Consider the following 56,706-nt stretch of genomic DNA (forward strand, 5'->3'; position numbering starts at 1 on the left):
GGGGCGCGATGAACGACGGGACGGTCCTGCTGCCCTGGTTCGTCATACGCCAGGACGACAACGGCAACCGCTATCGCGTGGGCAGGTTCGCGACGAAGGCCGAGGCCCAGAGGATCGCCGACAGCCTCGACGACCTCGGCCCCGATCGGCGCTACTCGGTCGAGAAGCTGAACCAGAACGGTGGCGGGCGCCAGTAGGCCGGGCACCTGAGCCCCGCCATGAGCAGGGCCCCTAAGCTCCGGCACATGAACGAACGCATTGTGGTGGGCGCCGCCCTGTACGACGACGGACGCCTGCTCGCCGCGCGGCGCAGCGCGCCCCCCGAGCTCGCGGGCGGCTGGGAGCTGCCGGGCGGCAAGGTCGAACCGGGAGAGCGGTGCGAGGACGCGCTGGCGCGCGAGCTGCGCGAGGAACTGGGCGTCGAGGCGGAGATCCTGGAGCGCGTGCCGGGCCAGTGGCCGCTCGCCAAGGGGTACGCCCTGCGGGTGTACCGGGCCCGGCTGGTCTCGGGAGTGGCCGAGCCCCTTGAGGATCATGATGAACTGCGCTGGCTCGCCCCTGACCAGGTCTGGTCGGTCCCGTGGCTGGCGGCGGACGTCCCCGCCGTCACGGCGGCGCTCGGGCAGCCGCACTCCGCGCACTGACCCCGCCTACGCCGTTCGTGCCACAGTGCGCCCTGTTACGGGGTAAAGCCACCTGGATATCGGGTATGTGCCCATTAACCACCCGAAACCGGACAGGTTCTGCCTCTGGTCTGGAAGTGATCGGCGTGATCGACACCGAAGGCGACTGCGCCGCGTGGGACTTCCCCGCCGACCCCGGCGCCGTCCGCACCGCCCGCTCGGTCGTCCGCGAGCAGCTCGGCGACTGGGGCCTCGCACCCCTCGGTGACGTCACCGTGCTCCTGGTGAGCGAGCTGGTCACGAATTCCCTGCGGCACGCCTCCGGGCCCATCGGCGTACGCCTCGTGCGCCCCGCCGGACCGCTGGGCACCCTGCTGGTGGAGGTGTCCGACCCCCTCCCCGACCCGCCCCTGGCCCGCGTCGCGGCCCCGGACGACGAGGGCGGGCGCGGCCTTCAGCTGGTGGCCCGCTCCTCGCGCAGCTGGGGCACGCGTCCGGGCAGGACGGGCAGCACGGGGAAGACGGTGTGGTTCGAGCTGGCGCTGCCGGGTTAGAAGACTTGCAGTGTGCGAAGGTCGTCGGCACAAGAGCCGCACGGGCCAAAAAGCGATGAGTCCGTGCTGTGATCGTGAACGCCGCGTGGCGCTGCACCGTAGTGCTGGATACTGCGGTCAGCCGTACGCGGCGACCGGTGCCGGACGCGGTGAGCTGGAGGGGACGGTTCGCGTGAGCGAGATACCAGCGAAGGCGACGGAGCCCGAGGGGCCGTCGGGCGACGCGCAGGCCGAGCGGCCGTCGGGTGATCCGGTGGCCGGCGAGACGACCGGCGACGCGGGGGGCGAGGGGCCCGGCGACATGCCGGGAGGCCATCCGCCCGACGAGACCTGGCAGAGCAGCCCGCCCGGTTCGATCTACGACTACATCAAGGTGGCCTCCTTCTCGATCGGCCCCGACGGCCTCGTCGACCAGTGGAGCAAGCGCGCCGAGCGGCTGTTCGGCGTGGCCGCGCGCGACGCCGTCGGCAAGGACCCCATCGAGGCCTTCGTGCCGCCCGAGCTGCGCGCCGACGGCCACCGCAAGATGGCGGAGATCCTCGACGGACGGGAGTGGACGGGCGTCGTCCCCTTCCGCGTGCCCGACGAGGAGGGCGGCGGCGGACCCGGCATGGAGGGCATCGCCGAGGTCTACGTCATGCCGACCGGCACGGAGGAGGGCGAGCGGGCCGCGGTCTGCATCGTCGTCGATGTCCGCGCGCTCCGGCAGATCGAGACGGACCTCGCCTCCTCACAAGCCATTTTCGGCCAATCTCCCTTCGGCTTCCTGCTGTTCGGTACGGATCTGAAGGTGCTGCGGGCCAACCGCCGCTTCGCCGACGTCTTCGGCGGCGGCGTCGAGGACCAGCGCGGCCGCACCGTCCACGACTATCTGCCGCGCCACGAGGCCGACCGCATGGCCGCCGCGATGAAGCGGGTCCTGGAGACCGGCGACGCCGTGACGGACATGCAGATCGTCGGCCCCACGCCCGGCAGCGCCGACCGCAGGCACTGGTCGATCAACCTCTACCGCGTACACAGCGGCTCGGGCCGCCCCATCGGCGTCGCGGGTCTCGGCACCGACGTCACCCGGCGGCACGCGGCCGCCCGCGAGGCCGCCCAGGCCCGCCGCAACCTCGCCCTCCTGAACGAGGCGGGCGCCCGCATCGGCAACTCCCTCGACCTGGAGACCACCGCGAGGGAACTCCTCGACGTCGCCGTTCCCGGCTTCTGCGACCTCGCGTCCGTCGACCTCTACCAAGGGCTGCTCGACGGCGACGAGGCGCCGCCCGGCCTCGCCGACGGCAGCGCGGAACTGCGCCGGGTGGCCTTCGCGAGCGCCGTCGCCGACGCCCCGTTTCCGGACGGCAGCGCGCCCGTCGACGTCGGCTCCGTGCACCGCTTCGCGTTCACCTCGCCCTGCGCCGACGCCCTGCGCGCGGCCCGCCCCAGGCTGACCACCGCGCAGGACGACGAGTCCGCGAGCCGTCTCACCGGCGGCCTCATCCAGTCGACGCTCGCCGTGCCGATGGTCGCCCACGACACGGTGGTCGGCCTCGCCCAGTTCTCCCGTACGAAGGGCAGCGAACCCTTCGGCGAGCGCGACCGGGCGCTCGCCGTCGAACTGGCCGCGCGCGCCGCCGTCTGCATCGACAACGCCCGCCTCTACCGCCGCGAGCACGAGCGCGCCCTGATACTGCAACGATCCCTGCTGCCGCCCGGCGATCCCGAGGCGTCCGGCCTGGACATCGCCTGCCGCTATCTGCCGGGCAACGCCGCGACGGAGGTCGGCGGCGACTGGTTCGACGTCATCGAACTGCCCGGCCACCGCACCGCCCTGGTCGTCGGCGACGTCATGGGCCGCGGGCTGCGCGCCGCCGTCGCCATGGGGGAGCTGCGCACCGCCGTACGCACCCTGGCCCTGCTGGACCTGGAGCCCGCCGAGGTGCTCTCCGCCCTCGACGAGATCGCACGCGGCCTCGGCAGCCCCGCCGGGCCCCAGCAGGGCACCCGCGCCGCCCGCAAGGCGGCGGACGCCGACCTCGGCGAGGTGTACCTCGCCACCTGCGTCTACGCGGTCTACGACGCCGTCACCCGCCGCTGTACGTTCGCCAACGCGGGTCATCTGCCGCCCGTCCTCGTCGAGCCCGGCGAATCGGCGCTCATGCTCGACGTGCCGCCGGGCATGCCGCTCGGCGTCGGCGGCGAACCCTTCGAGGACGTCGAGGTCGAACTCCCCGAGGGAGCCCTCCTCGCCCTCTACACCGACGGGCTCGTCGAGTCCCGCGACCACCCCCTCGACGAGGGCCTGAACGCGCTCGTCCGCGCCCTCGACGACGCCCCGCCCGCCCTTGAGGACGTCTGCGACCACGTCCTGAACAGCCTCGACACGCACCACGGCGAGGACGACATCGCCCTCCTGACGGCGCGCGTCCAGGGCCTGCCCGCCGAGCACGTCGGCGACTGGACGCTGCCACGCGACCCCAAGTCGGTGGGCCGCGCCCGCGAACTGGCCTGCGACCAACTGCGCGCCTGGGACCTGGAGCGGCTCTGCGACACGGCGGAACTTCTGGTCAGCGAGCTGGTCACCAACGCCCTGCGGTACGGAGAGGGGGAGATCAGACTGCGCCTCCTGCTCGACCGCACGCTGGTGTGCGAGGTGTGGGACGGCGGCTTCGTCCAGCCGCGCCGCCGCCGGGCCCGCGACACCGACGAGGGCGGCCGCGGCCTCCAGCTGGTCGGCCTGCTCAGCGCCGGGTGGGGCTCACGCAGGACCCCGCGGGGCAAGACGGTGTGGTTCGAACTGGCGCTGCCGGACGGGGAGACCGAGCCGATGGACGCGGCGGAGGCCCTGCTCAGCCTCTTCTGACGCCGATGTCCGGCGGCCTCACGTGGTCGCCTTGAGGGCGGCGAGGCGGGCCTCGACCTCCGCCGCGTCGCCCAGCCCGTCCAGCTCCTCGAACTGGGCGTCGAGCGAGGACGCGGCAAGCTCCTGCTTGCCGAGCACCCGCGCCTCCTCGCGGCGCACCTTCTCCTCGAAGCGGTTCAACTCGCCGGCCGGGTCCAGGACGTCGATGCTCCGGGCGGCGTCCATCATCCGGTTCTCCGCCTGCGCGGTCGTCGCCCGCGCCACCAGCTGATCCCGCCTCGCCCGCAGATCGGCCAGCTTCATCTCCATCCGGTCGAGCCCCGTCCTGAGCCGGTCCACGATCTCGGTCTGCGAGGCGATCACCGGCTCGGCCGCCTTCGCCTCCTTCTCGCACCGCACCTGCCGCCCGAGCGCCACCTTGGCGAGCCGGTCGAACTTGTCGGCCTCCGTGGCGCTCCCGTCCGCGCGCAGCTCGTCCGCCTTCCTGCTCGCGGCGAGCGCCTTGCCGCCCCACTCGACGGCCGCGTCCCGGTCCTCCTGGTGGTCCTGCTCCAGCATCCGCAGATTGCCGATGGTGGTCGCGACCGCCTCTTGGGCCTCCCTGATGTTGTCCGTGTAGTCGCGGATCAGCTGGTCGAGCATCTTCTGCGGGTCCTCGGCCTGATCGAGGAGGGCGTTGATGTTCGCCTTGGCGAGCTGGGTGACCCGGCCGAGGATGGTCTGCTTCGTCATGGGCTGGTCCTCCTTGTAAGGGTCGTGCTTGTCCGACGGTCGTGAGGGTCCTGCTTGTACGGGGGCCGTGAGTGACGTACGAGAGTGGCCGCCGGGTCGCCGACGGGGGCTCAGAACCTGCCGCCCCCGCCCCGGCGCCCCCGCGTCCCGCCCCCGCCGAAGCTCCCCGGCCCGCCTCCGCCGAAGCCGCCACCTCCTGGGCGCCCGCCGCCCGCGCGGCCCATGCCGCCGAGGAGGTCGCCGAGGATGATCCCGCCGAGCACCGCGCCGCCCATGCCGCCGCCACGGCCGCCTCCCGGGCCGAGCCCCCCGTACGGATTGCCGTACCCCCGCACGTCCCGCTCCGCGAGCTGCTGCGCCTGCCGGGCCAGGGAGTCCGCCCGCTGGGCATCGGCGAGCGCGGCCGTGGCGTCGCCGTCCCTGGCGGCCTCCGCCCGGGCGAGACGGCGTCCGGCCTCGGCCAGCCGCGTCCTGGCCTCGCTGCCGACGGCGGCGCGGTGCGTGGTGACGTAGTCCGTGGCCGCCCCGACGGCGCTGCGCGCGGTGAGCAGGGCCTGGGCGAGCAGAGCACGGGAGCGGCCTTCGGTGACCTCGCGCTCCCGGGCGCCCGCGAGCGCCGCGTCGAGGGCCGCGTCGGCCTCCTCCACGCGGCGCAGGGAGGCGATCGGATCGCAGGGCCCGGCGGCCAGGTGGCCCCGCACCTCGGCGACCACCGACTCCGCGCGGGCGACACGGCCCCGCAGGTCGGCGGTGGAGACCCCGGCCGCGGTGCCTTCGAGCAGGCCCCGCGCGTCCGCGAGGTCGGCCTCGGTCTCGGTGAGCGCCCCCGGCAGCCGCTCGGCGGCCTGCGCCAACTCGTCGGCCAGCCGGTCGACGGCGTCCACGAAGGTGCCCGCCTGGTCGACGGCGCCCTCGGCGGCCCGCAGATGGACGGCGGCCCGGCCGCTGTCGCCCGCGTCGACGGACTGCCGGGCCACGTCGAGGTGGGTGGTGGCGAAGACGAGGCGGTCCTTGGCCTGCTCGACGTGGCCGAGAACCGCCGCGGAGGCGGTCGGCGCGTACGTCCCGCGGAGCCCGGCCAGGGTCTCGTCGGCCGCGCCGGTACGCGCAGCGACCTGCCGGAACGCCGTCTCGGCGTGCTCCAGGGCCTGTGGGGCGTTCTTCTCCAGGGCGCGCAGTTCGTCGAAGTCCGCGCTCTGCGCGTCCAGGCGGCGGTCCGCCTCCGTGCAGCGCGCGATGATCTCGTCCAGCATGCGGCGTCTGGTCGGCTCGTCCTCGGCGATGGCGTCGTCCAGCTTCTGCCGCAGCCGGAACGCCGCCGTCAGCTCCGAACGCGCGTACGCCAGCGCCTCGCCGAAGGGCTTGACCGCGTCCGCGCCGAACTGGGCGGTCGCGAAGCCCAGCTCCTCGGTGCTCGTCCGGACCGCGTCGTCGGTCCCGACGAGGAGCAGCCGGGCCTTGCTGTCCAGCTCGGGCAGCGGTGTGAGGTCCTTGCCCGCGCCCCGCCCCCACCCGCCCCCAGGCGTCGTACGCGTCGTGAGCCGCTTCTTGCGCCGCCGGTACGCGACCATCGCGGCGACCCCCGCCGCGCCCGCCGCCGCCACGGGCAGGACGAGGTCGCCGGCCACGGAGTCGCCGCCTGCGCCGGGGTCGGCCGTGCCGGGGGTGAGGGAGGGGGTGGGCACGGGATCGCCCGCGAGGACCGCCCGATAGCCGTTCGCCGCGCCGATGGCGGCCCCGGCCCAGTCGTTCTCGCGCAGAGCGGGCCGGATCGCGGTGGTGGCCACCTCGCGGAGCTGCGCGTCACCGAGCCGCGAGTCGGCGTCCACGGAGTACGCGAACTGCCGGTCGTGGGTGGCCACCGCGAGCAGCACGTCGTCCAGGCCGAGCCCGTTGCGCTCGGCGGTGGCGTCCGCCCAGCGCTGTGCGGAACGCCCGGAGAAATCACGTACGTACACCACGAAGAGCTGCACACCGCGGTCGTCGTAGAGCCGGTCGAGGGCCCGCTCGGCGGCGTCCGCGCGGTCCCCGAGGGCGCCCGCCCTGTCGGTGATCTGGCCGGTGCGGGAGAGCGTGACGGGGTCCTCGGCGGCGGCGGGCGCGGGGCAATGCAGCGGCCACCAGGAGAGCAGCACGGCCACGGCGACCGCGGCTGCCCGCGAGGCTCTGGACGGGGGCGGCGTCACATTTGGGAGCGTATGACCCTGTCCGGGGCGCCGCGACCCGGAGGGGGCCCGCCCCGGCGTCAGGGCGCGTTGGTGAAGGAACGGCGGTAGGAGCGGGGCGGCACCCCGCGGCGGCGCACGAACTGTTCGCGCAGCACGGCCGCGCTGCCGTAGCCCACGCGGCGGGCGATCTCCTCGACCGGCAGGTCCGTGGTCTCCAGGAGTTCCTCGGCGCAGCTCAGCCGCAGGCCGCGCAGCCAGGCGTGCGGGGTGGTGCCGGTCGCGGCCGTGAAGCGGCGGGCGAAGGAGCGTTTGCTCATCATGGCGCGCCGGGCCAGCTCCGCGACGGGAAGCGGCTCGTGGAGGTTCTCGCGGGCCCACGCGAGCACCTCGGCGAGCCGCTCGTCACGGCTGTCCTCGGGGACGGGCGCGGCCACGTACTGCGCCTGCCCGCCGTCGCGGTGCGAGGGCAGCACCACGTCCCTCGCGACCGCGTTGGCCATCGCGGCCCCGTGCTCGCGGCGCAGCAGGTGCAGGCAGAGGTCGAAGCCCGCGGCGGCTCCCGCGCCCGTGACGAGGCGTCCTTCGTCGATGTAGAGGGCGGCCGGTTCGACGGTGACGTCCGGGTGGCGGTCGGCGAGCAGGCCGGCGAACCGCCAGTGGGTGGTGGCCCGCCGCCCGTCGAGCAGTCCGGCGGCGGCGAGCGCGAAGGCGCCGACGCAGTGGGCCGCGACCAGCGCGCCGCGCTCGTGGGCGGCGCTCAGCGCGTCGAGCACGGCGGGAGCGGGCGGTGTGCGGAAATCGGCCCAGGGCAGGGCGATGACCAGATCGGCGGAGGCGAGCCGGTCCAGACCGTGCGTGACGGTGAGCGGCACGCCGACGTCCGTGGGGACCGCCCCGGGCCGGTCGGCGCACAGGGCGAGGTCGAAGCCGGGGGCCGCCGGGCCGTGCGGTGCGAAGACCTCGGTGACGATGCCGACGGCGAGCATGCCGACTCCGGGCGGGGTGTACGCGGCGACGGTCACGAAGGGAGGCACCCGTGCAGTCTGGCACTAATCCTGCGATCAGCGGCAGTTGTGCCACTCGTGGTCGGGCGGCTGGGCCGGAAGGATCAGAGCCATGACAGACGCACCGCTCGGCCGCAGCGCCGCATACACGATCCTGACCACCGGTTACGTCGGTTCCACCGGCCCCGGAGTCGCCGCCACCGTCTCCTACATAGCCGACGCCGGACGGCACGTGATCTTCGATCCGGGCATGGTGGCGAGCCGCGACGACATCCTCGCCCCGCTCGCCGAACTGGGGCTCGGCGCCGACGACATCACCGACGTGGTGCTCAGCCACCACCACCCGGACAACACCATGAACGTAGGACTGTTCGGCCGCGCCCGCGTCCACGACCACAAGGTGGAGTACACCGGCGACCAGTGGCGCAACCGCGACGCGGAGGGCTACGAACTCACCCCCTCGCTCCGGCTGATCCGCACCCCGGGGCACAGCACCGAGGACATCACGCTCCTTGCGGGCACGGACTCGGGCGTGGTCGCCTTCGCCGGTGACCTGTGGTGGCACGCGGACGGCCCGGTGGACGACCCGGTCGCCCCCGACCGCGAGGTCCTGCGCGCCTCCCGGATCCGGGTGCTCGACGCGGCGGACCTGATCGTGCCGGGCCACGGAGGCCCGTTCAGGCCGGACGGCGGTACGCCGCGCTAGGTGTGCTGCCCTGTGGGGCCGCAGAGGTGCGTCGCGGCGGACGTGGGAGCGGCGTCAGGCCGAGCGCACGGCGGTCAGCGAGTTCAGCAGCGCGGCGCCGCGTTCCGCGTCGTCCACACTGACGGCGAAGTCCTTGCCCCTGGCTCGTACGACAAGGCACTCGCCACCGCGCAGCATCACCGTGGTTCCCAGACCGCTCAGCCGGTAGCCCCAGCCACCGACCTGCGCGGGGGTGCGGCGCTCGGCGCGGGCGGACTCGATGTCCCTTGTCGCCCAGCGCCGGGTCGGCCAGCCGAATGGCCCGAAGGACACTTCGAGCCCCTTCTCGCTGATACGAGCCTGCACCGAGGCGCAGCCCAGGGCCACAAGGGAGACGAGGGCGAACGGAGCGATCAGCGACCAGTGCAGCCCCGTCAGGCCCGCGACGGCAGCCACGACCGGTACCACGGCCACGAGGCCGGAGAAGGCCGACAGAACCTGGATCCACCGGTTGGACGCCCGGGAAAGCCACACAAGCCGCTGCCCACCGGGGATCTCCATTCCTGGCCCGGAGGGCGCCGAGCCGCGCGTGGCGGTGCCACGGCGGGTCGCGATCCAGAGGGCCGACCCCGCCGAGACGGCCATGACCAGGGCCACCACGAGCCGGCCGGACACCGGGCCGGCCTCCCGCCAGTGCCCACGGTCCACATTGGCCCACACGACGGCCGCTTGCCCGCCGACGAGAAAGACTCCCCCGGCGAGCAAGGTGGCTTTCGCCCACCCCTGGGCCCCGCCACCCGTCCGGCCGCTCGCACGCCAGTACCCGGCCGCCACGGCTGCCACCAGCACCAGCCAGATCAGAGCCGGGAAGAGGGCGGCCGCCCACAGCGGCATGGAACCGTCGGGTGCGCCGTCGCCGCTCCAGTGCGTGGCCAGCCGCCCCGGCAGCCGCCCGCTCGCGACCAGGGGAAGGCCCGCCAGGAGCAGCAGGACACCGGCCGACCAGCCCGCCACGCGCCACGCCGCCGCGTTTCCCCGCATGGTGTGTTCGCTCACGAGGCCCCCCTGATCATCTCTATGAGTTCGGTCTTGCTGAAACCCATATGCGCGGCGTCGGCGACCAGGTCATGCACGCGTTTCAACAGCATGGAGCGCTGGTCCGCCCCACCGGCCACCGTCACGCCGCGGCCCCGCCGGAACTCCAGAACCCCCTCGTCGCGCAGGGTCCGAAGGCCGCGCAGCACCGTGTTCGCGTTCACCCCGAGCACCTGGGAAAGGTCCCGCGCCGGAGGCAGCCTGTCGCCCAGGGCGAGTTCTCCCTCGGCGATGGCACGCCGGATCGAACCCGCCACCTGCTCGTGCAGAGGACGTGGGTCCGCGACGTTCAGTCTCAGCAACATGGTGCTAATGACAGTAGCACCATGTCCGGCTCCGCTACTCGGCCCGCCGCCGAATCCTGCTCCCCAGCCACACCAGCGGATCGTACTTCCGGTCAACGGCCCTCTCCTTCAAGGGAATCAGCGCGTTGTCCGTGATCTTGATGCCCTCGGGGCACACCTCTGTACAGCACTTGGTGATGTTGCAGTAGCCGAGCCCGTGCTCGTCCTGCGCGGCCCGCTTGCGGTCGAGGCCCGACTCCGCCGCCGCGTCCAGCGGGTGCATGTCCAGTTCGGCGACCCGCATCAGGAAGCGCGGGCCGGCGAACGCCCCCTTGTTCTCCTCGTGGTCGCGCACCACATGGCAGGTGTCCTGGCACAGGAAGCACTCGATGCACTTGCGGAACTCCTGCGAGCGGTCCACATCCGCCTGCTGCATGCGGTACTCACCGGGCCCGACGTCCGTGGGCGGCACGAACGCCGGCACCTCACGGGCCTTCGTGTAGTTGAAGCCCACGTCCGTGACCAGGTCCCGCACCACGGGGAAGGCCCGCAGCGGCGTCACCGTGACGATCTCGTCGCGCTCGAAGACCGACATACGCGTCATGCACAGCAGCCGCGGCCGGCCGTTGATCTCCGCGGAGCACGAACCGCACTTGCCCGCCTTGCAGTTCCACCGCACCGCGAGGTCGGGCGCCTGGGTGGCCTGGAGGCGGTGGACGATGTCGAGCACGACCTCGCCCTCGTTGACCTCGACCTTGAAGTCCTCAAGGCCGCCACCGCCGGGACCCCCGCGCCAGACCTTGAATCGCGCGTCGTACGAACTCATTCGTACAGCTCCTCTTCAGCCAGGTACTTGACCAGCTCCTCCTTCTCGAAGAGGGCGAGCAGGTCCGGGCGAATGGGTTCGGTCGTCACGCGGACGAGGTCGATCTGACCGCGTACGGGGTCGGTAGCCGCCAACCCCTCGCTGGGATCGGCCAGTTGGCAGAGCAGGTTGGCGCGCCGCCACTCGCGGTTCATCGCCGGGTGGTCCTCACGGGTGTGGCCGCCGCGGCTCTCCGTGCGCTCCAGGGCGGCCCGTGCCACGCACTCGCTGACCAGGAGCATGTTGCGCAGGTCGAGCGCGAGGTGCCAGCCCGGGTTGAACTGGCGGTGGCCCTCCACCCCGGCCCGCCGCGCCCGCACCCGCAGTTCGGCGAGCTTCGCCAGGGCCTGCTCCATCTCGGCCTCGCGACGGATGATGCCGACCAGGTCGTTCATGGTCTGCTGGAGTTCCTGGTGCAGGGTGTACGGATTCTCCGGCGTCGCCCCGTCCTCGGGGCCCTCCGCGCTGAACGGCCGCAGCGCCTCGGCCGCCGCGGTGTCCACCTGCACCTCGTCCACCACGGGGCGCGCGGTGAGCCCCGCCGCGTACCGCGCCGCGTGCAGTCCCGCGCGGCGCCCGAAGACGAGCAGGTCGGAGAGGGAGTTGCCGCCGAGCCGGTTGGAGCCGTGCATGCCGCCCGCGACCTCGCCCGCGGCGTACAGCCCCGTCACGCGGCGCGCGGCGGCGGTGTCGGAGTCGACCGCGATGCCACCCATCACGTAGTGGCAGGTCGGCCCGACCTCCATGGCCTCCGCGGTGATGTCGACGTCCGCCAGCTCCTTGAACTGGTGGTACATGGAGGGCAGTCGGCGCTTGATGACATCGGCGGGCATACGCGTCGACACGTCCAGGAAGACCCCGCCGTGCGGTGAGCCGCGGCCCGCCTTGACCTCCGCGTTGATGGCGCGCGCCACCTCGTCACGGGGCAGCAGTTCGGGCGGTCGGCGATTGTGGTCCGGGTCGTCGTACCAGCGGTCGCCCTCCTCCTCGGACTGCGCGTACTTCTCCTTGAAGACGTCGGGGACGTAGTCGAACATGAACCGCTTGCCCTCGGAGTTCCTGAGCACCCCGCCGTCGCCGCGCACGGACTCGGTGACGAGGATGCCCTTGACCGACGGCGGCCAGACCATGCCCGTCGGGTGGAACTGCACGAACTCCATGTTCAGCAGCGGCGCCCCGGCGAGCAGCGCCAGCGCGTGCCCGTCGCCCGTGTACTCCCACGAGTTCGACGTCACCTTGAAGGACTTGCCGATGCCGCCGGTCGCGAGGATCACGCCGGGCGCCTCCAGTACGAAGAAGCGGCCCGACTCGCGGTCGTAGCAGAAGGTCCCGCTGACCCGGTCCCCGTCCTTCAGCACGCGGGTGACCGTGCACTCCTGGAAGACCTTCAGGCGCGCCTCGTAGTCGCCGTACTCCCGGAAGTCCTCCTGTTGCAGCGAGACGATCTTCTGCTGGAGCGTGCGGATCAGTTCGAGGCCGGTGCGGTCGCCGACGTGCGCGAGGCGCGGATACTCGTGCCCGCCGAAGTTGCGCTGGGAGATCCGCCCGTCCGGCGTACGGTCGAACAGGGCGCCCCAGGTCTCCAGCTCCCATACGCGATCGGGCGCTTCGCGCGCGTGCAGCTCGGCCATCCGCCACTGGTTGAGGAACTTGCCGCCCCGCAAGGTGTCACGGAAGTGGACCTGCCAGTTGTCGCCGGAGTTCACATTGCCCATGGAGGCCGCGATGCCGCCCTCGGCCATCACCGTATGGGCCTTGCCGAACAGTGACTTGCAGATCACGGCCGTACGGGCGCCCTGCTCACGCGCCTCGATCGCCGCCCGCAGCCCCGCGCCACCCGCGCCCACCACGACAACGTCCCACTGCTGCCGCTCCACTTGAGACATCAGAACAACCTCGGATCGTCGAAGGCGCCGGACGCGATCAGATACACGTAGAAGTCGGCGAGTGCCACGCTCACCAACGACGCCCACGCGAGCAGCATGTGGCGTGCGTTCAGTTTTCCAACCCACTGCCACATGCGGTAGCGGACCGGGTGCTTGGAGAAGTGCTTGAGCTTGCCTCCGACGATGTGCCGGCACGAGTGGCAGGAGAGCGTGTACGCCCAGATCAGCACGATGTTGAGGAGGAAGACGAGCGTGCCGAGGCCCATGTGGCCCCACTCGTAGTGCTCGTCGCGGAACGCGAGCACGGTGTCGTATGTGAGGATGCCCGCGACCGGCACGGCGGCGTAGAAGAAGTACCGGTGGATGTTCTGGAGCACCAGCGGGAAGCGGGTCTCACCGGTGTACTTCTTGTGCGGCTCGGCGACCGCGCAGGCGGGTGGTGACGCCCAGAAACCGCGGTAGTAGGCCTTGCGGTAGTAGTAGCAGGTCAGACGGAAGCCGAGCGGGAAGATCAGGATGAGCAGCGCGGGGGACAGGCCCCACCAACTGCCGAATATCTCCCAGTTGGGGCCGGACCGCATCGGTTCACAGTTGTCGGCCAGGCACGGCGAGTAGAACGGCGAGACGTAGGGCGCCTGGTAGTAGTCCGCGTTCGCGAACGCCCGCCAGGTCGAGTACACGACGAAGGCGAGCAGCCCGGCGGCGGTCGCCGCGGGCGCCAGCCACCAGCGGTCGGTCCGCAGATGGGCAGCGGCGATCGCGGCGCGCGTGCCGTCGCGTACCCCGCCGCCGGGGGCCGTACCGCTCTTCGGTTGGGGTTCCGTGCCGGTGGCCAACGAGGCTCCACTCCTTCGTCCTCGGGTACCGCGGTTGGGGGGAGGGGGAGGGCTTCAGGGGGCGGTGGGTCAGGGCGCGTGGCGGCCGCTCGCGCCGAGGCCCTCGTCGTCGAGGTCCCCGGCGCTCGACCACAGCGAGCTGTCGTACGGGGCGTCGGGGATGGTCACGAGGTCGGGTGCGCGCGGCTCCTCGCGGGGCTGGGGCAGGGCCGAGGCGCGCAGCAGGGCGACACTCTCGCTCAGCCGGTCGGTGTCCGTGCGTACCCGGCGTACGTCGACGCCCGCCACCTGGTCACCGGCCTGTTGCTCCAGCCTGCCGACGGTGCGGACCAACTCGTCGACGCAGCGCTGAACAGCCGTCAATTCATTGTGCAGAGCCATGACTTGCCCTCACTTCGGATGTGCGGTGGCAACGCTCATGCGGCTGCGAGTGTCGCGCGTCACATCCCGGCTTGTGAAGGGATCTGCGCCGATTGCCGGATCGGGGGCGGTGAATGCGCCGGAACACGCACCAATCGCGCCGATCTCGACCATGGCCGACCGGTCCCGCCCATGCGTCCGTACGAGGTCCGGGGGGTGCACGAGATCCATCGAGGGGGCGCACCGGATCCAGCGCGGGGGGCGCAGCAGGTCCACCGAGGGGGCGCACGGGATCCAGGGGGATCGCGCGTGAGGCCCCCGGGCCCGCGGGCGCTCCATTGGGCCGCACGAGTGGGATCTGGGTGCCCCCGCGCCGTGCCTCCGCCGCGCGGTCCATCCGGTCACCTTCAGTGGGGCCATAGATGTGATCAGCTCCATATACCGCCAAACGTGATCAAACCCGGCCCGGTCCTGGTAGCGGGCGGCCGGGCGAGCCCCGGACCCCGGAGGTACCACCCATGTCCCACGACCGCGTCAGGGCCAGATCTGTCGTGTTCCTCGCGACGGGGGTGCTGGCCCTGCCCACCCTCGCCGGATGCAGCTCGAACGACGAGGCCGGCCGCCCGACCGCGGGCCAGGACGTCGCCCCGGCGGCCCGGGACATGGTCGCCGACGGGGGGACCATGAGCTGGGCGCTCGACGCGTTGCCCGAGACCCTCAACACCTTCCAGGCGGATGCCGACGCGGGCACCTCCCGCGTCGCGGGCGCGGTCCTGCCGTCCCTGTTCCGCCTCGACGCGCAGGGCAGGACGCAGCGCAACGCCGACTTCCTGGAGTCGGCGAAGGTCGTCGAGCGCGAGCCCCAGCAGGTCGTCCTCTACAAGCTCAACCAGCAGGCGGTCTGGAGTGACGGCCGGGAGATCGGCGCCGACGACTTCGCCGCGCAGTGGCGGGCGCTGTCAGGCAAGGACACCGCGTACTGGACCGCTCGCAACGCCGGATACGACCGCATCGAGAAGATCGAACGCGGCGCGAACAACCTGGAGGTGCGGGTCACCTTCGCCAGGCCCTACGCCGACTGGCGCGCACTGTTCTCCCCGTTGTATCCGAAGCAGGTCATGGGCAGCCCCGACACCTTCAACGACGGCGCGCGCCGCAAGCTGAAGGTGACCGCGGGGCCCTTCGCGCTCGCGGACATCGACCGCAGGGCCGGTGAGGTGACGCTGGGACGCAACCCGCGCTGGTGGGGGCGCCCGGCCAAGCTCGACAAGCTCGTGCTGCGCGAGGTGCCGCGCACCGGGCGGGCCGAAGCGCTCGCCAAGGGCAAGGTCGACCTCGCCGAGATCGACTCCACGGAGGCCGGGCGGATCACGCTGGCGGGACGGGACAAGGGCGGCGGCCAGGGCCCGCTGGCCCACGGTCCCGGCGCACAGCTCACGCCCGCGAAGGCGCTGCGCTCCTGGGCGATCGTCAACGGCTCCGACGAGGAGGCCGCGGCGGCCGAGGCCGAGGCGCGCGAGGCGACGCGCACCGCCGTGAAGAAGTACGCGAACGAGCAGGCGGGCCTCAGCGGCTACGTGGTCCGCAAGTCCCTGGAGCCGGCCTACACCCAGCTCGCCCTCAACGGTTCCGAGGGCCCGCTCGCGGACGACCGGGTGCGCCGCGCGGTGGCCCGCGCCCTGGACCGCGAGGCGCTCGCGGAGGCGGTGCTCAAGCCGCTCGGCCTGCCCGCGGAGCCGGTCGGGAGCCATCTCGCCCTCGCCGGGCAGCAGGCGTACGCGGACAACAGCGGGGCCCTCGGCGAGCAGGACACCGCCGAGGCCCGGGCACTGCTCGCGGACGCGGGCTGGACGCCGGGCGGGGCCCTGAAGGACAAGCTGAAGGAGAAGAAGCCGAAGACGGCCGGCGGAGAGGCCGGAACGGAATCCGGCGAGGGCTCCGGTCAGGAGGGTCAGGACGGTCAAGATACTGACGACGGCACCTACATCGTCGGCGAGGACGACGGCAAACCCGCCGACAACAGCACCTACGTGCTCGCTCCCGGACCCGCGGCCGCCTACCAGCGGGCCGCGCTGACCCGCCAGGCCGACGTCCTCGGCCTCCCGGGCGAGGCCGACACCACGACCGACGCGAAGAAGAAGACCGACGCCAAGCAGAAGGCCGCGGTCAAGAAGGCAGCGGCCAAGAAGGCGGCCGCCGAGAAGGCCGCCGCCAAGAAGAAGAGCACAAAGAAGAACAGCACCAAGAAGAACAGCCCAAAGAATAAGAACGTCAAGAAAAACAGCGCCGAGAAAGTGAGCGCCAAGAAGAAGGACGCGGCCGACCACACGGGCCCCCACGACGAGCGGAAGTCCGCGGTCAAGTCCAGCGCCCGGGACCAGGCCAAGGGCGGCGCCCCGGGCGCGTACGCCCCCAAGGGGACCGCCGCGCCCGCCGCGGCCGTAGGCGGGCCGCTCGCCAAGGACGGCAAGCCCCTCACCCTCCGCTTCGTGCTGCCCTCCGGAGAGGGCTCGGAGTCGCTGCGCACCGTGGCCGACCGGATCTCACGGATGCTGGAGAGGATCGGCGTGCGCACGGAGACGGCGAAGGTCTCCGACACCAGCTACTTCAAGGACCACATCGCGTCCGGCCAGTACGACCTCGCCCTCTACTCGTGGCCCGCCTCCGCCTTCCCGGCCACCGACGCCCGCCCGATCTTCGCCAAGCCGGTCCCGGCCGCGGACGGCTCGCTGAACGTCGAGCAGAACTACACGCGCGTCGGCACCGACCACATCGACCAGCTCTTCGACCAGGCGATGGGCGAACTCGATGAAGAAACGTCACGCTCCTTGGTACGGAAGGCGGACGCCCGCATCTGGGCCGAGGCCGGCTCCATCCCGCTCTACCAGCGCCCCCAGCTGATGGCGGCCCGCCCGAACCTGGCCAACGCCGGGGCCTTCGGCTTCCAGGCCCCGCACTACGAGGACATCGGCTTCCTGAAGCCGGGCGCGAAGCCGTCCGGCTCGCCCTCCGCGAAGTGACACACATCTCGTCCGTGGAGTGACGTACGCCTCGTCCAGGAGTCGTACACGAGGTCTTCACGGGACCGACGCTCAGATTACGCTCAACTCCCTTGCCCGTCGGCCACCCCGGCGGGCAAGGTCGTATCCACCCATTGACCTGCGGTTTCACCCTTGACACCCCCCAGCGTGCGCGTGCGCTCCAGGCTGCCCGGAAACCCCCCGCGGAGGCTGCCTCCGCGGGAGCCACGTAGACTGGGGTAAGGCCGTGGCGTGTTGTCTGCCCGGCAGGGCACGCGTACCGGACCGTACGCGCCGCCGTCCACTCTTCCCGGGAGAAGCGCAGCTGTATGCCCACGCGCCACGACATTCGTAACGTCGCCATCGTCGCCCACGTCGACCACGGCAAGACGACCATCGTCGATGCCATGCTCAAGCAGGCCGGCGCCTTCGCCGCCCACGCCGCGGAGTCGCTCGACGACCGCATGATGGACTCGAACGACCTGGAGCGTGAGAAGGGCATCACGATCCTGGCCAAGAACACGGCCGTCAAGTACCACCCCAAGGATGGTGGCGAGCCGATCACCATCAACATCATCGACACCCCCGGCCACGCCGACTTCGGTGGCGAGGTCGAGCGCGGCCTGTCGATGGTGGACGCGGTCGTCCTGCTCGTCGACGCCTCCGAGGGTCCGCTGCCGCAGACCCGCTTCGTGCTCCGCAAGGCCCTCCAGGCCCGGATGCCGGTCATCCTGTGCATCAACAAGACCGACCGCCCGGACTCCAGGATCGACGAGGTCGTCAACGAGACGTACGACCTCTTCCTCGACCTGGACGCCGACGAGGACCAGATCGAGTTCCCGATCGTCTACGCCTGCGGCCGTGACGGCATCGCCTCGCTGACCAAGCCGGAGGACGGCACCGTCCCGGCCGACAGCGACAGCCTGGAGCCGTTCTTCACCACGATCCTGGAGCACGTCCCCGCTCCGGAGTACGACGAAGAGGCGCCGCTCCAGGCCCACGTCACCAACCTGGACGCCGACAACTTCCTCGGCCGTATCGCGCTCTGCCGCGTCGAGCAGGGCGAGCTGCGCAAGGGCCAGACCGTCACGTGGATCAAGCGCGACGGCACCCAGCAGAACGTCCGCATCACCGAGCTGATGATGACCGAGGCGCTCACCCGCAAGCCCGCCGAGAAGGCCGGCCCCGGTGACATCTGCGCCATCGCCGGCATCTCGGACATCATGATCGGCGAGACCCTGGCCGACCCCGAGAACCCGATCGCGCTGCCGCTGATCACGGTCGACGAGCCGGCGATCTCCATGACCATCGGTACGAACACCTCGCCGCTGGTCGGCAAGGGCGGCAAGGGCCACAAGGTCACCGCCCGCCAGGTGAAGGACCGCCTGGACAAGGAGCTGATCGGTAACGTCTCGCTCCGCGTCCTGGACACCGAGCGCCCCGACGCCTGGGAGGTGCAGGGCCGCGGCGAGCTGGCGCTGGCCATCCTCGTCGAGACCATGCGCCGGGAAGGCTTCGAGCTGACCGTCGGCAAGCCCGAGGTGGTCACCAAGGAGATCAGCGGCAAGGTCCACGAGCCGATCGAGCGCATGACGATCGACTCGCCCGAGGAGCACCTCGGCGCCATCACGCAGCTGATGGCGACCCGCAAGGGCCGCATGGAGACCATGACGAACCACGGTTCGGGCTGGATCCGCATGGAGTGGATCGTCCCGTCCCGCGGCCTCATCGGCTTCCGTACGGAGTTCCTGACCCAGACCCGCGGCACCGGCATCGCGCACTCCATCTTCGAGGGCCACGAGCCGTGGTTCGGCGAGCTGAAGACGCGTAACAACGGCTCCCTGGTCGCCGACCGCGCGGGCACGGTCACGCCGTTCGCGATGATCAACCTCCAGGAGCGCGGTGTCATCTTCACCGAGGCCGGCACCGAGGTGTACGAGGGCATGATCATCGGTGAGAACTCGCGCTCCGACGACATGGACGTGAACATCACCAAGGAGAAGAAGCTCACCAACATGCGCGCCGCCTCCGCGGACTCCACGGAGAACGTCGTGCCGCCGCGCAAGCTCTCCCTGGAGCAGTCCCTGGAGTTCTGCCGCGACGACGAGTGCATCGAGGTGACCCCGGAGACCGTGCGTATCCGCAAGGTCGTCCTGGACCAGAAGGAGCGCGGCCGCACCGCGTCGCGCGCCAAGCGCAACTGACCCGCCCGCACTGCCGGTTGGTAAACATCCGGTGGTGCCCGCGGTGCGCATGAGGCCGGTTTCCGCCCTCCCGCAAGGGAGTTGGGCGGAAGCCGGCCTTTCGCGTTTCCGCTGGCGGTACGGTGTGGCACTGCCGCGTGAAGGCGTCCGCCGCAACCCCTTTTTCACTAGGAAATGTCCGCTATGCGGACATCATTGACCGTTAGATGTGTAACACGTCCGTTTCGCAACCATCTATCTAGGATCGGTTTGTCCGGATTTTGGAAGTTGTACGGACCAGGTGTGATTGAACCGAGACCAAAAGGGTGTGGTCGACCGGTACCTCATGGCTAATAGTTGACCGCGTATAGCTCGGGTCAATGGGTCACGCGCTGTGGGGAGCGCCGACTCACGAGCACACTGGGGTACTCGATCTTCGCCGTCAGGGGTGTCGGCGCGATCACCCGTACCCCCTCTTGTAGTGAACAAGTGGACTCATGAGGAGGAACCCCATGCGTGGTGCCAAGAGCGCCAAGTGGGTCGCCATAGCCGGTGTTGTGGCACTGACAGCCACCGCTTGTGGCGGCGGCGACAGTGACAACAAGGGCAGCGGCAAGGTCGACCCGAAGGGGATCGTCAGCTACGCCAACGGTGAGCCGCAGAACCCGCTGCAGCCGTCCAACACCATGGAGGCGTACGGCAGCGTCGTCATCGACTCGCTCTTCACGGGCCTGGTGTACTACGACAAGCAGGGCGACATCACCTATGAGAACGCCGAGTCGGTCACTCCCGACAAGGCAAACAAGGTGTGGACCGTCAAGCTGAAGCCGGGCTGGAAGTTCCACAACGGCGAGGCCGTCACCGCCAAGTCGTACGTGGACGCCTGGAACTGGGCCGCCGACCCCGCCAACGGCCAGCAGAACAGCTCCTGGTACCGCGACATCGTCGGCTACGAAGACGTCCACCCGGCGAAGGGCAAGGCCAAGAAGAAGGCCATGTCCGGCCTGAAGGTCGTCGACGAGAACACCTTCACCATCACGCTGGACCACGGCATCCCGTACTACGAGTACAAGCTCGTCTACAAGCCCTTCTTCCCGATGCCCTCGGCCGCGCTGAAGGACCCGAAGAAGTACGGCGAGTCGCCGGTCGGCAACGGCCCGTACAAGTTCAAGAGCTGGGAGCACAAGAAGTCGATCCAGGTCACCGCCTGGGCCGACTACAAGGGCGCGGACAAGCCCAAGAACGGCGGCATCAACTTCAAGGCGTACACGACGCCGCAGGGTGCCTACAACGACCTGCGCTCGAACAACGTCGACACGATGCCGCAGATCCCGGACAGCGAGCTGGCCAACTACAAGCAGGACTTCGGCGACCGCGCCATCACGTCGGACTACTCGGCGATCAACACGGTCAACCCGGCCTTCTACAGCAAGACGTTCAAGGACGTCGACGTGAAGGTCATCCAGGGCCTGTCGATGGCGATCGACCGCGAGACCATCGTCAAGACGACGTTCTCCGGTACCCGTGAGCCGGCCAGCGGCTGGGTCGCCACGGGCGTGAAGGGCTACAAGGCGGGCGCCTGTGGCGAGTTCTGCAAGTTCAACCCGAAGAAGGCCAAGCAGTTCGTCAAGGACGGCGGCGGCGTTCCCGGGAACAAGATCTCGATCCAGTACAACGCCGACCAGCCGCACAAGGGCTGGGTCACCGCGGTCTGCAACGACATCCAGAAGAACACCGGCGTGAAGTGCGTCGGCGACCCGAAGACCGACTTCCAGGCCGACACCGAGGTGCGCGACAAGCGCCAGGTCAAGGCCATGTACCGGTCCGGCTGGGTGCTCGACTACCCGTTCAACGGCAACTTCCTCTCCGACCTCTACGGCACGGGCGTCGACGGCAACAAGGGCGAGTTCTCGGACAAGAAGTTCGACGCCCTGACCAAGCGGGCCGACGCCGCCAAGACCATCGACGAGTCCGCGAAGCTGTACCAGGAGGCCGAGAGGGAGCTGCGCAACAGCTTCCCGGGCATCCCGCTCTGGTACAACAAGATCACCTCCGGCCACTCGACGAACGTGAAGAACATGGAGTTCGACCAGGCCGGCGACCCCGTCCTGACGGACGTCGAGGTCTTCGAGAAGTAGGCGCCCGGAGTTCCGTCCCCGATACGGCGCCCGGAAACCCCGGGTGCCGTATCGGGCGGCTCCGCAATGGACGGAGGCACAATGGGGCGCTTTGTCGCGCGGCGACTGCTCCAGATGATCCCGGTCTTCATCGGGACGACACTGCTGATCTTCATCATGGTCAACGTCCTCCCCGGTGACCCCGTGCGGTCGCTGTGGGGCGACAAGCCGCCGGACCCCGTGCAGGTCGCGCAGATCCGGCACGACCGTGGTCTCGATCTGCCGCTCTGGCAGCAGTATCTGCACTACATGGGTGGGTTGTTGCAGGGAGACTTCGGCAACACCATCGCCGGTAACCGGCCGGTGCTCGACGAGATCACCCAGGCTTTCCCGGTTTCGATGCGACTGGCCTCCATGGCCTGGACGTTCGAACTCATCGTCGGCATCTCCCTCGGTGTCCTCGCGGGCATCCGGCGCGGACGGTTCGTCGACAACACGGTCACCCTCTTCACGCTCCTGGTGATCTCCGTCCCGATCTTCGTGGTCGGCCTGCTCTGCCAGCTGTTCTTCGGCAACGAACTGGGGTGGATCACACCCACGGTCCAGGACTCCGAGAGCATGAGCCAGCTGCTCGTTCCCGCCCTCGTGCTCGGCATGGTCGGTCTCGCCTATGTGGCGCGCCTGACCCGGACCTCGATCGCGGAGAACCGCCAGGCCGACTACATGCGCACCGCGGTCGCCAAGGGCCTGCCGCGCCAGCGGATCGTCACCCGGCACCTGCTGCGCAACTCGCTGATCCCCGTGGTCACTTACCTCGGTACGGACATCGGCACCCTGATGGGTGGCGCGGTCATCACCGAGGGCATCTTCAACGTGACGGGCGTCGGCAACCTGCTCTTCCAGGCGCTGGCCCGCCGTGAGGGCGCGGTCATCGTCGGTGTCGTCACCGTCCTGGTGCTCGTGTACCTCGCAGCCAGCCTGCTCGTCGACCTGCTTTACGCGGTCCTGGACCCGAGGATCCGTTATGCCTGACCTCACCAAGACCTCCACCACGGACGAGTCGGCCGCGGCGCAGGACGAAGTCGTCGCCGGTTCCGCCGTCTCGGCCCACGCCTCGACGGGCAAGCCGCGCAGCCTCTGGGGCGACGCCTGGCGCGAACTGCGGCGCAACCCGCTCTTCGTGATCTCCTCGGTCCTGATCCTGGTGCTGCTCCTCGTGGCGGCCTTCCCCGGTCTGTTCACCAGCGCGGACCCGGGGGTCGGCGACCAGGCCAAGCACTTCCTCGACAAGCCGGAGCTGAGCCACTTCTTCCAGGCCGACTGGTTCGGGTACGACAGGACGGGTCGCAGCATCTACTCCCGCGTCGTCTACGGCGCGCGCAACTCCATCCTCGTCGGCCTCGGCGTGACCCTCCTGGTCACCTTCTTCGGCGGCCTGTGCGGCATGCTCGCCGGCTACTTCGGCGGCTTCTGGGACAGCCTGATCTCGCGTCTGATCGACGTGTTCTTCGGCATCCCGTTCCTGCTCGGCGCGATGGTCGTCCTGAACGCCTTCACCAACCGCACCGTCTGGGTCGTGATGGGCGCGCTGGCCTTCCTCGGCTGGACGCAGATCGCCCGCGTGATGCGCGGCGCGGTGATCACGACCAAGCACGCCGACTACGTGGTGGCGGCGCGCGCGCTCGGCGCGGGGACCAAGCGGATCCTGTTCCGCCACATCCTGCCGAACGCGCTGGCCCCGGTGATCGTCGTCGCGACCATCTCACTGGGCACGTACATCGTCGCCGAGTCGACGCTGTCCTACCTGGGTCTCGGCCTCGCCGACGACGCCATCTCCTGGGGCGGCGACATCTCCACGGCCACGGACGACATCCGCAACAACCCGCACACGCTGTTCTTCCCGGCAGGAATGCTGAGCATCACGGTGTTGGCGTTCATCATGATGGGTGACGCCGTACGCGAAGCCCTCGACCCGAAGCTGCGCTGAGGGAGGCGTACGTGACCAGCATCGACATGAAGGAAGACTCGATCCCCGCCCCCCGCTCGGGCGAGGAGAAGAGCGGCAGGCTCCTGGACGTGAAGGACCTGCACGTCGAGTTCCACACCCGCGACGGTGTGGTCAAGGCAGTCAACGGCGTCAACTACAGCGTGGACGCGGGCGAGACGCTCGCGGTCCTCGGTGAGTCCGGCTCCGGAAAGTCCGTGACCGCTCAGGCGATCATGGGCATCCTCGACATGCCGCCCGGGAAGATCCCGCAGGGCGAGATCCTCTTCCGCGGCCAGGACATGCTCAAGATGTCCAACGAGGAGCGCAGGAAGGTCCGCGGCCGCAAGATCGCGATGATCTTCCAGGACGCGCTGTCGTCCCTCAACCCCGTTCTCTCGGTGGGCTACCAGCTCGGCGAGATGTTCCGGGTGCACGAGGGGATGGGCCGCAAGGAGGCCAAGGCCAAGGCCATCGAGCTGATGGACAGGGTCAGGATCCCGGCCGCCAGGGAGCGGGTGAACGACTACCCGCACCAGTTCTCCGGCGGTATGCGCCAGCGCATCATGATCGCGATGGCGCTCGCCCTGGAGCCGGACCTGATCATCGCGGACGAGCCCACCACGGCGCTCGACGTGACGGTCCAGGCACAGGTCATGGATCTGCTCGCGGAGCTTCAGCGCGAGTACAACATGGGCCTGATCCTGATCACCCACGACCTCGGCGTGGTCGCCGACGTCGCGGACAAGATCGCGGTGATGTACGCGGGCCGCATCGTCGAGACGGCACCGGTCCACGAGCTGTACAAGCGCCCCGCGCACCCGTACACGCGCGGCCTGCTCGACTCGATCCCGCGCCTCGACCAGAAGGGCCACGAGCTCTACGCGATCAAGGGCCTGCCGCCCAACCTGCTCAAGATTCCCGGGGGTTGCGCGTTCAACCCGCGCTGTCCCAAGGCGCAGGACGTCTGCCGCACGGAGGTTCCGGCCCTGGTGCCGGTCACCGAGCAGGACGGCGCTCAGCTGCCGGGCCGCGGCAGCGCGTGCCACTTCTGGAAGGAGACGATCCATGGCTGAGCCGACGAAGGCCTCGAAGGCCACCGAGCCGCTGGAAGTGACGCCGAACGTCTCCGAGGTGGAGACGGTCGAGGCCGCGACCGCCGAGGAGGCCGTGGCGGCGATCGAGGCCCCGGTCGAACGGGGCGAGCCGATCCTCCAGGTGCGCGGCCTGGTCAAGCACTTCCCGCTGACCCAGGGCGTCCTGTTCAAGAAGCAGGTGGGTGCGGTCAAGGCGGTCGACGGCATCTCCTTCGACCTGTACCAGGGCGAGACGCTGGGCATCGTGGGCGAGTCGGGCTGTGGCAAGTCCACGGTCGCCAAGCTCCTGATGACCCTGGAGCGGGCCACGGCCGGCGAGGTCTTCTACAAGGGCCAGGACATCACCAAGCTGTCGGGGCGTGCGCTGAAGGCGGTCCGCCGCAACATCCAGATGGTGTTCCAGGACCCGTACACCTCGCTGAACCCCCGTATGACGGTGGGCGACATCATCGGGGAGCCCTACGAGATCCACCCCGAGGTGGCCCCGAAGGGCTCGCGCCGCCAGAAGGTCCAGGACCTCCTGGACGTGGTCGGCCTCAACCCCGAGTACATCAACCGCTACCCGCACCAGTTCTCGGGCGGCCAGCGCCAGCGCATCGGCATCGCGCGCGGCCTGGCCCTCAACCCCGAGATCATCATCTGCGACGAGCCGGTCTCGGCCCTGGACGTCTCCGTCCAGGCCCAGGTCATCAACCTGATGGAGAAGCTCCAGGACGAGTTCAACCTCTCCTACCTCTTCATCGCGCACGACCTGTCGATCGTCCGGCACATCTCGGACCGCGTGGGCGTGATGTACCTCGGCAAGATGGCGGAGATCGGCTCCGACGAGCAGATCTACGACCACCCGACGCACCCCTACACCCAGGCACTGCTCTCCGCGGTCCCCGTCCCGGACCCGGTGGCCCGCGAGGGCCGCGAGCGCATCATCCTCACCGGAGACGTCCCGTCCCCGGCGAACCCGCCCTCCGGCTGCCGCTTCCGCACGCGCTGCTGGAAGGCGGAGGACAAGTGCGCGAAGGAGACACCGCTGCTCGCGATCCCGGAGCGCTTCGTCGGCCAGGACACCCCGGCGGCCCACGAGTCGGCGTGCCACTTCGCGGAGGAGAAGGACGTCGTGCACGCGGCGTGACGTCACCGGCCTGTGGCCTGTACGAGTGCCGGCCTCCAGCCTGTACTAGTGCCGACCTCCGGCCTGTACGACACCGAAGGCGCCCCCAGCCGACAAGGCTGGGGGCGCCTTCGTGTGTAACAAGCCGCGGTCACCGAGCGTGTAACTGTCAGAGGCAAGCGAAAGCGCGCGGTACAGACGGGGGAACACGATGGCGACGCGGTCGGAAGGCTCTGCGGATTCCGCCGAGTTCGACGCGTTCTACGCCGCCACCGCCAAGCGCCTGGTCGCCACGGTCTATGCCATGACCGGGGACCTGGCGGAGGCGGAGGACGCGGTGCAGGAGGCGTATGTACGGGCCTGGCAGCGGTGGGAGCGGCTGACCGGGGAGGGTGATCCGCTGCCGTGGGTGCGGACAGTGGCGTCGCGGCTGGCCATCAGCACCTGGCGGCGGACACGGAACAGACTGCGGGCGCAGCTACGACACGGCGCCGCCGCGGACGCCCCGGAGCTGTCGCCGGACCGGGTGGCTCTGGTGGCCGCCCTGCGCCAACTGCCGCTCCAGCAAAGGAAGGCGGTGGTCCTGCACCACCTCCTGGATCTCCCGGTGGAGCAGGTCGCCCGGGAGACGGGCTCCACCAACGGCGCGGTCCGCACCCGGCTGAGCCGGGCCAGGAAGGTCCTGGGGGAGCGCCTGTCCGACACATCCGCACACACTGCCGAGGGGACGGCCAGCCATGGCTGAGGTCGAGGAACTGCTGGACGAGGTCACCGTACGGATGCCGAGCGGCGCGGAGCTGCGGGCGAGGGGCCGCAGGCGGACGGTGCGGCGGCGGGCGGCGCTGGTGGCCGCGGCGGTGGCGGTCACCGGAGGGGCGCTGGCGACCGCGGCGCTGGCCCGGGGCGGCGAGGGCGGCCGGGACATACGCCCCGCGGCCACACCCACGAAGAACCCCTTCTCGGTGGGCGGCATGGTGCGCCTGCTGCCCCCGGAGCGGATGCCGGCCGACGGGAAGTGGCAGTGGAGGGGCGACGAGGAGGAGGCGACGGAGAACCACCCGCTGCCGAGGGTCGGGGGAAGCGACAGCTGCCCCGCGTCGTACGCCCCGCGGTCGGCGCCCGATCAGATCCAGTACGGCGCGGAGTACTCCAGCGACAAGGGCGCCACGGCGCGGCAGCGCGTCACCTCGTACGACAGCGGGGCCGTCGCGCGGCGCGAGGTCGCCCTGCTCGAAGAGGCGCTGACGGAATGCGGCCTCCGACGCCACGGCAAGGGAGCGGCCGGCTACTGGTCGGGTACGACAGAGTCCTCTTCGTGGCTGCGGGTGGAGTTCGAGCGCTGGGGGAAGTGGGTCTCCGTGGTGGAGGTGGAGGCCGAGGAGCCGGCGAGGGAGGGGGCGTCCTCGTAGCCGCCGGGGCCCCCGGCCCCGACGGGCCCGTCGACTCCTATGCCTGCGCGCAGGGGTGCACGCGCCGCAGGACCCGGACCGAGCCGCCCGCGCGGCAGGGCCGCTCCGGAACCGGCCCCGCCCCCCGCTCGGGTCAAGGGGGAGGGCGGGCCGGTTACGCGACGGGCCCGGTGCGCGGGCGGCTGGAGGTGAGGTGGGCCCGGTGCTGAGGCCGCTCAGAGGGACTTGCGGGCCGCCGGGACCGTGAGCTGGGCCGAGTCCTCGGGGTAGTGGCAGGCCGTCAGGTGACCGTCGCGGTTGCCGTCGAGCTGGAGCAGCGGCGGGTCGTCCGTCGCGCACTTGTCCGTGGCCTTCCAGCAGCGCGTGCGGAAGCGGCAGCCCGAGGGCGGGTTGACCGGGGACGGGACGTCGCCCGTGAGCAGGATGCGCTCGCGGCGCGGGACGTCGTCCGGGGTCGCCTCGGGGACGGCGGAGAGGAGCGCCTTCGTGTAGGGGTGGCGCGGGTTGCCGTACAGGTCCTCGCGGTCCGCGATCTCCACGATCCGGCCCAGGTACATGACCGCGACCCGCTGCGAGAAGTGCCGGACCACCGCCAGGTCGTGCGCGATGAACAGGAACGCGATGTTCAGCTCCTTCTGGAGCTTCTGGAGCAGGTTCACCACCTGCGCCTGGATCGAGACGTCCAGGGCCGACACCGGTTCGTCCGCCACGATGAGCTTCGGGTCCAGGGCCAGTGCCCGTGCCACGCCGATGCGCTGGCGCTGGCCGCCCGAGAACTCGTGCGGGAAGCGGTTGTAGTGCTCGGGGTTGAGGCCGACGGTCTCCAGGAGTTCCCGGACGCGCGCCTCGCGGCCGCCCGCCGGGTTGATGTCGTTGACCTCCATCGGGCCGGAGATGATCTTTCCGACCGTCTGGCGCGGGTTCAGCGACGCGTACGGGTCCTGGAAGATCATCTGGATCTCCGAGCGGACCGGCGCCAGCTCCTTGCGCGAGGCGTGCGTGATGTCCTGCCCGCGGTAGGAGATCTTCCCGCCGGTCGGCTCCAGAAGGCGCGTGATCAGGCGGCCCGTCGTCGACTTGCCGCAGCCGGACTCGCCCACCAGGCCGAGGCTCTCGCCCTCGGCGACGGTGAAGTCCAGGCCGTCCACCGCCTGTACGGCACCGATCTTCCGCTTGAACGGGAAGCCGCCCATGATCGGAAAGTGCTTGGTCAGCCCGCTGACATCCAGGAGAGGAGTGGGAGTGGTGCTGCTCATTGTCGTGAAGTCCCGTCTCTTGTACGTCAGTCGCGTCGGTCGGCGGTGCGCGCGCCGCGCCCGGCGGTGCCCGCGAAGTCCGCGAAGTATTCCGACCGCTGCTCGTCGGTGAGGTGGCAGGCGGCGCCGCGGCCCGCGGTCAGTTCCAGGAGCGGCTGCTCGCCCGAGCAGCGCCCGCCGCCGACCTGCTCGGTGAACGCGCACCGCGGGTGGAAGCGGCACCCGGACGGCGGGTTCAGCAGGCTGGGCGGCGTGCCGGGGATGGGCGACAGGGGCACGTCCACCGGGCCGTCCAGCGACGGCATGGAGCCCAGCAGGCCCCAGGTGTACGGGTGCTGGGGGGCGCGCAGCACCTCCTTCTTCGTGCCGCGCTCCACACACCGCCCGCCGTACATGACGAGGACGTCGTCCGCGATGTCGGCGATCACGCCGAGGTCGTGGGTGATGAAGATGATCGACGTGCCGAACTCCTGCTGGAGGTCCTTGAGCAGGTCCATGATCTGGGCCTGGACCGTCACGTCGAGCGCGGTGGTCGGCTCGTCGGCGATCAGCAGCGTCGGGTTGCAGACCAGCGACATCGCGATCATCGCGCGCTGGCGCATACCGCCGGAGAACTGGTGCGGATAGTCGTCGACGCGCAGGTCCGGCTGCGGGATGCCGACCTTCGTCAGCATCTCGATCGACCGGTCCCGCGCCTCCTTCTTGGAGGCGCCGGTGTGCTTGCGGTACGTCTCGCCGATCTGCCGGCCGATGGTGTGGTACGGCGACAGCGAGGCCAGGGCGTCCTGGAAGATCATCGCCATCTTGTTGCCGCGGAGCTTCTCCAGCTCGCGCTCGGTGGCGGTGAGAAGCTCCTGCCCGTCGAGCAGGATCTCGCCCTCGATGGCCGTGCTGTCCTTGTGGTGCAGGCCGAGGATGGCGAGGTTGGTGACGGACTTGCCGGAGCCGGACTCGCCCACGATGCCGAGGGTCTGGCCCTTCTCCAGGTCGAAGTCGAGGCCGTCCACGGCCTTGACCACGCCGTCCTCGGTGGAGAAGTGGACGCGCAGGTCGCGTACGGAGAGGAAGGGGGTGCTCATGATTTCCGGCTCCTAGGCGAGGCGCACGCGCGGGTCGATGAGGGCGTAGATCGCGTCGACGAGGATGTTGAAGACGACGATCGCCGTGGCGGCGACGAGGACGACACCGAGCAGCACGGGCAGGTCGCTGGTCTGGACCGCTCGGACGGACAGGTCACCGATGCCGTGCAGGGCGAACGTCTTCTCGGTGATGATCGCGCCGCCGAGAAGGACACCCAGGTCGAGGCCGAAGATCGTGACGATCGGGCCCATCGCGCCGCGCCAGGCGAAGCGGAAGAAGACCGAGCGGCCGGAGAGGCCCTTGGCGCGTGCCGTGCGGACGTAGTCCTCGCTGAGCGTCTCGACCATCTGGGAGCGCGTCATACGGGTGTAGTTCGCCGTGAAGATCAGCGACAGGACCATCCAGGGGATCATCAGGCCCGAGAACCAGGCGCCCGGATCCTCGCTGATCGAGGTGTACTGCGGCCGGTCCAGCCACTTGAGCTGGTACGTGAAGAGGTAGACGGCGAAGACGCCGACGACGTAGATCTGGAGCGAGGACGCGACCAGCGAGGCGGACGAGGCGATCTTGTCGATGGCCTTGCCCTGCTTGCGGGCGGCCAGCATGCCGGTGCCCACGCCGAAGACGACGAAGACGAGGGCCGCGCCGAGCGAGAGCGACACGGTGGTCGGGAAGCGGTCCAGGATCGTGCCGAGGACGGGCTCGCGGTTGCGGAACGAGTAGCCGAGGCAGGGCGCGGGGCAGTTGCCGAACGAGGCGTAGTCGCGGCCGACGAACAGGCCCTGGAACCAGTGCCAGTACTGCACCGGAAGTGAATCGGCGATCCCCAGGTTGTGCCGCACCAGGTCCAGCGTCTCGGGGGAGCAGACCTTGCCGCAGGCGAGTCGTGCGGGGTCGCGCGGGGCGGCGTAGAAGAGGAAGAAGACGAGAACGCTGATGATCAGCAGGATCACCGCGCCACCGGCGATGCGGCGAAGGAGGAAGCGGAGCATGGCAGTTGGTTTTCCTGACGGATGCCGTGGGTGAGGAGGGGGCGGGGCGGCCCTCCCTGAGGGAGTTCCGCCCCGCCTCTGGGGCCGGTCGTCAGGCCTTGACGTAGGTCTTGTAGATCAGCGTCGCGGCGAACTGCGGGTCGTACTGTGCGCCGCCGACCTTGGAGCCGTGCAGGTAGAAGCGGCGCTGGTAGGTCTCCGGGATGATCGGCACGACCTCTTCCATGATCCGCTTGTCCAGCTCGGCCCAGGCCTTGCCGGCCTCCTTCTGGTCCGTGATGACCGCGTTCTTCTTGATCGCCTCGTTGATCCAGTCAACATCGGTCTGCGAGATGTTGTTCTGGCCGTCGCCGATGGCGTCACCGTCGAAGAGCGGCTGGATCAGCGTGTAGGCGGTCGGCCAGTCCGGGGACCAGCCGAACCACATCACGTCGAACTTGTTGTCGATGCGCTGCGCCTGGTCGTAGTAGTCCGTCGAGTTGAGCGGCTTGATGACCGGGTCGAAACCGGCGGCCTTCAGCGCGTTCTCGATGACGACCTTGGTCTTGTCGTACGTGGGGCGCTGCGGGAAGGCGTAGACGATCTTCTGCCCGAGCTTGCCGGCCTTCTTGAGGATGGCCTTGGCCCGCTCCGGGTCGCCGGCGGGCTTCTTCAGCTTGCCGAAGACGTCGAACTTCTCGCGCCCGATGATGTCGGGGCTGAGGATGGTCGTCGCCAGGTCACCGGCCGACTCGCCGCCGTAGATGCGGCGGATCTGCTCCAGCGGCCAGGCGATGTTGAGCGCCTTGCGCACCTCGACGTCGGTGATGCGCTTGGTGTTGATGGCGTAGTAGTACGTGCCGGAGGACAGGCCGTTGAAGGACCGCTTCTTGACGTCCGGGTTGGTGAGCACCTTCTGCATGCGCTCGGCCGGGATCTGCTCGTAGACGGCGATCATCTGCTGGTCCTTGCCCTGGTCCGCGATGAAGCGGTCGCAGGAGGCGAGGCCCGTGGGGCCGAACTCGAACTCGAAGTTGTCCGGGTAGGCGTTGCGGATCGGGTCGGTCTTCGGGTCCCAGTGCTTGTTGCGCGTAAACGTCAGCGACTTGTCGATGGAGCGGTGCTTGACGATGTAGGGGCCGCAGGAGAACGGCTTCTTGTCGTACTTCTCCTTGGTGTCGTGCTTCTCGGGCACGGGGGAGTACGAGGTCATCGCCAGCGTGAAGTTGAAGTCCGGGCGGGCTTCCTTCAGCTTGAAGGTGATCGTCTTCTTCTTCTTGTCGGTGACGATCGAGTCCAGGTGGTCGCCGCCGTACGGGCCCTTGTACGCCTCACGCCACTTGGAGCCCTTGCCCGTCAGCGCCATCTGGACGTACGAGGCGCCCTCGGTGATGAACGGGGCCCAGGAGCGCTCGATGCCGTGGCGGACGTCCTCGACGGTCAGCTCGCTGCCGTCCTGCCACTTCAGGCCGTCCTTCAGCGTGAAGGTCCAGGTCTTGTTGCCGTCGGAGGCCTTGCCCGTGTCGGTGGCGAGGTCGCCGACGAGGGTCATCTTGCCCTTGGCGTCGATGTAGTAGCCGGTGAGGGCACGGGCGAAGAGGTGGGCGACCGAGGAGTTGTACGCGAAGTAGATGCGCTGCGGGTCCATGTGCGACACGTCGTCCTCGGCGACGGCGTAGATCGTGCCGCCCTTCTGTGCACCCGGGACCTCGGGCGCGGGGCCCTTCGAGTCCTCCGCGGTGCCGATCTCGACTTCGGCGCCCGTGTACTCGGTGGCGCCACCGTGGTTTCCGCTCTTGCCGCCGCCGGAGCCGCCGCTGCTGCACGCCGAGAGGACCATCGATCCGCCCGCCGCGACCGAGGTCGCGACGACGAAGTTTCTGCGGGAGAGAGACATGTGGCTACCAACCCTGAGTGTCGTGAGAAGAGGAGCGGAGGAAACGGCCCGGCACCGCCCCGTCGCGGGTGCCCGGCCCGGGAGTGTCAGCGTTTGGTCTTCGGGTCCAGTGCGTCGCGCACCGAGTCGCCGAGGAGGTTGAAGGCGACGACGAAGATCACCATCGCGATGCCGGGGAAGGCCATGTACGTGATGTCCTGCTCGTACACCTCGGAGGCGCGCTGGATCATCACGCCCCAGTCGGGGGTGGGCTCCTGAAGGCCCACGCCCAGGAAGGCGAGTCCGGCCTCCGCGGTGACGAACATCGGCAGCGCGAGCGTGGCCTGGATGAGGATCGGCGTCCACAGGTTGGGGAGGAGTTCCTTGAAGATGATCCGGGCCGGCGAGGCACCGGTCACCTTCGCGGCCTCCACGAACTCCCGCTCGCGCAGGGCCAGTACCTCACCGCGCAGCAGACGGGCGATGGAGGCCCAGCCGAAGGCCGTCATCACCGCGATCAGGCTGGTGACGGTCAGCCACGTAGGCGTCTTGTCCTCCGGCGCGACGACCACGGAGATCATCACCGGCCAGAAGGCGATGAAGAAGAGCGTCGAGGGGAAGGCGAGGAGGATGTCGATGACCCGGCCGATGAAGTAATCGGTCTTGCCGCCGAGATACCCGGCCGTGATGCCGACCGCGATGCCGATGAGCGTCACCAGGATCGTGGTGGCGGCGGCGATCAGCAGCGAGTTGCGCATGCCGTACAGGAGGAAGGTCAGCACGTCGCGGCCGAGTTGCGGCTCGATACCGAACCAGAACTCGCCGTCCATGCCGCCGTTCGGCTTGATCGGGTAGCTGAACTCGTTGAACAGGCTCGGGTCGTTCACCCCGTACGTCGTGTACGGGTCCTTGCCGTAGAGCTTCGAAATCAGTGGCGCGCCGAGCGAGATGGCGAAGAAGAAAATCACCACACATGCGGCGATCACGCCCGACTTGTCCCTCTTGAAGCGGGACCAGGCAAGCCGACCCGGCGAACGGCCCTCGCCGCCCTGCTTCTTGGGCGTGGAAGGGATGCCGTCGGTTTTTTCCGTCACTTCAAGCGTGGCGGCAGCGGCGGGAGTTGGCGAGGTCATGGCGCTCCAGGCCCGGAGGGGTCATCAGGATTCCGCAGGACAACCAGCACCTACGGGGCTATGCGCGACTTTCGCAAGGCGTTTCCCACTCGGTCAATGAATGTTCGGTCGACTTGAGGTGCTCTTGGGATCCTTGACCAGAGCTTTACGAAATGAAGACCTTAGCATTGCCTTGGTGTAATCAAGCGTGATGGACAAGAGGGGGTCAGATGGGGCAAGACCGGCAATGAGTCCGATATTCGGGCGCGGGCGTCTCGGAATGCGTACATCCGGATGGGCTGGACCTCATACGGATGGGCGGGGCCTCATACGGGTGGGGTAAATATGCGGTTAATTCCATCCGAGGCGATATTTGGCGATAAGTGAGCCACGGTGTGACAGCCCGGAACAGGAGGACTCCATGCGCGGAGCCACGCACGCCAAGTGGGCCGCATGCGCGGTGGCCGTCGCCCTCGCGGCGACGGCCTGTGGTGGCGGGGGAGGCGGCGGCGGTGGCGGCGGCGACGGCACCGGCATCGTGAGCTCCTCCTGGGGCGATCCGCAGAACCCCCTCGAACCCGCGAACACCAACGAGGTCCAGGGCGGCAAGATCCTCGACATGCTCTTCCGCGGCCTCAAGCAGTACGACCCGAAGACCGGCGAGGCCAAGAACATGGTCGCCGAGTCGATCGAGACGAAGGACGCGCGGAACTTCACGGTCAAGATCAAGGGCGACTGGACGTTCAGCAACGGCGAGAAGGTCACCGCCAAGTCCTTCGTGGACGCCTGGAACTACGGCGCGAACCTGGAGAACAACCAGAAGAACGCCTACTTCTTCGCCTACATCGACGGGTACGACAAGGTCCACCCCGAGAAGGGGAACCCGAGCGCCAAGACCCTCTCCGGGCTGAAGGTCGTCGACGAGACGACGTTCACCGTCAAGCTCACCCAGAAGTTCTCCACCTGGCCCGACACCCTCGGCTACCCCACGTTCGCCCCCCTGCCCCAGGCGTTCTACGACGACCACGACGCCTGGCTCTCCAAGCCCGTGGGCAACGGGCCGTACACCGTGGACTCGTACACCAAGGGCTCGAAGATGTCCCTGCGGAAGTGGGACGCGTACCCCGGCCCGGACAAGGCGAAGAACGGCGGTGTGGACATGACGGTCTACACCGACAACAACACCGCCTACACCAACCTGATGGCGGGCAACCTCGATCTCGTCGACGACGTGCCCGCCGCACAGCTCAGGAACGCCAAGAGCGACCTCGGCGACCGGTACATCAACACCCCTGCCGGCATCATCCAGACCCTCGCCTTCCCCTTCTACGACGACGAGTGGAGCAAGCCGGGCAAGGAGAAGGTCCGCAAGGGCCTGTCCATGGCGATCAACCGGAAACAGATCACCGAGACGATCTTCCAGAACACGCGGACCCCCGCCACCGACTGGACCTCCCCGGTGCTCGGCGAGGACGGCGGCTACCAGGCCGGCCTCTGCGGCGACGCCTGCGAGTACGACGCCGCCGAGGCCAGGAAGCTGGTCGAGGAGGGCGGCGGCATCCCCGGCGGACAGCTCAAGGTCACGTACAACGCCGACACCGGCTCGCACAAGGAGTGGGTCGACGCCGTCTGCAACTCCATCAACAAGGCGCTGGAGAAGGACAAGGCCTGCGTCGGCAACCCCGTCGGCACCTTCGCGGACTTCCGCGGCAAGGCCTCCAAACAGGAACTGGACGGCGCCTGGCGCGCGGGCTGGCAGATGGACTACCCGCTGATCCAGAACTTCCTGGAGCCGAACTACTACACCGACGCCCCCTCCAACGACGGCAAGTTCTCCGACAAGGAGTTCGACAGGCTCGTCAACGAGGCCAACGGCGAGACCGACAACGCCAAGGCCGTCGCCAAGTTCCAGGAGGCCGAGAAGATCCTCGCCCGGAAGATGCCGGCCATCCCGCTCTGGTACCAGAACGGCAGCGCGGGCTACTCCGACAAGGTCTCCGACGTCACGCTGAACCAGTTCAGCGTGCCGGTGTACGACCGGATCAAGGTCAACTGAGACGCCGGGAGCGGCCGCAGGACCCCGCGGGGCGCCGCGCGGCCGCTCCCCCTAATCCCGGAGCCCGTCATGGGACGTTATGTGATCCGGCGTCTGCTACAGATGATCCCGGTCTTCTTCGGCGCCACTCTGCTGATCTTCCTGATGGTGAACGTGATGGGCGACCCCGTCGCCGGTCTGTGCGGGGACCGCAAGTGCGACCCCGCCACGGCCGCCCGTCTCAAGAAGGAGTTCGGCCTCGACAAGCCGGTCTGGCAGCAATACGCGACCTACATGGGCAACGTCTTCACCGGCGACTTCGGCACCGCCTTCAACGGCCAGAAGGTCACCGAGCTGATGTCGGCCGCCTTCCCCGTCACCATCCGGCTGACCGTCGTCGCCATCGTCTTCGAGATCGTCATCGGGATCTCGCTCGGCGTGCTCACCGGCCTGCGGCGCGGACGTCCCGTAGACACCGTCGTGCTGCTGCTCACCCTCGTCGTGATCTCGATCCCGACCTTCGTCACCGGGCTCGTCCTCCAGCTGCTGCTCGGCGTCGAATGGGGCGTCGTCAAACCGTCCGTGTCCAGCGAGGCGCCCTTCGACGAACTCCTGATCCCCGGCCTCGTCCTCGCCTCGGTCTCCCTGGCGTACGTCACCCGGCTGACCCGCACCTCCATCGCGGAGAACCGCCGCGCCGACTACGTCCGCACCGCCATCGCCAAGGGCCTGCCCCGGCGCCGCGTCGTCACCCGGCACCTGCTGCGGAACTCGCTCATCCCCGTGGTCACCTTCATCGGCACGGACGTCGGCGCGCTGATGGGCGGCGCGATCGTCACCGAGCGGATCTTCAACATCCACGGCGTCGGCTTCCAGCTCTATCAGGGCATCCTCCGCCAGAGCACCCAGACCGTCGTCGGCTTCGTGACCGTTCTCGTCCTGGTCTTCCTGCTGGCCAACCTGATCGTCGACCTCCTGTACGCCGTACTCGACCCGAGGATCCGCTATGCCTGAACCCCATCAGCCGGAGCGGGCCATCGCGGCGACCGGCGCGGGCGGCGCGATGGACCTCGCCGCGAGCGAGGCGGCCTCGCTGGAGAAGCTCCCGGCCGGGCCCGGGGGCGGCGGCCCCTCGGCGCCCGCGCGGAGCCTGTGGTCGGACGCCTGGCAGGACCTTCGGCGCAACCCGGTCTTCATCGTCTCGGGCCTGATCATCGTCTTCCTCGTCGTCATCTCGCTGTGGCCCTCGCTCATCGCCACCGGCAACCCGCTGGCCTGCGACCTCGCCAACGCGCAGAAAGGTTCCGCCCCCGGCCACCCCTTCGGCTTCAACGAACAGGGCTGCGACGTCTACACCCGGGTCGTCCACGGCGCGCGGGTCTCCGTCACCGTCGGCGTGTGCGCCACCCTCGGCGTCGCCCTCCTCGGCAGCGTCCTCGGCGGCCTCGCCGGGTTCTTCGGCGGGGTGTGGGACGCGATCCTCTCGCGCGTCACGGACGTCTTCTTCGCCATCCCCGTCGTCCTCGGCGGCCTGGTGCTCCTGTCCGTGGTCACCAGCTCCGCCGTCTGGCCCGTGGTCGGCTTCATGGTGCTGCTCGGCTGGCCGCAGATCTCCCGCATCGCGCGCGGCTCCGTCATCACCGTCAAGCAGAACGACTACGTCCAGGCGGCGCGGGCGCTCGGCGCCTCCGACACGCGGATGCTCCTGCGCCACATCGCGCCGAACGCCGTCGCCCCCGTCATCGTCGTGGCGACCATCGCACTGGGTACGTTCATCGCGCTGGAGGCCACGCTCTCCTACCTCGGTGTCGGGCTGAAGCCGCCGACCGTCAGCTGGGGCATCGACATCTCGGCCGCCTCCCTCTACATCCGCAACGCCCCGCACATGCTGCTCTGGCCGGCCGGGGCGCTGGCGGTCACCGTGCTCGCGTTCATCATGCTCGGCGACGCGGTGCGCGACGCCCTCGACCCGAAGCTGAGGTAGGCGCCCATGGCAACCGCTTACGAGACGCCGGCCACAGCGCCGGCCGCGCTCCTCGAAGTGCGCGACCTGCATGTGGAGTTCCGTACCAGGGACGGCGTCGCCAAGGCCGTCAACGGCGTCGACTACGCCGTCGGCGCGGGCGAGACGCTCGCCGTGCTCGGCGAGTCCGGCTCGGGCAAGTCCGTGACCGCCCAGGCCGTCATGGGCATCCTCGACATGCCGCCCGGCAGGATCACAAGGGGCGAGATCCTCTTCCAGGGCCGGGACCTCCTCAAGCTCAAGGAGGACGAGCGGCGCAAGGTACGCGGCGCCGGCATGGCGATGATCTTCCAGGACGCGCTGTCGTCGCTGAACCCGGTCCTGAGCGTCGGCGAACAGCTCGGCGAGATGTACGTCGTCCACCGGGGCATGTCCAGGAAGGACGCCAGGGCCAAGGCCGTCGAGCTGATGGACCGGGTGCGCATCCCGGCCGCCCGCGAACGCGTCGGCCAGTACCCGCACCAGTTCAGCGGCGGCATGCGCCAGCGCATCATGATCGCCATGGCGATGGCACTCGAACCCTCCCTGATCATCGCGGACGAGCCGACCACCGCCCTCGACGTCACCGTCCAGGCCCAGGTCATGGACCTCCTCGCCGAACTCCAGCGCGAGATGAACATGGGCCTGATCCTCATCACCCACGACCTCGGCGTCGTCGCGGACGTCGCCGACACCATCGCCGTCATGTACGCGGGCCGCATCGTCGAGAAGGCCCCCGTCCACGAGATCTACCGGGCGCCCGCACACCCGTACACCCGCGGCCTGCTCGAATCCATCCCGCGCCTTGACCAGAAGGGCCAGGACCTCTACGCCATCAAGGGCCTCCCGCCGAACCTCATGAACATCCCGCCGGGCTGCGCCTTCCACCCCCGCTGCCCCATGGCGCAGGACATCTGCGTCACCGAGGAGCCGCCGCTCGCCCGGGTCACGTACGAGGGCCTGGTCGCCGAGCGCAGGAGCGCCTGCCACTTCTGGAAGGAGACGCTCGATGCCGCACGCTGAACACGGGCACGAACCCATCCTCCAGGTGCGCGGCCTGGTCAAGCACTACCCGCTGACCCGGGGCGTCCTCATCCGCAAGCAGGTCGGCGCGGTCAAGGCCGTGGACGGCGTCGACCTCGACCTGTACCAAGGCGAGACGCTGGGCATCGTGGGTGAGTCGGGCTGCGGCAAGTCCACGGTCGCCAAGATGCTGGTCAACCTGGAGCGGCCGACCGCGGGCGAGATCCGCTACCGGGGCGAGGACATCACCAAGCTGTCGGGGCGTGCGCTGAAGGCGGTCCGGCGCAACATCCAGATGGTGTTCCAGGACCCGTACACCTCGCTGAACCCCCGTATGACGGTGGGCGACATCATCGGGGAGCCCTACGAGATCCACCCCGAGGTGGCCCCGAAGGGCTCGCGCCGCCAGAAGGTCCAGGACCTCCTGGACGTGGTCGGCCTCAACCCCGAGTACATCAACCGCTACCCGCACCAGTTCTCGGGCGGCCAGCGCCAGCGCATCGGCATCGCACGCGGACTCGCGCTCCGCCCCGAGATCATCGTCGCCGACGAGCCGGTCTCCGCGCTCGACGTCTCCGTCCAGGCGCAGGTCATCAACCTCCTGGAGCAGCTACAGGAGCAGTTCGACCTCAGCTACGTCTTCATCGCCCACGACCTGTCGATCGTGCGGCACATCTCCGACCGGGTCGGCGTGATGTACCTCGGCCGGATCGTCGAGACAGGCTCGGACGAGGAGATCTACGAGCATCCGACGCACCCCTACACCCAGGCACTGCTCTCCGCCGTGCCGGTCCCCGACCCCGAGGCGCGCGAGCACCGGGAGCGGATCATCCTCAGCGGCGACGTGCCCTCGCCCGCCAACCCGCCCTCCGGCTGCCGGTTCCGCACGCGCTGCTGGAAGGCCAGGGAGCGGTGCGCCCTGGAGGTGCCGGCGCTCGCGGTCCCCGCGGAGTTCCGGTACCAGCAGGGGCCCGCGGCCCACGACTCGGCCTGCCACTTCGCCGAGGAGAAGCAGGTCGTGCCGTAGACGGCGGGGCCCGTCCGCCCGGTCAGAGGCCGAGCGACCGCTTCAGGAAGTCGACCTGGAGCAGGAGCAGATTCTCCGCGACCTGCTCCTGTCCCATCAGGTGCGTCACGCCCGACAGGGGAAGCACCTCGTGCGGGCGCCCCTCGGCGAGCAGCGCGGAGGAGAGCCGCAGGGAGTGGGCCACCACCACGTTGTCGTCGGCCAGGCCGTGCACGATCAGCATCGGCCGGTGCGGCCCGGCCGCCTCGACCAGACCGTCGTCCCAGACCAGCGAGTTGTGGCGGTACGTCTGTGGGGTCCGGGCCGGGTCGCCGAGGTACCGCTCCTCGTAGTGCGTGTCGTACAGCCGCAGGTCCGTGACCGGGGCGACGGATACCGCCGCGTGGAACACGTCGGGGCGGCGCAGCGCGGCCATCGCCGCGAGGTAGCCGCCGTAGGACGAGCCGCGGATCGCCACCCGGTCCAGGTCCAGGGGGTACTCCCCGGTCGCCGCGAGGGAGTGCAGGGCGTCGACCTGGTCGTCGAGCGTCACCGTGAGGTCGTTCTTGATCGACTTCTCCCAGGCGGGGGAGCGCCCCGGTGTGCCGCGGCCGTCCGCCACGATCACCGCGAACCCCTGATCGGCGAACCACTGCGAAGTCAGGAAGACGCCCTGCGCACGCTGGACGCGCTGACCGTGCGGACCGCCGTACGGATCGAGGAGTACCGGAAGTGGCCCGTCCGCCGCCTTGTATTCCCTGGGTAGCAGAACGGCGCACGGGATACGCCGCGTGCCCCCTTCGGCGAGCGTCACGCGCGGCGTGAGCCCCGGGCGCTGGGCGTATGAGGCGACAGTGGCCACCTGCTTGCCGTCGCGCAGCACCTGGACCCGGGCGCCGGGCCGGTCGAGGGTGGCCGAAACGAGCACCGTGAGTCCGCCCGCCCGCACCGCCGAGTGCACACCGGGTTCCCGCGAGAGGCGTTCCACACCCAGTTCGTTGACGCGGTAGACATGCACCTCGCCGACCTCGGGATCGGCCGCCGCCGCGCCCGCCGACGCCGCGACGAGGATGTCCTCCTCGGTCACATCGAGCACCGCGCGGACGTGCAACTGCGCCCCGGTCAGCGGCCGTTCGCCCCATGCGAGGACCCGAGCGCCGCCCTCGTCGACGATCCGCACCAGCTTGCCGCTGGGGGACCAGCAGGGCACGCCGGGGAAGAGTTCCAGCCAGTCCGCGTCGTCCTCGGCGTGCACCATCCGCGTCGAACCCTCGGGGTTCACCGCGAGGTACGACTGGCTCCGCTGGTCGCGGGACTGCACGAGCAGCAGCGGGGCGCCGTCCGCCGACCAGTGCACACGGGCGAGATACGGGAGGCGGACGCGGTCCCACACCACCTCGGTGCGCGACCCGTCGAGCCCGAGGACGAACAGGCGCACGTCCGCGTTCGCCGTGCCCGCCGCCGGATACGCGACCTTCGTGGGCTCGCGGTCCGGGTGCGCGGGGTCCGCGATCCACCAGCGCCGCACCGGGGCGTCATCGACCCGCGCCACGAGCAGCCGGTCGGAGCTCGGCGACCACCAGAAGCCGCGGTGCCGCGCCATCGACTCGGCCGCGACGTGCTCCGCGAGGCCGTACGTGACGGTCGCCGCGTGGCCCGGTTCCGGCTCCGCGAGCGCCCTGTCCCCCTCGCCGTCGGCGCCCGTCACCCGCAGGGCGCCCCCGGACACATAGGCGACATGCCGGCCGTCCGGCGAGGGGCGCGGGTCGATCACCGGGCCCCGCGCGGGCAGTTGGCGTGCCGTGCCCGCGCGCAGCTCCGCCGTGAAGAGCCGGCCCGACAGCGCGAACGCCGCCAGCTCCACCGCCGCGTCCGTCGCGTACTCCACGATGCCCGCACCGCTCTCCCGGCTGCGCTCGCGCCGCGCCCGCTCCCGGGGCGAGAGCCGCTCGGCCGCACCGCCGAGCAGCACGCCCGGATCGGCCGCCACGCGCTCGGCCGCCCCGTCCGCCAGATCCAGCACCCAGAGGCCGCTCACCGGGTCGGTGCCGGACGACGAACGCAGGAACACGACCCGGGACCCGTCGGGCGCGACCGTGAAGGCACGCGGCGCGCCGAGGGTGAAACGCCGCGTCCGGGCGTTCTCGCGCGGGAAGGAGACACCCCGCGCCGGGCTGCCGTCGGGCCTGGGGATTCCGGGGTTCTCGGAGGTCATCCCCCGACCTTATGGCGCATGCGCCCCCTGTGCTGCCGTGCTCCGAGTCATGCGTCCGCACGGATAGTTATGATCCGTAGCGCTTGGTGGGTATGAACCTGCTTGCGTCCGCACTGGGTTACGGCTTACGACTGGAGGTGACCGCCGTGGCACTCTCGATTTCGGCGGTGGTGCTGCTGGCGATCATCGTCTTCCTGCTGGTCAAGAAGTCAGGGCTGAAAACGGGACACGCGGTCGTCTGTACGCTGCTCGGCTTCTACCTCGCCAGCTCGTCCATCGCGCCGACGATCAACGAGCTGACGACGAACGTGGCAGGGGTGATCGGCGGCATCAAGTTCTGACCGCCCCGCGGTCCTCGTAGGGTGGTCCCATGACGGAACCGCCCGCCCGGCGCCTGCTGCTCGTGCACGCGCACCCCGACGACGAGTCGATCAACAATGGCGCGACCATGGCCAAGTACGCGGCCGAGGGCGCCCAGGTGACGTTGGTGACCTGCACGCTGGGCGAGGAGGGCGAGGTCATCCCGGCCGAGCTCGCCCACCTCGCCGCCGACCGCGAGGACTCCCTGGGCGCCCAGCGCATCGGGGAACTCGCCGCCGCCATGAAGGAACTGGGCGTCACCGACCACCGCTTCCTCGGCGGCGCCGGCCGCTACCGCGACTCCGGGATGATGGGCCTCGAACAGAACCGCCGTCCCGGTGCCTTCTGGTCGGCCGACCTCGACGAGGCTGCCGCGCACCTCGTCGAGGTGATCCGCGAGGTCCGGCCACAGGTCCTCGTCACGTACGACCCCGACGGCGGGTACGGCCACCCCGACCACATCCAGGCCCACCGCGTCGCCATGCGCGCCGCCGAGCTGGCGGCCGAGCCCGCCTTCCGCGGCGACCTCGGTGAGCCGCACACCATCAGCAAGATCTACTGGAACCGCGCGCCGCGGTCCGTGGTCGAGGAGCGCTTCCGCTGGATGACGGGGGCGCTGCGGTTCTCGCCGTTCACGACTCCCGCCGCCGTCGCGGACGTCCCGGGCGTCACGGACGACGAGCGGATCACGACGGAGATCGACGGCACGCCCTACAAGGCGGCCAAGGCGGCGGCGATGCGGGCCCACGCCACCCAGATCACGGTGAGCGAGCCGCTGTTCGTCCTCTCCAACGACCTCGCCCAGCCGATCTTCGAGGTGGAGTACTACGAACTGGTGCGGGGAGAAGCGTCGCGTAAGGACGGAGCCCGCGAGACGGATCTGTTCGCGGGTCTCGAAAGGGTGACGGATGTGGCTGGGGTGACCGCGCTGTGAGTACGCGATCTCGTGCGTCGTCGGGAGCCGGTTCCGGTGCTGGACCGGGGTCCGGCTCGAAGACCGGTTCGGGGGCCGCCAAGGCCTCTTCCCCTTCGGGGGCCGCCGCGACGGCCGGGGCGCCCGCCGCGCCCGCGGGGAGCTTCCTCGCGCAGCCCCTGCGGGCGGGCCGAGTCGCCGCGTACGCCGCTCTCTTCGTGCTCGGCGCCGTCGTGGGCGCCGCGGGCGCGCTCGTCCAGGGCGGCTTCTTCCCCGCCGGACTGCTGCTCGCCCTCCTGGGCGCGGCCGGTGCCTTCTACGGCGGGGCGCGGGCGGTCGGCACCAAGGCGGGGGCCGTCGCGCCCGCCGTCGGCTGGCTCGTCGCGGTGATGCTGCTCACCGCCACCAGATCCGAGGGGGACTTCCTCTTCGGTGCGAGCCCCCGCTCGTACGGCTTCCTGGTCGGCGGCATGGTGGTGGCTGTGATGTGCGCCACGCTCGGGCAGCGGCCGCAACCGACCGCGTCCGCCGCCCGACTTGGCAAGTGACGTACCACTTCAGCCCGTGTCCCGCACGGGTTTGACGCCGGTCACAGGATGAGTGCCGACGGCGGCCAGTATGGTGGTGCGGCCGCCGAGCCTCCCCCAACCTCCGGCCGGGGGGACCCCGGATGAGGTCGAGCCGGGCGGCGGAGTCAACCAGGAGAACCTGCCTTGAGTCGTGAAACTGACAGTTCGTCCTCCGGGCCCCAGGGGCGCGGCGGAGCCGCATACCCCTCGGGGACGCCGCCCTACGGCTCCCCGGCACAGGGCGCCGCCGCGGACGGCGGCGCGGACGGCCAGCGGCGGCAGGCCGCCGACGAGCGGCCCGAAGAGCCCGAGACCCAGACCACGCTGACCACCCGCATCCGGATCAACATCCCCGGTTCGCGGCCCATCCCGCCGGTCGTCATGCGTACGCCCGTCGGCGACGAGGGCGCCTCGCGCGGCGACGCGTCGTACGCGGACGACGGGAACGGCCGTGACGCCGCGCCGGGGGCTCCCGGCGCGGGGGACCCGGGCGCCACGCGGGGTGCCGTCGACGGCGGGCTCGGCAGAGACCTTCCTTCCGGTTCCGGTTCCGCTTCCGCCGGCGGCGCGGACGCCGGTGCCGGATCCGCTCCCGGTGAGGGCGGCGCGGGAGGTTCCGGCGCGGCCGACGAGAAGACCAGCGACTGGTTCGCGCCGCGCAAGCCCGCGCGGGGCGAGAGCGGTGCCTCGGGCGGTGCGTCGGCCAACGGCGGACCCCCGGCGGCGGGTTCGAGCGGCTCGGGCGTGCCCGGCGGCTCCGGTGGCCCCAGCGGTCCCGGAATGAATGGTTCCGGCGGTCCGGGTGCGGGCCCCTACGACGTGTCCGGCGCCGTGGCGTCGGGCCCTCTCGGCTCGGGCGTACCGCAGGGCGGCGACCCGGCGCGCGGCGACCTGCCGTACTTCTCCGGAGGCCCGGGCGGCGGCGGCCCCCAGGACTCGCGGGGCCCGGCGGGCCCGACCGGCGGCCCCGTCACCGGCGACAGCCCGCTGGCGCCGCCCACGCCGGGCGCCCGCCCGTCCGCTCCCGGCCCCGGCGCCCCTGGTGGGCCCGGCGCTCCCGGCGGACCCGGTGGCCCGGCCAACTCCACCGGCTCCCTCCCGCGTTCGGGAGCCATGAGCGACGACACCGCGATCCTCACGCCACAGAAGGCCGGGCCCCTCTCGCCGCCCCCCGGCGGCCCGCGCCCGCCCGCGGGAGGCCCCGGCTCCCTGCCCGGCGGCCCCGGCGCGCCCACGCCGGGCGGCAACGTCTCGGGGGAGACGCTGACCAGCGGCATCCCCGTCGTGCCGCCCGTCCAGGACAACTCCCCGTTCGCCTCGGGACCCCAGGGCGACGGGCCGATGGCGCACACCCCGCCGAAGCTGCCCGAGCCGGTGCGCTCCGACGTGCCGGCCGCCCCCAAGCCCGCGCCGAAGAAGAAGGGCCGCAACAAACTGGTCCTCCTCGCGGCCCTCGTGGTCGTCGCGGCCTGCGGTGCGTACGGCGCGGGGCTGCTGATGAACCACGCGGACGTCCCGAAGGGCACCACGGTGCTCGGCGTCGACATCGGCGGCGGCACCCGCGACGAGGCCGTCAAGAAGCTCGACGACGCCCTCGGGGAGCGCGTCGCCAAGCCGCTGAAGCTGTCGGTGGCCGGTGAGCAGGTCATGCTCAAGCCGGACCAGGCGGGCCTGACCCTGGACAGCCAGGCCACCGTCCGCGCGGCCGCGGGCAGCGACTACAACCCCGTATCGGTGGTGGGCTCGCTCTTCGGCAACCAGCGCGTCGTCGAGCCGGTCATGCCCGTCGACGAGGAGAAGCTGGCGGCCGCCCTGGAGCGGGCCGCGGGCGGCTCGGGCTCGGCGAAGGAGGGCACGGTCAAGTTCGAGCCCGGCAAGGCCGTCCCCGTCTACGGCAGGGTCGGCAAGGGAATCGACGCCCAGGCATCGACGACGGCGGTCGCGGACGCGTACAAGAAGCAGGTCGAGACGGGCAGCGCGGGCACGGTCCAGGTGCCGGTCACCACCCGCAAGCCGACGGTCTCCAAGGCCGAGGTCGACAAGTTCATGACCCGGTTCGCCGAGCCCGCGATGTCCGCCAACGTCACGATCAAGGCGGGCACCAAGGCGATCCCCTTCGGCCCGGCGAGGTCACTGCCGAAGATCCTGAAGACAAAGGTCGCCGAGAACGGCACCCTCCAGCCGCAGTACGACCTCGAAGAGCTGAAGAAGCTGTACGGCAACGTCTTCGACGGCATCCTGATCCAGCGCGGCAACGGCGACAAGACGCCGGTCCAGCCGACCGACGTCGCGAGCGCCATGAACAAGGCGCTCCTCGGCAAGACCCCGGCGGAGCGGATCGGCGTCATCGAGACGAACGCGAGCTAGGACACCGTGCCGAGTACGGGATGACAGATGTCATCCCGTACTCGCCACACACGACACTGCCCCCGTCGTCCGCCACCGCCGACGATGGATCACATGAACGCAGTGACCTTCACAGAGGTGACCAAGAGCTACGGCGACGTCCGCGCCGTGGACGGGCTCACCCTCGACCTGCGCCCCGGCGAGACCGTGGCGCTCCTCGGGCCGAACGGCGCGGGCAAGTCCACCACCCTCGACCTCCTGCTCGGCCTCGGGCGCCCGGACAGCGGCACGGTGCGGGTCTTCGGAACCTCGCCGCGCGAGGCGATCACCGCGGGCCGGGTCGGCGCCATGCTGCAAAGCGGCGGGCTGATGGGCGAGGTCACCGTGCGCGAGCTGGTGCGGCTCGCCTGCGATCTGCACCCGAGGCCCCGCAGGGTCGGTGACGTGCTGGCACACGCGGGCATCGGGCAGATCGCCGACCGCAAGGTCGACAAGCTCTCCGGCGGCCAGGAGCAGCGCGTGCGCTTCGCGCTCGCCACGGCCGGCGCGAACGACCTCATCCTCCTGGACGAGCCGACGACCGGCATGGACGTCACCGCCCGCCAGGCGTTCTGGGCCACCATGCGGGAGCAGGCGGACCAGGGCCGCGCGGTCCTGTTCGCCACGCACTACCTGGAGGAGGCCGACGCGATCGCCGACCGCGTCCTGGTCCTGCACCGCGGCCGCCTCCTCGCGGACGGCACCGCCGCCGAGATCAAGGCGAGGGCGGGCGCGCGCAAGGTCGCCTTCGACCTCGCCGAGATCGACGCAGCGCTGGCCGGCCGGCTGCGGGAGCTGCCTTTCCTGACGGCGCTGGACATCTCGGGCCACTCGGTCCGCCTCCAGTCCGCCGACGCCGACGCCACCGTGCACGCGCTGTACGGACTGGGTGTATACCCCCACAATCTCGAAGTCGCCGGGCTCGGTCTCGAGCAGGCCTTCGTGGCGATCACCGAGGCCGAGGAGGCACGGACCCGATGACGAACACACTGGCCGCACGGGGCCTGATCAAGCTGGAGATCACCCGCGCCCTGCGCAACCGCAAGGCCCAGTTCTTCTCCATGATCTATCCGTCCCTGCTCTTCCTGATCATCTCGGGCACCGCCGGCGACGTCCCCGGCTCGGGGCTGTCGCTCCCGGCGTTCATGATGGTCTCGATGGCGTCCTTCGGCGCCCTCACCGCCGTTCTGATGGGCAACAGCGAGCGCATCGCGAAGGAGCGGGAGAACGGCTGGGTGCGCCAGCTGCGCCTGACGACGCTCCCCGGGCGCGGCTACGTCCTGGCGAAGACCGCGAGCGCGGCGGTGGTCAGCCTGCCCTCGATCCTCGTGGTGTTCGCGGTCGCCGCCATCTTCAAGGACGTCCGCTTCGAGGCCTGGCAGTGGCTGGCGCTGACCGGCGCGATCTGGGCGGGCAGCCTCTGCTTCGCGGCCCTCGGCGTGGCCATCGGCTATCTCGCGACCGGTGACGCGGTCCGCCCGATCACGATGATCGTCTACTTCGTGCTCTCCCTCCTCGGCGGCCTGTGGATGCCCTCGACGACGTTCCCCGACTGGCTCCAGACCCTGGCCGACTGGCTTCCGACCCACGCGTACGCTGCCCTCGGGCGGGCCATCGAACTGGGTGACGCCCCGCACGCGAAGGACGTCATCCTGCTGGCCGCCTACTTCCTCCTCTTCGCGGGCGGCGCGGCCTGGCTGTACCGGAAGGACACACTGAAGGCGTGAGCGAGACAGACGCGGAGAGCGAGGCGTTCCACCCCCTGCACACGTTCGGGCGCCCACCCAGGGGCCGCCGCCAGTCGCTGGTGAAGATGGCCTGGATCAGTGTCTGGCTGATCTTCCTCAGCTCACCGATCAAGGACCTGGCCGACGGCCGTCACACGGTCCGCGCCACGGTGCTCGGCTCCCTCGGCCTCGCGGTCTTCGTGGCCTGCTATCTGATCCTGGTCTTCCGCTACACCACGAAGGTGCTCGACCGGGGCAGGCTCTACGCGGCGTTCGGGCTGCTCCTGCTCCTCGCCGCGGTCCTCTCCTTCAGCTTCGGCGACCCCTGGCTCGGACTCTTCGTGTACGTCTCCGTGTCCGCCGGAGTCGTCCTGTCGCTGCGGGCCTCGGTCTGGATCATCCCGGGGGTCACCCTGCTGATGATTTTGATCGGCCTGCGCGACGACGGCCTCGGCGACCTGATCACCAGCCTCGGACTGATCACCTTCATGGTGGGCTACGCCATGTCCGGTGTGCGCCAGTTGATCCGTACGATGATCCAGCTCCGCCAGGCACGGGCCACCGTCGCCCAGCTGGCGGCCAACGAGGAGCGGCTGCGGCTGGCCAGGGACCTGCACGACCTGCTCGGCCACTCCCTCTCCCTGATCACGCTCAAGAGCGAGCTGGCCGGACGGATGCTTCCCGACCACCCCGACAAGGCCGCCAAGGAGGTGGCCGACATCGAGCGGGTCAGCCGTCAGGCCCTGGTGGATGTGCGCGAGGCCGTCTCCGGGTACCGCAGGCGCACCCTGGCCGGCGAACTGGCGGGCGCCCGCACCGCGCTGGCGGCCGCGGGCATCGAGGGCGACGTCCCGCTGGAGCCGCCCGCCGAACTGCCGGCGGAGGAGGCGGAGGCGGCGCTCGCCTGGGCGCTGCGGGAGGCCGTCACCAATGTCGTGCGGCACAGCTCGGCCCGGCACTGCACGGTGGCGTTCGCGGCGCGGCAGACGCTCGCAGGACCGCTCCTGGAGCTGTCCGTGGAGGATGACGGGGTGGGCGGTTCCGGTGCCGCCGCGGGCAACGGCCTGACGGGCCTGGCCGAGCGCGTGGAGGCGGTCGGCGGGGCCCTGGAGACGGGTCCCGCGGCCCGCCGCGGCTTCCGCCTGGCGGCCCGTGTTCCGCTGGCGGAGGCGCCCGTAGGATCCCCCTCATGAGCAGCGGCAACAGCGCCGAGGGCGCGGGCGATGTCATCAGGATTCTGCTGGCCGAGGACCAGTCGATGGTCCGCGAGGCCCTCGCGGCCCTGCTCGGCCTCGAACCCGACATCGACGTCGTCGTCCAGGTGGCCCGCGGCGACGAGGTGCTCGCGGCGGCCCGCGCGCACGACGTGGACGTGGCGCTGCTCGACATCGAGATGCCCGGCCGGACAGGCATCGAGGCGGCGGCCGAACTGCACGCCGCGTGCCCCGAGCTGAAGATCGTCATCCTCACCACCTTCGGCCGCCCCGGCTATCTGCGCAGCGCCATGGAGGCCGGCGCCCACGCGTTCCTGGTCAAGGACGCCCCCGCGGCCCAGCTCGCCGCGGCGGTGCGCAAGGTCCTCGCGGGGGAGCGGGTCATCGACCCGACGCTGGCCGCGGCGGCCCTCGCGGAGGGCGCGAACCCCCTGACGGACCGCGAGCGCGAGGTCCTGCGCGCGGCGTCCGGCGGCGCCACCAACGCCGAACTGGCCGCCGCCTTGCACCTCTCCCAGGGCACGGTCCGCAACTACCTCTCGACGGCGATCCAGAAGCTCGCGGTCCGCAACCGCGCGGAGGCGGTCAGCACCGCCCGCGACAAGGGCTGGCTCTGACCGTCCGCGTCACGGGCGCCCCGCCCGCTCAGTTCAGCAGCGCCCGCGCCCCCCGCGCCTGCCGCCGCGCCTGGTCCGCCGTCGCCGCGTCCTCCCCGGCCAGCTCGTCGGCGTAGGCGTCCAGCTCCCGGGCGCCCACCAGGAAGTCCCCCTTCTGTACGAGGAGCTGGGCGCGGTCGTAGCGCAGGCGGGGCGCCGGTGAGGGCAGCAGCAGGGAGAGTTCGACCGCCCAGAGCGAGACGTCACAGCGCTCGGGGCGCGGCGCGGCCCAGGCGCGGATGTTGTTCAGAACGCGCCGCACGATGTCCAGCGTGCCCGCGGGGTTCAGCATCGACGGCACGGGCGGCGCCCCGGTGGCCGCCGCGACGAGCAGGTCCACGTCCGTGCCGGTCAGGACGCGCCCGCCGTCGAACGGGTTGGCGAAGACCCGGTCGTCCAGAGGGCCGAGGCCGACGACGAAGTGGCCCGGCAGCGCCACGCCGTGGACCGGGGCGCCCGCCCTGCGCGCCACCTCCATCCACAGCACCGAGAGCAGGATCGGCAGCCCCCTGCGGCGCCGCAGGACCTGGTGCAGGAGGGAGGACTCCAGCCGGTGGTAGTCGCCGGGTCTGCCCCTGAACCCGCAGTACCCGCCGAGGAGTTCGGCGAGGGTGAGGGCCCAGGCCCGGGGGTCGTCGGCGCGGCCGGACCGGTGGCTGTGCGCGGCCAGTTCCGCGAGCCGCCCGATCAGGCGCCGCGCCCTGTCGATCCCCTCCTGGTCGAGGGAGGGGTCGGCCTCCGCGCCGATCAGCAGGCACAGCAGCGCGAGATCGGGCCGCGGCGCCCCGGCCTCGGCCGCGAACAGCCGTCGCCACTCGGTGGTTTCGGGAACTCGGGGATGCATACGTGCGTGTTGCCCGGTCGGCCCGATCGATACGTCGCCCGAAGCCGGTACGGGGCGCGGCCCCCGCCGCCCCGCCCGGTCAGTTCAGCATGGACCGGGCCGCCCGCGCCTGCTGGCGCACCCGGTCCGCGGTGGTCGGCTCCACCGCCGTCACGACATCGGCGTACTCCTCCAGCTCCGCCGCGCCGCCGAGGAAGTCGCCGCGCTGGACGAGCAGCTGGGCCCGCTCGTAGCGCAGCCGCGCCGGGTGCGCGGGCAGCAGCAGGGAGAGGTCGAGGGCCCACAGCGCGACCTCCGAACGCTCGGGGCGCGCGGCCGCCCAGGCGCGGATGTTGTTGAGGATGCGCTGCACGATGTTCAGCGGGTCGGCGGGCGTCAGCATCGACGGCTGCACCCCCGCGCCCGCGGTCCCCGCCACCAGCAGCTCCGCGTCCTGCCCGGTCAGCAGCCGCCCGCCGTCGAACGGGTCGGCGAGCACCTGGTCGTCGCGCGGCCCGAAACCGACGACGAAGTGGCCCGGCAGCGCCACCCCGTACACCGGGGCGCCCGCCCGGCGCGCCACCTCCATCCACACCACGGAGAGCAGGATCGGCAGCCCCCTGCGCCGCCGGAGCACCTCGTGCAGCAGGGAGGACTCAAGCCGCTGGTAGTCGCCCGGCGTCCCCTCGAACCCACAGCTCTCGCCGAGGAGTTCGGCCATCGCCTGCGCCCAGGCGCGCGGCCCGCCGGGGCGGAACGGCAGCAGGCCCGCGAGCCGGTCCAGCTCGATCTCGGCGGCGTCGATGCCCGCCTCGTCGAGACCGGGGTCGGCCTCGGCGCCGATCAGCAGGCACAGCAGCGCGAGTCCTGGCCGTTCGGACCGTGCCTCTTCGGCGAACCGCCGCCGCCATTCGCCGGACTCCGCGTGCATACGTGCCTCGTGTCTCATGCCCTCGCCGGGCTGTTTTCCGTGCCGTGCCGTGCTGCCACGCCGGGTCGCCGCCGCTCAGGCCCCGCCGTGCCGGTAGTGGTGATAGGCGTGATGCGCCGCGAAGCCCATCCGGCCGTACAGCGCCCGCGCGCCGTCGTTGTCGTCCTCGACCTGAAGCCAGGCCGCCGACGCGCCGTCCAGCAGGGCCTGTCGGGCCAGCGCGGTCATCACCGCGGTGGCGAGCCCCTGCCGCCGGTGCCCCGGGTCCACCTCGACCGCCATGAACCCCGCCCAGCGCCCGTCCACCACGCACCGCCCGATGGCGGCGGCGGTGTCACCGCTCCCGGGCACGGAAGCGAACCACACCGAGGGCCCGCTCGCCAGCACCTTGGACACATGTGGTGCCAAGTCCCCGGCCCGCCCGTACCGCCGCAGCCACGCCTCGTCGCAGGACCGGGAGAGTTCTACGCGCGACACGTCCGCGTCCAGATCCGCGACCGGCGCGAGGGCGCCCACGTGCAGCGCGGCGCTGACCTCGCGCTCCCACCCGCGCGCCGCCAACTCCGCGCAGAGCAGCTCCTGGGTGCCCTCGGCGCCCGTCGCCGTCTGGATGTACGCGGGCAGCTCCCGGGCCGCGTACCACTGACGTACGTGCGTCAGCGCCTCGTCCAGCGGCCGTCCCGGATCGCCCAGCGGCAGTACCGAGTTGGCGCGCCGCGTGAATCCGGCGGCGGCCCGCAGCTCCCAGTCGCCGAGCCGCTCGCTCTCCACCGGCCGCCAGGCCCGCGCGCAGACCCGCGCCAGCTCCTCGTACGAGGCGGCGGGCCCGCGGCGGCGGGCGGGTGCCGAGGGCACGACCTTGCCGGCGACCAGGGTGTGCTCCGGGATACGGACGCTTTCGCCGTCGCGTCGTGTGATGTGCACCACACCGTCATTCCACGATGTGAGAACACCCACCGTGTCGGTGAATCTGCCACCGGCGGATCCCGGCTCGCTCAGGCGCCGCACAGAGATCCTTTTGCCCACGTCAGCAGGGGTGATACGGACCTCAAGCCGTCCGCCCGCAGTGAATTCCACAGCTCTGTACGCCCCTCCTGTTCGGATCATGCCCAGGAACGGAGATACTAGGGGCGGGCATCGACGACGCCGCGCTCCCGCGCGCCAGGCGAGCGGAGCCTGAGGACGGCCCGCCAACGCCCGTATCGAGGAGGAACGACAGCGTGACCTACGTCATCGCGCAGCCTTGTGTCGACGTCAAGGACAAGGCGTGCATCGAGGAGTGCCCGGTCGACTGCATTTACGAGGGCTCCCGGTCCTTGTACATCCACCCGGACGAATGCGTCGACTGCGGAGCCTGCGAACCGGTCTGCCCGGTCGAGGCGATCTTCTACGAGGACGACACTCCCGAGGAGTGGAAGGACTACTACAAGGCGAACGTCGAGTTCTTCGACGAGCTGGGTTCGCCCGGCGGCGCGAGCAAGCTCGGCCTGATCGAGCGCGACCACGCCTTCATCGCCGCCCTGCCGCCGCAGAACCAGTAACGACGGCCTGAGCGCCGCCCCGGTCCCGTACGGCATGTCCTGTCGTACGGGACCGAGGCATTTCCACCGAGGCGTTCCAGGCACCCCCGAACGAACAAGCGCACCACGGGAGTGAGCACGTGTCCGCAGTCTCCGATCGGCTTCCCCTCTTCCCCTGGGACAAGCTGGAGCCCTACAAGGCCACGGCGGCCGCGCACCCGGGCGGCATCGTCGACCTGTCCGTCGGCACGCCCGTCGACCCGGTCCCCGAGCTGATCCAGAAGGCCCTGGTCGCCGCCGCCGACTCGCCGGGCTATCCGACGGTGTGGGGCACGCCCGAGCTGCGCGACGCGCTCACCGGCTGGTGCGAACGGCGCCTGGGCGCGCGGGGCATCACGCACCGCGAGGTCCTGCCGGTCGTCGGCTCCAAGGAACTGGTGGCGTGGCTCCCGACGCAGCTGGGCCTCGGCCCGGGCGACGTGGTGGCCTACCCCCGGCTCGCCTACCCGACGTACGAGGTCGGCGCGCGGCTTGCCCGTGCCGAGTACGTCGCCTACGACGACCCGTGCGAGCTGGACCCGGCGAACCTCAAGCTCCTGTGGCTCAACTCGCCCTCGAACCCCACCGGTCGGGTCCTCACGCGCGAGGAGCTGACCCGCACGGTCGCCTGGGCACGCGAGCACGGCGTGCTCCTCGTCAGCGACGAGTGCTACCTGGAACTGGGCTGGGAGGCGGACCCGGTCTCGGTCCTGCACCCGGACGTGTGCGGCGGTTCGTACGAGGGGATCGTCGCGGTCCACTCGCTCTCCAAGCGGTCGAACCTCGCGGGCTACCGCGCCGCGTTCATCGCCGGTGACGCGGCCGTCCTCGGCGACCTGCTCCAGATCCGCAAGCACGGCGGCATGATGACCTCCGCGCCGACCCAGGCCGCCGTGGTGGCCGCGCTCGGCGACGACCAGCACGTCCACGAGCAGCGTGAGCGGTACGCGGCCCGGCGCACCGCCCTGCGCGACGCTCTGCTGAAGCACGGCTTCCGCATCGAGCACAGCGAGGCGAGCCTGTATCTGTGGGCCACGCGCGACGAGTCCTGCTGGGACACCGTCGGCCACCTCGCCGGCCTCGGCATCCTGGTGGCGCCCGGCGACTTCTACGGCCCGGCGGGCGACCGCTTCGTGCGGGTGGCGCTGACGGCGACGGACGAGCGGGTGGCGGCGGCGGTCGAGCGCCTGGCGTAATCGCCGAGCAGACACGACGCAGGGCCCGGAGCCACTGGCTCCGGGCCCTCCGTGCGGGTGCCGTGCGATCAGGCGTGCGATCAGCCGAGCGGCAGGCCCTGGGTGGGCAGGCCCTTCGTGGGCAGACCGTCGGTGGGCAGACCGCCCTTGGTCACCGCGTCGGTCGGCAGGCCGCCCTTGGCCACGTCGTCGGTGGGCAGACCGCCCTTGGTCGCCGTGCCCGCCGTGTCGCCCAGCACCTCGCCCGCGCTGCCCGCCACGTCACCGGCGGCCTTCTGCGCGGCGGGGGCCGCGGTCTTGGCGCCCTTGCCGACGACCTTGCCCGCGGTCGGAACGGCCTTCTTCACGGCCTTCCCGCCGGTGTCACCGGCGGTCTTGGTGGTGTTCTGGGCGGCGCCGTCGACGGTGTTGCCCAGGCCGGCGCCGTCCAGCGCGGTCAGTCCGCCCAGGTCGGGAGCGGCAGGCAGGCCAACGGCGCTCGCGGAGCCGGCCGCACCGACCACGGAGGCTGCGCCTGCTGCGCTGAGCAGCGCGGCGCGGGCGATCCGGCGGGTCAGGGGGAGGGACATGATGCTCCTTCAGACGGGAGAGAACGTTGGGTGTCCGGCCGGATCGGCTCCGGCGTCCCACCGGATGGCTTCCGGCGATCGGACGCCGTGACTACCGCTCGAAGCCCACGAAGGTTGCGGTGCGCCAACGTAAAGAGTTGGTAATGCGTCGCATTATCGGCTCTGGATAAAAACGGGCAAACGGCTCGCCGCCCCGCCGCGCTGCTGAATCCTTAATTCCCTTTGTTCTCAAGGGATTTCGCGAGGGCGGCGGCTCGGTACGGGAAAGCGGGCGGTTCGTCGTCCCGCGGTGATCGTCGCCCCTCGATCGGGTGATGCGACGTACTCCTGTCCGGTCTACTCCCCGGTGACGATCCGGACCTCGTCCGCGGCGGCGCCCGGCCCCGCGGCCCCACCCGTCCGCGCCTTGTGCCACGTACCCGAACCCGAGGCGCGCCACTCCCGGCCGCCGTACGAGACGCGCTCGATGCGCAGCGCCGAGGACTGGGCCACGGCCCAGTGCGCCAGCTCCCAGCCGCGCCGCGGGGCCCTGTCGCCCACGGCGGCCGCGGCGGGCACCGGGACCGTCACCGTCCGCCCCCCGCCCTCGTCCGGGCGCACCTCGCGGCCGAAGTCGCGCACGATCGCGGCCCGCACCCGCGCCGGGCCGCCGCCGTCCGTGCCCGGCCCGCTTTCGCAGCTGAAGGTGGCGGGCGCGCGGCCGGTGAGCGCGGCGGCGAGCAGCACGGCGTCCGGCTCGTGCTTGGCGTAGGCCTGCGGGTAGCCGCTGCGCTGCACACGCTGCGCGGCGACCGTCAGCGGCAGCCGCGAATATCCGGGGACCTCGGCCAGATGTTCGTAGAAACGGGCCGCCGAGTACGCGGGGTCCATGATCTGGCGCTCATCGCCCCAGCCCTGGGTGGGGCGCTGCTGGAAGAGGCCGAGCGAGTCCCGGTCGCCGTGCCGGATGTTGCGCAGCCCCGACTCCTGGAGGGCGGTCGCGAGGGCGATGGTCACGGCGCGCTCGGGCATCCCGCGCGTGGTGCCGACGGCGGCGACCGTCGCGGCGTTCTGCGCCTGCTCGGCCGTGAACTCGTACGAAGCGCCGTCGTCGTCCGCCGACACCACCGTGCACCGGGGTGAGGGCTTGCCCCCGTAGACGTACTGCACCGCCACATAGCCCGCGACGGCGAGCAGCACGACGAGCGCGGCCGTCAGACGGCGGGTACGGCCGCGCCGGAGGAAGGTGGGGGGCTCAGGCACGCGTCCAAGGTACTGGAGTCCACCGACAGGTCGGCCGACAGGTCGGCGGGCCGCTGGAGTTAGGGTCTTCCGTATGCCGCAGACGCCGCTTGACCTCACGCTGGACGCCGCCGAGCTGACCGCTCGCCTCGTCGACTTCCCGTCCCCGAGCGGTTCGGAGAAGGACCTCGCCGACGCCATCGAGACGGCCCTGCGCGGCCTTGCGCACCTCACGGTCGACCGGTACGGCAACAACGTGGTGGCCCGTACGAACCTCGGCCGCGCCGAGCGGGTCGTCCTCGCCGGCCACATCGACACGGTGCCGATCGCGGACAACCCTCCGAACGTGCCGTCCCGCCTGGACGAGGACGGGGTCCTGTGGGGCTGCGGCACCTGCGACATGAAGTCGGGCGTCGCCGTCCAGCTGCGCATCGCGCAGACGGTGACCGAGCCCAACCGCGACCTCACCTTCGTCTTCTACGACAACGAGGAAGTGGCCGCCCACCTCAACGGCCTCGGACACGTCGCCGAGGCGCACCCGGACTGGCTGGCGGGCGACTTCGCGATCCTCCTGGAGCCGACCGACGGCCAGGTCGAGGGCGGCTGCCAGGGCACGCTGCGGGTCCTGCTGAGGACCAAGGGCGTGCGGGCGCACTCCGCGCGCGCGTGGATGGGCTCCAACGCCATTCACGCGGCCACTCCGATCCTTCAGAAGCTCGCCGCGTACGAACCGCGCAAGCCGGTCGTCGAGGGCCTCCAGTTCCACGAGGGCCTCAACGCCGTCCGCATCGAGGGCGGCGTCGCCACCAACGTCATCCCCGACGAGTGCACCGTCACCGTAAACTTCCGCTACGCCCCGGACCGCAGCGAGGAGGAGGCCCTCGCCTTCGTGCGCGACTACTTCGCGGACTGCGGCGTCGACGAGTTCATCGTCGACGACCACACGGGCGCGGCCCGCCCCGGCCTCACCCACCCGGCCGCCGCCGCGTTCATGGCGGCCGTCGGCGGCGAGGCCCGTCCCAAGTTCGGCTGGACGGACGTCTCCCGCTTCAGCGCGCTCGGCGTGCCCGCCGTGAACTTCAGCCCCGGCGACCCCCTGCTCGCCCACAAGATCGACGAGCGTGTGAAGGCCTCGCTGATCCCCGAGGC

51 protein-coding genes (1 of these 51 running past the window's edge) are annotated in these 56,706 nt (G+C 70.8%); 30 read left to right on the forward strand and 21 right to left on the reverse strand.

Annotated elements, in window-relative coordinates:
- Positions 1 to 8: 8 nt before the first annotated feature.
- The 4 genes from CP975_RS23000 to CP975_RS23015 all read left to right on the forward strand — a co-directional run bounded on the left by CP975_RS23000 (position 9) and on the right by CP975_RS23015 (position 4,025).
- Positions 9 to 197: an SPOR domain-containing protein gene (locus CP975_RS23000; protein WP_150477293.1), complete on the forward strand. Its 189-nt coding sequence runs from the start codon at positions 9 to 11 to the stop codon at positions 195 to 197.
- 48 nt (positions 198 to 245) lie between these two features.
- Positions 246 to 644, forward strand: a complete 399-nt coding sequence (locus CP975_RS23005; protein WP_150477294.1) for a (deoxy)nucleoside triphosphate pyrophosphohydrolase — start codon at positions 246 to 248, stop codon at positions 642 to 644.
- A 116-nt stretch (positions 645 to 760) separates the two neighbouring features.
- Positions 761 to 1,177, forward strand: coding sequence for an ATP-binding protein (locus tag CP975_RS23010; RefSeq protein ID WP_150477295.1), 417 nt, complete (start codon positions 761 to 763; stop codon positions 1,175 to 1,177).
- 172 nt (positions 1,178 to 1,349) lie between these two features.
- Positions 1,350 to 4,025, forward strand: a complete 2,676-nt coding sequence (locus CP975_RS23015; RefSeq protein ID WP_246201606.1) for a SpoIIE family protein phosphatase — start codon at positions 1,350 to 1,352, stop codon at positions 4,023 to 4,025.
- 18 nt (positions 4,026 to 4,043) lie between these two features.
- Here the strand turns inward: CP975_RS23015 and CP975_RS23020 are convergent, their stop codons facing one another.
- From CP975_RS23020 to CP975_RS23030, 3 genes are all read right to left on the reverse strand, one after another.
- Entirely contained in the window at positions 4,044 to 4,757 is a 714-nt protein-coding gene (locus CP975_RS23020; RefSeq protein WP_150477297.1) for a PspA/IM30 family protein, read from the reverse strand.
- A gap of 110 nt (positions 4,758 to 4,867) precedes the next feature.
- Complete coding sequence (locus tag CP975_RS23025; protein ID WP_150477298.1) at positions 4,868 to 6,943, reverse strand: TPM domain-containing protein; 2,076 nt, start codon at positions 6,941 to 6,943, stop codon at positions 4,868 to 4,870.
- Between the two features lie 59 nt (positions 6,944 to 7,002).
- A complete protein-coding gene (locus tag CP975_RS23030) occupies positions 7,003 to 7,911 on the reverse strand; it encodes a GlxA family transcriptional regulator (RefSeq protein ID WP_055534398.1) in 909 nt (302 codons plus the stop codon).
- A gap of 130 nt (positions 7,912 to 8,041) precedes the next feature.
- Between CP975_RS23030 and CP975_RS23035 the strand changes: the two genes are divergently transcribed.
- A complete protein-coding gene (locus CP975_RS23035) occupies positions 8,042 to 8,635 on the forward strand; it encodes an MBL fold metallo-hydrolase (protein ID WP_055534387.1) in 594 nt (197 codons plus the stop codon).
- A gap of 54 nt (positions 8,636 to 8,689) precedes the next feature.
- Here CP975_RS23035 and CP975_RS23040 read toward each other — a convergent pair whose 3' ends face one another.
- From CP975_RS23040 to CP975_RS35095, 7 genes are all read right to left on the reverse strand, one after another.
- Positions 8,690 to 9,655 (reverse strand): DUF1648 domain-containing protein, encoded by a 966-nt coding sequence (locus CP975_RS23040; protein ID WP_055534400.1) that lies wholly within the window; start codon positions 9,653 to 9,655, stop codon positions 8,690 to 8,692.
- A gap of 11 nt (positions 9,656 to 9,666) precedes the next feature.
- The gene (locus CP975_RS23045) at positions 9,667 to 10,014 is read right to left on the reverse strand and encodes a GntR family transcriptional regulator (RefSeq protein ID WP_055534390.1); all 348 of its coding nucleotides are present in this window, start codon (positions 10,012 to 10,014) and stop codon (positions 9,667 to 9,669) included.
- Positions 10,015 to 10,048: 34 nt separating this feature from the next.
- Entirely contained in the window at positions 10,049 to 10,819 is a 771-nt protein-coding gene (locus tag CP975_RS23050) for a succinate dehydrogenase/fumarate reductase iron-sulfur subunit (protein WP_055534392.1), read from the reverse strand.
- The gene (locus CP975_RS23055; RefSeq protein WP_055534394.1) at positions 10,816 to 12,744 is read right to left on the reverse strand and encodes a fumarate reductase/succinate dehydrogenase flavoprotein subunit; all 1,929 of its coding nucleotides are present in this window, start codon (positions 12,742 to 12,744) and stop codon (positions 10,816 to 10,818) included. Before CP975_RS23055 ends, CP975_RS23050 begins: the two co-directional genes overlap by 4 nt.
- A complete protein-coding gene (locus CP975_RS23060) occupies positions 12,744 to 13,580 on the reverse strand; it encodes a hypothetical protein (protein WP_055534396.1) in 837 nt (278 codons plus the stop codon). The genes CP975_RS23055 and CP975_RS23060 overlap by 1 nt, the downstream gene beginning before the upstream one ends.
- A gap of 69 nt (positions 13,581 to 13,649) precedes the next feature.
- Positions 13,650 to 13,961: a hypothetical protein gene (locus tag CP975_RS23065; protein ID WP_150477299.1), complete on the reverse strand. Its 312-nt coding sequence runs from the start codon at positions 13,959 to 13,961 to the stop codon at positions 13,650 to 13,652.
- A gap of 9 nt (positions 13,962 to 13,970) precedes the next feature.
- Positions 13,971 to 14,114, reverse strand: coding sequence for a hypothetical protein (locus CP975_RS35095; RefSeq protein WP_167532719.1), 144 nt, complete (start codon positions 14,112 to 14,114; stop codon positions 13,971 to 13,973).
- A gap of 344 nt (positions 14,115 to 14,458) precedes the next feature.
- On the opposite strand from CP975_RS35095, the gene CP975_RS23070 reads away from it, so the two are divergent.
- The 9 genes from CP975_RS23070 (at position 14,459) to CP975_RS23110 (ending at position 26,858) form a co-directional block, all read left to right on the forward strand.
- Entirely contained in the window at positions 14,459 to 16,960 is a 2,502-nt protein-coding gene (locus CP975_RS23070; RefSeq protein WP_055530793.1) for an ABC transporter family substrate-binding protein, read from the forward strand.
- A 329-nt stretch (positions 16,961 to 17,289) separates the two neighbouring features.
- Positions 17,290 to 19,164 (forward strand): translational GTPase TypA, encoded by a 1,875-nt coding sequence (gene typA / locus CP975_RS23075; RefSeq protein ID WP_055530796.1) that lies wholly within the window; start codon positions 17,290 to 17,292, stop codon positions 19,162 to 19,164.
- Between the two features lie 491 nt (positions 19,165 to 19,655).
- A complete protein-coding gene (locus tag CP975_RS23080) occupies positions 19,656 to 21,281 on the forward strand; it encodes a peptide ABC transporter substrate-binding protein (protein WP_055530798.1) in 1,626 nt (541 codons plus the stop codon).
- A gap of 81 nt (positions 21,282 to 21,362) precedes the next feature.
- Positions 21,363 to 22,292, forward strand: a complete 930-nt coding sequence (locus tag CP975_RS23085; RefSeq protein ID WP_055530800.1) for an ABC transporter permease — start codon at positions 21,363 to 21,365, stop codon at positions 22,290 to 22,292.
- Positions 22,285 to 23,247, forward strand: a complete 963-nt coding sequence (locus tag CP975_RS23090; protein WP_055530802.1) for an ABC transporter permease — start codon at positions 22,285 to 22,287, stop codon at positions 23,245 to 23,247. The genes CP975_RS23085 and CP975_RS23090 overlap by 8 nt, the downstream gene beginning before the upstream one ends.
- Before the next feature lie 11 nt (positions 23,248 to 23,258).
- Entirely contained in the window at positions 23,259 to 24,320 is a 1,062-nt protein-coding gene (locus CP975_RS23095; protein WP_055530804.1) for an ABC transporter ATP-binding protein, read from the forward strand.
- Positions 24,313 to 25,470 carry an ABC transporter ATP-binding protein gene (locus CP975_RS23100; RefSeq protein WP_055530806.1) on the forward strand — a complete coding sequence of 386 codons (1,158 nt, stop codon included), beginning with the start codon at positions 24,313 to 24,315 and terminating at the stop codon, positions 25,468 to 25,470. Before CP975_RS23095 ends, CP975_RS23100 begins: the two co-directional genes overlap by 8 nt.
- Positions 25,471 to 25,660: 190 nt before the next feature.
- A complete protein-coding gene (locus CP975_RS23105; protein ID WP_055530808.1) occupies positions 25,661 to 26,194 on the forward strand; it encodes a SigE family RNA polymerase sigma factor in 534 nt (177 codons plus the stop codon).
- The gene (locus CP975_RS23110; protein WP_055530810.1) at positions 26,187 to 26,858 is read left to right on the forward strand and encodes a hypothetical protein; all 672 of its coding nucleotides are present in this window, start codon (positions 26,187 to 26,189) and stop codon (positions 26,856 to 26,858) included. The genes CP975_RS23105 and CP975_RS23110 overlap by 8 nt, the downstream gene beginning before the upstream one ends.
- Positions 26,859 to 27,073: 215 nt before the next feature.
- Here CP975_RS23110 and CP975_RS23115 read toward each other — a convergent pair whose 3' ends face one another.
- The 5 genes from CP975_RS23115 to CP975_RS23135 all read right to left on the reverse strand — a co-directional run bounded on the left by CP975_RS23115 (position 27,074) and on the right by CP975_RS23135 (position 33,174).
- The gene (locus tag CP975_RS23115) at positions 27,074 to 28,114 is read right to left on the reverse strand and encodes an ABC transporter ATP-binding protein (RefSeq protein WP_055530812.1); all 1,041 of its coding nucleotides are present in this window, start codon (positions 28,112 to 28,114) and stop codon (positions 27,074 to 27,076) included.
- 26 nt (positions 28,115 to 28,140) lie between these two features.
- Entirely contained in the window at positions 28,141 to 29,193 is a 1,053-nt protein-coding gene (locus CP975_RS23120; protein ID WP_055530814.1) for an ABC transporter ATP-binding protein, read from the reverse strand.
- Between the two features lie 12 nt (positions 29,194 to 29,205).
- A complete protein-coding gene (locus CP975_RS23125) occupies positions 29,206 to 30,186 on the reverse strand; it encodes an ABC transporter permease (protein WP_055530816.1) in 981 nt (326 codons plus the stop codon).
- 91 nt (positions 30,187 to 30,277) lie between these two features.
- Entirely contained in the window at positions 30,278 to 32,062 is a 1,785-nt protein-coding gene (locus CP975_RS23130; RefSeq protein ID WP_055530818.1) for an ABC transporter substrate-binding protein, read from the reverse strand.
- Between the two features lie 86 nt (positions 32,063 to 32,148).
- Positions 32,149 to 33,174: an ABC transporter permease gene (locus tag CP975_RS23135; RefSeq protein ID WP_150477300.1), complete on the reverse strand. Its 1,026-nt coding sequence runs from the start codon at positions 33,172 to 33,174 to the stop codon at positions 32,149 to 32,151.
- A 400-nt stretch (positions 33,175 to 33,574) separates the two neighbouring features.
- Here CP975_RS23135 and CP975_RS23140 point away from each other — a divergent pair, with 400 nt between their 5' ends.
- The 5 genes from CP975_RS23140 (at position 33,575) to CP975_RS23160 (ending at position 39,240) form a co-directional block, all read left to right on the forward strand.
- A complete protein-coding gene (locus tag CP975_RS23140) occupies positions 33,575 to 35,209 on the forward strand; it encodes a peptide ABC transporter substrate-binding protein (RefSeq protein WP_055530820.1) in 1,635 nt (544 codons plus the stop codon).
- Positions 35,210 to 35,278: 69 nt separating this feature from the next.
- Positions 35,279 to 36,202 carry an ABC transporter permease gene (locus tag CP975_RS23145; RefSeq protein WP_055530822.1) on the forward strand — a complete coding sequence of 308 codons (924 nt, stop codon included), beginning with the start codon at positions 35,279 to 35,281 and terminating at the stop codon, positions 36,200 to 36,202.
- A complete protein-coding gene (locus CP975_RS23150; RefSeq protein ID WP_055530824.1) occupies positions 36,195 to 37,172 on the forward strand; it encodes an ABC transporter permease in 978 nt (325 codons plus the stop codon). Before CP975_RS23145 ends, CP975_RS23150 begins: the two co-directional genes overlap by 8 nt.
- Positions 37,173 to 37,178: 6 nt before the next feature.
- Positions 37,179 to 38,213, forward strand: coding sequence for an ABC transporter ATP-binding protein (locus CP975_RS23155; protein ID WP_055530826.1), 1,035 nt, complete (start codon positions 37,179 to 37,181; stop codon positions 38,211 to 38,213).
- On the forward strand, positions 38,200 to 39,240 hold the full coding sequence (locus tag CP975_RS23160) for an ABC transporter ATP-binding protein (RefSeq protein ID WP_055530828.1): 1,041 nt from the start codon (positions 38,200 to 38,202) through the stop codon (positions 39,238 to 39,240). The genes CP975_RS23155 and CP975_RS23160 overlap by 14 nt, the downstream gene beginning before the upstream one ends.
- A gap of 22 nt (positions 39,241 to 39,262) precedes the next feature.
- Here the strand turns inward: CP975_RS23160 and CP975_RS23165 are convergent, their stop codons facing one another.
- On the reverse strand, positions 39,263 to 41,434 hold the full coding sequence (locus tag CP975_RS23165) for an alpha/beta fold hydrolase (protein ID WP_055530830.1): 2,172 nt from the start codon (positions 41,432 to 41,434) through the stop codon (positions 39,263 to 39,265).
- Positions 41,435 to 41,580: 146 nt separating this feature from the next.
- Between CP975_RS23165 and CP975_RS23170 the strand changes: the two genes are divergently transcribed.
- From CP975_RS23170 to CP975_RS23205, 8 genes are all read left to right on the forward strand, one after another.
- Entirely contained in the window at positions 41,581 to 41,775 is a 195-nt protein-coding gene (locus CP975_RS23170; RefSeq protein WP_030793780.1) for a hypothetical protein, read from the forward strand.
- 29 nt (positions 41,776 to 41,804) lie between these two features.
- Positions 41,805 to 42,728, forward strand: coding sequence for an N-acetyl-1-D-myo-inositol-2-amino-2-deoxy-alpha-D-glucopyranoside deacetylase (mshB, locus tag CP975_RS23175; RefSeq protein WP_055530833.1), 924 nt, complete (start codon positions 41,805 to 41,807; stop codon positions 42,726 to 42,728).
- A 158-nt stretch (positions 42,729 to 42,886) separates the two neighbouring features.
- The gene (locus tag CP975_RS23180; protein ID WP_055530870.1) at positions 42,887 to 43,255 is read left to right on the forward strand and encodes a DUF6113 family protein; all 369 of its coding nucleotides are present in this window, start codon (positions 42,887 to 42,889) and stop codon (positions 43,253 to 43,255) included.
- A 165-nt stretch (positions 43,256 to 43,420) separates the two neighbouring features.
- Positions 43,421 to 45,643 carry a hypothetical protein gene (locus tag CP975_RS23185; protein ID WP_055530835.1) on the forward strand — a complete coding sequence of 741 codons (2,223 nt, stop codon included), beginning with the start codon at positions 43,421 to 43,423 and terminating at the stop codon, positions 45,641 to 45,643.
- An 84-nt stretch (positions 45,644 to 45,727) separates the two neighbouring features.
- Positions 45,728 to 46,642 (forward strand): ABC transporter ATP-binding protein, encoded by a 915-nt coding sequence (locus CP975_RS23190; protein ID WP_055530836.1) that lies wholly within the window; start codon positions 45,728 to 45,730, stop codon positions 46,640 to 46,642.
- Positions 46,639 to 47,388: an ABC transporter permease gene (locus CP975_RS23195; RefSeq protein WP_030793794.1), complete on the forward strand. Its 750-nt coding sequence runs from the start codon at positions 46,639 to 46,641 to the stop codon at positions 47,386 to 47,388. Before CP975_RS23190 ends, CP975_RS23195 begins: the two co-directional genes overlap by 4 nt.
- Before the next feature lie 86 nt (positions 47,389 to 47,474).
- Entirely contained in the window at positions 47,475 to 48,581 is a 1,107-nt protein-coding gene (locus CP975_RS23200) for a sensor histidine kinase (RefSeq protein ID WP_150477956.1), read from the forward strand.
- On the forward strand, positions 48,578 to 49,219 hold the full coding sequence (locus CP975_RS23205) for a response regulator transcription factor (protein WP_051820311.1): 642 nt from the start codon (positions 48,578 to 48,580) through the stop codon (positions 49,217 to 49,219). The genes CP975_RS23200 and CP975_RS23205 overlap by 4 nt, the downstream gene beginning before the upstream one ends.
- A 28-nt stretch (positions 49,220 to 49,247) precedes the next feature.
- Here the strand turns inward: CP975_RS23205 and CP975_RS23210 are convergent, their stop codons facing one another.
- The 3 genes from CP975_RS23210 to CP975_RS23220 form a co-directional block, all read right to left on the reverse strand.
- Positions 49,248 to 50,102, reverse strand: a complete 855-nt coding sequence (locus tag CP975_RS23210) for a transglutaminase family protein (RefSeq protein WP_055530838.1) — start codon at positions 50,100 to 50,102, stop codon at positions 49,248 to 49,250.
- Between the two features lie 79 nt (positions 50,103 to 50,181).
- Positions 50,182 to 51,012, reverse strand: coding sequence for a transglutaminase family protein (locus CP975_RS23215; RefSeq protein WP_342787973.1), 831 nt, complete (start codon positions 51,010 to 51,012; stop codon positions 50,182 to 50,184).
- A 75-nt stretch (positions 51,013 to 51,087) separates the two neighbouring features.
- Positions 51,088 to 52,089, reverse strand: a complete 1,002-nt coding sequence (locus CP975_RS23220) for a GNAT family N-acetyltransferase (RefSeq protein WP_055530842.1) — start codon at positions 52,087 to 52,089, stop codon at positions 51,088 to 51,090.
- Between the two features lie 143 nt (positions 52,090 to 52,232).
- Between CP975_RS23220 and fdxA the strand changes: the two genes are divergently transcribed.
- The gene (fdxA, locus tag CP975_RS23225) at positions 52,233 to 52,553 is read left to right on the forward strand and encodes a ferredoxin (protein WP_030573070.1); all 321 of its coding nucleotides are present in this window, start codon (positions 52,233 to 52,235) and stop codon (positions 52,551 to 52,553) included.
- Between the two features lie 119 nt (positions 52,554 to 52,672).
- The gene (locus CP975_RS23230; protein ID WP_055530844.1) at positions 52,673 to 53,767 is read left to right on the forward strand and encodes a bifunctional succinyldiaminopimelate transaminase/glutamate-prephenate aminotransferase; all 1,095 of its coding nucleotides are present in this window, start codon (positions 52,673 to 52,675) and stop codon (positions 53,765 to 53,767) included.
- 80 nt (positions 53,768 to 53,847) lie between these two features.
- Here the strand turns inward: CP975_RS23230 and CP975_RS23235 are convergent, their stop codons facing one another.
- Both CP975_RS23235 and CP975_RS23240 read right to left on the reverse strand, forming a co-directional pair.
- Complete coding sequence (locus CP975_RS23235; protein WP_055530846.1) at positions 53,848 to 54,336, reverse strand: ATP-binding protein; 489 nt, start codon at positions 54,334 to 54,336, stop codon at positions 53,848 to 53,850.
- A 336-nt stretch (positions 54,337 to 54,672) separates the two neighbouring features.
- The gene (locus CP975_RS23240; RefSeq protein WP_055530848.1) at positions 54,673 to 55,578 is read right to left on the reverse strand and encodes a hypothetical protein; all 906 of its coding nucleotides are present in this window, start codon (positions 55,576 to 55,578) and stop codon (positions 54,673 to 54,675) included.
- A gap of 73 nt (positions 55,579 to 55,651) precedes the next feature.
- Here CP975_RS23240 and dapE point away from each other — a divergent pair, with 73 nt between their 5' ends.
- Positions 55,652 to 56,706, forward strand: the 5' portion of a protein-coding gene (gene dapE, locus CP975_RS23245) for a succinyl-diaminopimelate desuccinylase (RefSeq protein ID WP_055530850.1). The gene runs 34 nt beyond the window's last position; 1,055 of the gene's 1,089 nt are visible here — the first part of the coding sequence; it begins with the start codon at positions 55,652 to 55,654; its stop codon lies beyond the right edge, outside the window.

It is taken from the genome of Streptomyces alboniger, from assembly GCF_008704395.1.
Taxonomy (GTDB): Bacteria; Actinomycetota; Actinomycetes; order Streptomycetales; family Streptomycetaceae; genus Streptomyces; species Streptomyces alboniger.

What these genes read in the sequence shown, in the direction of transcription:
- CP975_RS23070 (WP_055530793.1), top strand. Translation starts at nt 14,459, where the DNA reads ATGTCCCACGACCGCGTCAGGGCCAGATCTGTCGTGTTCCTCGCGACG.
- CP975_RS23050 (WP_055534392.1), bottom strand. Translation starts at nt 10,819, where the DNA reads ATGAGTTCGTACGACGCGCGATTCAAGGTCTGGCGCGGGGGTCCCGGC.
- CP975_RS23115 (WP_055530812.1), bottom strand. Translation starts at nt 28,114, where the DNA reads ATGAGCAGCACCACTCCCACTCCTCTCCTGGATGTCAGCGGGCTGACC.
- CP975_RS23120 (WP_055530814.1), bottom strand. Translation starts at nt 29,193, where the DNA reads ATGAGCACCCCCTTCCTCTCCGTACGCGACCTGCGCGTCCACTTCTCC.
- CP975_RS23045 (WP_055534390.1), bottom strand. Translation starts at nt 10,014, where the DNA reads ATGTTGCTGAGACTGAACGTCGCGGACCCACGTCCTCTGCACGAGCAG.
- CP975_RS23105 (WP_055530808.1), top strand. Translation starts at nt 25,661, where the DNA reads ATGGCGACGCGGTCGGAAGGCTCTGCGGATTCCGCCGAGTTCGACGCG.
- CP975_RS23215 (WP_342787973.1), bottom strand. Translation starts at nt 51,012, where the DNA reads ATGCACGCGGAGTCCGGCGAATGGCGGCGGCGGTTCGCCGAAGAGGCA.
- CP975_RS23150 (WP_055530824.1), top strand. Translation starts at nt 36,195, where the DNA reads ATGCCTGAACCCCATCAGCCGGAGCGGGCCATCGCGGCGACCGGCGCG.
- CP975_RS23005 (WP_150477294.1), top strand. Translation starts at nt 246, where the DNA reads ATGAACGAACGCATTGTGGTGGGCGCCGCCCTGTACGACGACGGACGC.
- CP975_RS23080 (WP_055530798.1), top strand. Translation starts at nt 19,656, where the DNA reads ATGCGTGGTGCCAAGAGCGCCAAGTGGGTCGCCATAGCCGGTGTTGTG.
- CP975_RS23030 (WP_055534398.1), bottom strand. Translation starts at nt 7,911, where the DNA reads ATGCTCGCCGTCGGCATCGTCACCGAGGTCTTCGCACCGCACGGCCCG.
- CP975_RS23155 (WP_055530826.1), top strand. Translation starts at nt 37,179, where the DNA reads ATGGCAACCGCTTACGAGACGCCGGCCACAGCGCCGGCCGCGCTCCTC.
- CP975_RS23200 (WP_150477956.1), top strand. Translation starts at nt 47,475, where the DNA reads ATGGCCTGGATCAGTGTCTGGCTGATCTTCCTCAGCTCACCGATCAAG.
- CP975_RS23040 (WP_055534400.1), bottom strand. Translation starts at nt 9,655, where the DNA reads ATGCGGGGAAACGCGGCGGCGTGGCGCGTGGCGGGCTGGTCGGCCGGT.
- CP975_RS23090 (WP_055530802.1), top strand. Translation starts at nt 22,285, where the DNA reads ATGCCTGACCTCACCAAGACCTCCACCACGGACGAGTCGGCCGCGGCG.
- CP975_RS23000 (WP_150477293.1), top strand. Translation starts at nt 9, where the DNA reads ATGAACGACGGGACGGTCCTGCTGCCCTGGTTCGTCATACGCCAGGAC.
- CP975_RS23205 (WP_051820311.1), top strand. Translation starts at nt 48,578, where the DNA reads ATGAGCAGCGGCAACAGCGCCGAGGGCGCGGGCGATGTCATCAGGATT.
- CP975_RS23110 (WP_055530810.1), top strand. Translation starts at nt 26,187, where the DNA reads ATGGCTGAGGTCGAGGAACTGCTGGACGAGGTCACCGTACGGATGCCG.
- CP975_RS23165 (WP_055530830.1), bottom strand. Translation starts at nt 41,434, where the DNA reads ATGACCTCCGAGAACCCCGGAATCCCCAGGCCCGACGGCAGCCCGGCG.
- CP975_RS23035 (WP_055534387.1), top strand. Translation starts at nt 8,042, where the DNA reads ATGACAGACGCACCGCTCGGCCGCAGCGCCGCATACACGATCCTGACC.
- CP975_RS23210 (WP_055530838.1), bottom strand. Translation starts at nt 50,102, where the DNA reads ATGCATCCCCGAGTTCCCGAAACCACCGAGTGGCGACGGCTGTTCGCG.
- CP975_RS23160 (WP_055530828.1), top strand. Translation starts at nt 38,200, where the DNA reads ATGCCGCACGCTGAACACGGGCACGAACCCATCCTCCAGGTGCGCGGC.
- CP975_RS23130 (WP_055530818.1), bottom strand. Translation starts at nt 32,062, where the DNA reads ATGTCTCTCTCCCGCAGAAACTTCGTCGTCGCGACCTCGGTCGCGGCG.
- CP975_RS23100 (WP_055530806.1), top strand. Translation starts at nt 24,313, where the DNA reads ATGGCTGAGCCGACGAAGGCCTCGAAGGCCACCGAGCCGCTGGAAGTG.
- CP975_RS23125 (WP_055530816.1), bottom strand. Translation starts at nt 30,186, where the DNA reads ATGCTCCGCTTCCTCCTTCGCCGCATCGCCGGTGGCGCGGTGATCCTG.
- typA (WP_055530796.1), top strand. Translation starts at nt 17,290, where the DNA reads ATGCCCACGCGCCACGACATTCGTAACGTCGCCATCGTCGCCCACGTC.
- CP975_RS35095 (WP_167532719.1), bottom strand. Translation starts at nt 14,114, where the DNA reads ATGGTCGAGATCGGCGCGATTGGTGCGTGTTCCGGCGCATTCACCGCC.
- CP975_RS23065 (WP_150477299.1), bottom strand. Translation starts at nt 13,961, where the DNA reads ATGGCTCTGCACAATGAATTGACGGCTGTTCAGCGCTGCGTCGACGAG.
- CP975_RS23145 (WP_055530822.1), top strand. Translation starts at nt 35,279, where the DNA reads ATGGGACGTTATGTGATCCGGCGTCTGCTACAGATGATCCCGGTCTTC.
- CP975_RS23135 (WP_150477300.1), bottom strand. Translation starts at nt 33,174, where the DNA reads ATGACCTCGCCAACTCCCGCCGCTGCCGCCACGCTTGAAGTGACGGAA.
- mshB (WP_055530833.1), top strand. Translation starts at nt 41,805, where the DNA reads ATGACGGAACCGCCCGCCCGGCGCCTGCTGCTCGTGCACGCGCACCCC.
- CP975_RS23055 (WP_055534394.1), bottom strand. Translation starts at nt 12,744, where the DNA reads ATGTCTCAAGTGGAGCGGCAGCAGTGGGACGTTGTCGTGGTGGGCGCG.
- CP975_RS23195 (WP_030793794.1), top strand. Translation starts at nt 46,639, where the DNA reads ATGACGAACACACTGGCCGCACGGGGCCTGATCAAGCTGGAGATCACC.
- CP975_RS23085 (WP_055530800.1), top strand. Translation starts at nt 21,363, where the DNA reads ATGGGGCGCTTTGTCGCGCGGCGACTGCTCCAGATGATCCCGGTCTTC.
- CP975_RS23235 (WP_055530846.1), bottom strand. Translation starts at nt 54,336, where the DNA reads ATGTCCCTCCCCCTGACCCGCCGGATCGCCCGCGCCGCGCTGCTCAGC.
- CP975_RS23140 (WP_055530820.1), top strand. Translation starts at nt 33,575, where the DNA reads ATGCGCGGAGCCACGCACGCCAAGTGGGCCGCATGCGCGGTGGCCGTC.
- CP975_RS23190 (WP_055530836.1), top strand. Translation starts at nt 45,728, where the DNA reads ATGGATCACATGAACGCAGTGACCTTCACAGAGGTGACCAAGAGCTAC.
- CP975_RS23020 (WP_150477297.1), bottom strand. Translation starts at nt 4,757, where the DNA reads ATGACGAAGCAGACCATCCTCGGCCGGGTCACCCAGCTCGCCAAGGCG.